At 40.8% G+C, this 57,671-nt stretch carries 62 protein-coding genes and 1 pseudogene (1 of these 63 running past the window's edge); 9 read left to right on the top strand and 54 right to left on the bottom strand.

Annotation, left to right across the window (positions count from 1 at the left end; all coding sequences use genetic code 11):
• The 5 genes from LF817_RS09520 to LF817_RS09500 all read right to left on the bottom strand — a co-directional run.
• Positions 1 to 129, bottom strand: the 5' portion of a protein-coding gene (locus tag LF817_RS09520) for a hypothetical protein (RefSeq protein WP_253935572.1). It extends 99 nt beyond the left edge of the window; the window shows 129 of its 228 coding nt (coding positions 1–129); its start codon is at positions 127 to 129; the stop codon falls past the left edge of the window.
• 27 nt (positions 130 to 156) lie between these two features.
• The gene (locus LF817_RS09515; RefSeq protein WP_253935571.1) at positions 157 to 429 is read right to left on the bottom strand and encodes a hypothetical protein; all 273 of its coding nucleotides are present in this window, start codon (positions 427 to 429) and stop codon (positions 157 to 159) included.
• A gap of 155 nt (positions 430 to 584) precedes the next feature.
• Entirely contained in the window at positions 585 to 1,244 is a 660-nt protein-coding gene (locus LF817_RS09510; protein ID WP_253935570.1) for a response regulator, read from the bottom strand.
• Positions 1,241 to 2,845, bottom strand: a complete 1,605-nt coding sequence (locus tag LF817_RS09505) for a GAF domain-containing sensor histidine kinase (RefSeq protein WP_253935569.1) — start codon at positions 2,843 to 2,845, stop codon at positions 1,241 to 1,243. Before LF817_RS09505 ends, LF817_RS09510 begins: the two co-directional genes overlap by 4 nt.
• Before the next feature lie 4 nt (positions 2,846 to 2,849).
• Positions 2,850 to 3,380, bottom strand: coding sequence for an NADPH-dependent FMN reductase (locus LF817_RS09500; protein WP_253935568.1), 531 nt, complete (start codon positions 3,378 to 3,380; stop codon positions 2,850 to 2,852).
• Between the two features lie 401 nt (positions 3,381 to 3,781).
• Here LF817_RS09500 and LF817_RS09495 point away from each other — a divergent pair, with 401 nt between their 5' ends.
• Complete coding sequence (locus tag LF817_RS09495) at positions 3,782 to 3,922, top strand: hypothetical protein (RefSeq protein ID WP_253935567.1); 141 nt, start codon at positions 3,782 to 3,784, stop codon at positions 3,920 to 3,922.
• A 137-nt stretch (positions 3,923 to 4,059) separates the two neighbouring features.
• Here the strand turns inward: LF817_RS09495 and LF817_RS09490 are convergent, their stop codons facing one another.
• Both LF817_RS09490 and LF817_RS09485 read right to left on the bottom strand, forming a co-directional pair.
• Positions 4,060 to 4,914 (bottom strand): alpha/beta fold hydrolase, encoded by an 855-nt coding sequence (locus LF817_RS09490; RefSeq protein ID WP_253935566.1) that lies wholly within the window; start codon positions 4,912 to 4,914, stop codon positions 4,060 to 4,062.
• A 346-nt stretch (positions 4,915 to 5,260) separates the two neighbouring features.
• Positions 5,261 to 6,829 (bottom strand): Vga family ABC-F type ribosomal protection protein, encoded by a 1,569-nt coding sequence (locus LF817_RS09485; RefSeq protein WP_253935692.1) that lies wholly within the window; start codon positions 6,827 to 6,829, stop codon positions 5,261 to 5,263.
• A 466-nt stretch (positions 6,830 to 7,295) separates the two neighbouring features.
• On the opposite strand from LF817_RS09485, the gene LF817_RS09480 reads away from it, so the two are divergent.
• Positions 7,296 to 7,871, top strand: a complete 576-nt coding sequence (locus LF817_RS09480) for a hypothetical protein (RefSeq protein ID WP_253935565.1) — start codon at positions 7,296 to 7,298, stop codon at positions 7,869 to 7,871.
• A gap of 34 nt (positions 7,872 to 7,905) precedes the next feature.
• Here LF817_RS09480 and LF817_RS09475 read toward each other — a convergent pair whose 3' ends face one another.
• The 6 genes from LF817_RS09475 to LF817_RS09450 form a co-directional block, all read right to left on the bottom strand.
• Positions 7,906 to 8,130, bottom strand: a complete 225-nt coding sequence (locus LF817_RS09475; protein WP_253935564.1) for a hypothetical protein — start codon at positions 8,128 to 8,130, stop codon at positions 7,906 to 7,908.
• 153 nt (positions 8,131 to 8,283) lie between these two features.
• Positions 8,284 to 9,198: a cupin domain-containing protein gene (locus LF817_RS09470; RefSeq protein WP_253935563.1), complete on the bottom strand. Its 915-nt coding sequence runs from the start codon at positions 9,196 to 9,198 to the stop codon at positions 8,284 to 8,286.
• Positions 9,199 to 9,815: 617 nt separating this feature from the next.
• Positions 9,816 to 10,091 (bottom strand): hypothetical protein, encoded by a 276-nt coding sequence (locus LF817_RS09465; RefSeq protein WP_253935562.1) that lies wholly within the window; start codon positions 10,089 to 10,091, stop codon positions 9,816 to 9,818.
• 310 nt (positions 10,092 to 10,401) lie between these two features.
• A complete protein-coding gene (locus tag LF817_RS09460) occupies positions 10,402 to 11,232 on the bottom strand; it encodes a CsxC family protein (RefSeq protein ID WP_253935561.1) in 831 nt (276 codons plus the stop codon).
• 210 nt (positions 11,233 to 11,442) lie between these two features.
• A complete protein-coding gene (locus tag LF817_RS09455) occupies positions 11,443 to 12,219 on the bottom strand; it encodes an ABC transporter ATP-binding protein (RefSeq protein ID WP_253935560.1) in 777 nt (258 codons plus the stop codon).
• 25 nt (positions 12,220 to 12,244) lie between these two features.
• Positions 12,245 to 12,706, bottom strand: a complete 462-nt coding sequence (locus LF817_RS09450; protein WP_253935559.1) for a hypothetical protein — start codon at positions 12,704 to 12,706, stop codon at positions 12,245 to 12,247.
• Positions 12,707 to 13,075: 369 nt separating this feature from the next.
• Here LF817_RS09450 and LF817_RS09445 point away from each other — a divergent pair, with 369 nt between their 5' ends.
• Positions 13,076 to 14,332, top strand: coding sequence for a hypothetical protein (locus tag LF817_RS09445; RefSeq protein ID WP_371925029.1), 1,257 nt, complete (start codon positions 13,076 to 13,078; stop codon positions 14,330 to 14,332).
• Between the two features lie 152 nt (positions 14,333 to 14,484).
• On the opposite strand, the gene LF817_RS09440 is transcribed toward LF817_RS09445, so the two are convergent.
• The 34 genes from LF817_RS09440 to LF817_RS09280 form a co-directional block, all read right to left on the bottom strand.
• Positions 14,485 to 15,147 carry an HAD family hydrolase gene (locus LF817_RS09440; RefSeq protein ID WP_253935557.1) on the bottom strand — a complete coding sequence of 221 codons (663 nt, stop codon included), beginning with the start codon at positions 15,145 to 15,147 and terminating at the stop codon, positions 14,485 to 14,487.
• A gap of 137 nt (positions 15,148 to 15,284) precedes the next feature.
• Complete coding sequence (locus LF817_RS09435) at positions 15,285 to 15,824, bottom strand: nucleoside/nucleotide kinase family protein (RefSeq protein ID WP_253935556.1); 540 nt, start codon at positions 15,822 to 15,824, stop codon at positions 15,285 to 15,287.
• Positions 15,825 to 15,993: 169 nt separating this feature from the next.
• Positions 15,994 to 16,581, bottom strand: coding sequence for a hypothetical protein (locus LF817_RS09430; RefSeq protein ID WP_253935555.1), 588 nt, complete (start codon positions 16,579 to 16,581; stop codon positions 15,994 to 15,996).
• 12 nt (positions 16,582 to 16,593) lie between these two features.
• On the bottom strand, positions 16,594 to 18,030 hold the full coding sequence (locus LF817_RS09425) for a sodium:solute symporter family protein (protein ID WP_253935554.1): 1,437 nt from the start codon (positions 18,028 to 18,030) through the stop codon (positions 16,594 to 16,596).
• A gap of 14 nt (positions 18,031 to 18,044) precedes the next feature.
• Entirely contained in the window at positions 18,045 to 18,254 is a 210-nt protein-coding gene (locus tag LF817_RS09420) for a hypothetical protein (RefSeq protein ID WP_253935691.1), read from the bottom strand.
• A 25-nt stretch (positions 18,255 to 18,279) separates the two neighbouring features.
• Positions 18,280 to 19,215, bottom strand: coding sequence for an ornithine cyclodeaminase family protein (locus tag LF817_RS09415; RefSeq protein ID WP_253935553.1), 936 nt, complete (start codon positions 19,213 to 19,215; stop codon positions 18,280 to 18,282).
• Between the two features lie 287 nt (positions 19,216 to 19,502).
• Complete coding sequence (locus LF817_RS09410; RefSeq protein ID WP_253935552.1) at positions 19,503 to 20,699, bottom strand: hypothetical protein; 1,197 nt, start codon at positions 20,697 to 20,699, stop codon at positions 19,503 to 19,505.
• Positions 20,699 to 21,166: an RNA polymerase sigma factor gene (locus tag LF817_RS09405; RefSeq protein ID WP_253935551.1), complete on the bottom strand. Its 468-nt coding sequence runs from the start codon at positions 21,164 to 21,166 to the stop codon at positions 20,699 to 20,701. The genes LF817_RS09410 and LF817_RS09405 overlap by 1 nt, the downstream gene beginning before the upstream one ends.
• 244 nt (positions 21,167 to 21,410) lie before the next feature.
• Positions 21,411 to 22,451 (bottom strand): zinc-binding dehydrogenase, encoded by a 1,041-nt coding sequence (locus LF817_RS09400; protein WP_253935690.1) that lies wholly within the window; start codon positions 22,449 to 22,451, stop codon positions 21,411 to 21,413.
• Positions 22,452 to 22,622: 171 nt separating this feature from the next.
• Positions 22,623 to 23,141 carry an RDD family protein gene (locus tag LF817_RS09395; protein WP_253935550.1) on the bottom strand — a complete coding sequence of 173 codons (519 nt, stop codon included), beginning with the start codon at positions 23,139 to 23,141 and terminating at the stop codon, positions 22,623 to 22,625.
• An 81-nt stretch (positions 23,142 to 23,222) separates the two neighbouring features.
• Positions 23,223 to 23,756 carry a dihydrofolate reductase family protein gene (locus LF817_RS09390; protein WP_253935549.1) on the bottom strand — a complete coding sequence of 178 codons (534 nt, stop codon included), beginning with the start codon at positions 23,754 to 23,756 and terminating at the stop codon, positions 23,223 to 23,225.
• A 577-nt stretch (positions 23,757 to 24,333) separates the two neighbouring features.
• Complete coding sequence (locus LF817_RS09385) at positions 24,334 to 24,777, bottom strand: hypothetical protein (RefSeq protein ID WP_253935548.1); 444 nt, start codon at positions 24,775 to 24,777, stop codon at positions 24,334 to 24,336.
• A gap of 144 nt (positions 24,778 to 24,921) precedes the next feature.
• The gene (locus LF817_RS09380; protein ID WP_253935547.1) at positions 24,922 to 25,620 is read right to left on the bottom strand and encodes a Type 1 glutamine amidotransferase-like domain-containing protein; all 699 of its coding nucleotides are present in this window, start codon (positions 25,618 to 25,620) and stop codon (positions 24,922 to 24,924) included.
• 287 nt (positions 25,621 to 25,907) lie between these two features.
• The gene (locus tag LF817_RS09375; RefSeq protein ID WP_253935546.1) at positions 25,908 to 26,087 is read right to left on the bottom strand and encodes a hypothetical protein; all 180 of its coding nucleotides are present in this window, start codon (positions 26,085 to 26,087) and stop codon (positions 25,908 to 25,910) included.
• 871 nt (positions 26,088 to 26,958) lie between these two features.
• Positions 26,959 to 27,261 (bottom strand): hypothetical protein, encoded by a 303-nt coding sequence (locus tag LF817_RS09370; protein ID WP_253935545.1) that lies wholly within the window; start codon positions 27,259 to 27,261, stop codon positions 26,959 to 26,961.
• Positions 27,262 to 27,456: 195 nt separating this feature from the next.
• Positions 27,457 to 28,455: a tRNA dihydrouridine synthase gene (locus tag LF817_RS09365; protein WP_253935689.1), complete on the bottom strand. Its 999-nt coding sequence runs from the start codon at positions 28,453 to 28,455 to the stop codon at positions 27,457 to 27,459.
• A 342-nt stretch (positions 28,456 to 28,797) separates the two neighbouring features.
• Positions 28,798 to 29,364, bottom strand: coding sequence for a DUF4256 domain-containing protein (locus LF817_RS09360; protein ID WP_253935544.1), 567 nt, complete (start codon positions 29,362 to 29,364; stop codon positions 28,798 to 28,800).
• 72 nt (positions 29,365 to 29,436) lie between these two features.
• A complete protein-coding gene (locus tag LF817_RS09355) occupies positions 29,437 to 29,832 on the bottom strand; it encodes a VOC family protein (protein WP_253935543.1) in 396 nt (131 codons plus the stop codon).
• A gap of 159 nt (positions 29,833 to 29,991) precedes the next feature.
• A complete protein-coding gene (locus LF817_RS09350; RefSeq protein ID WP_253935542.1) occupies positions 29,992 to 30,447 on the bottom strand; it encodes an NUDIX hydrolase in 456 nt (151 codons plus the stop codon).
• A gap of 20 nt (positions 30,448 to 30,467) precedes the next feature.
• Positions 30,468 to 31,022, bottom strand: a complete 555-nt coding sequence (locus LF817_RS09345) for a GNAT family N-acetyltransferase (RefSeq protein ID WP_253935541.1) — start codon at positions 31,020 to 31,022, stop codon at positions 30,468 to 30,470.
• A 193-nt stretch (positions 31,023 to 31,215) separates the two neighbouring features.
• A complete protein-coding gene (locus LF817_RS09340) occupies positions 31,216 to 31,719 on the bottom strand; it encodes a GNAT family N-acetyltransferase (RefSeq protein ID WP_253935540.1) in 504 nt (167 codons plus the stop codon).
• Between the two features lie 72 nt (positions 31,720 to 31,791).
• Positions 31,792 to 32,238, bottom strand: coding sequence for a hypothetical protein (locus LF817_RS09335; RefSeq protein ID WP_253935539.1), 447 nt, complete (start codon positions 32,236 to 32,238; stop codon positions 31,792 to 31,794).
• Between the two features lie 548 nt (positions 32,239 to 32,786).
• Positions 32,787 to 34,436, bottom strand: coding sequence for a gamma-glutamyltransferase (gene ggt / locus LF817_RS09330; RefSeq protein ID WP_253935538.1), 1,650 nt, complete (start codon positions 34,434 to 34,436; stop codon positions 32,787 to 32,789).
• Positions 34,437 to 34,440: 4 nt separating this feature from the next.
• Positions 34,441 to 34,611 carry a hypothetical protein gene (locus LF817_RS09325; RefSeq protein WP_253935537.1) on the bottom strand — a complete coding sequence of 57 codons (171 nt, stop codon included), beginning with the start codon at positions 34,609 to 34,611 and terminating at the stop codon, positions 34,441 to 34,443.
• A 1-nt stretch (position 34,612) separates the two neighbouring features.
• Positions 34,613 to 35,089, bottom strand: coding sequence for a poly-gamma-glutamate biosynthesis protein PgsC (pgsC, locus tag LF817_RS09320; RefSeq protein WP_253935536.1), 477 nt, complete (start codon positions 35,087 to 35,089; stop codon positions 34,613 to 34,615).
• A gap of 13 nt (positions 35,090 to 35,102) precedes the next feature.
• Positions 35,103 to 36,296, bottom strand: coding sequence for a poly-gamma-glutamate synthase PgsB (pgsB, locus tag LF817_RS09315; RefSeq protein WP_253935535.1), 1,194 nt, complete (start codon positions 36,294 to 36,296; stop codon positions 35,103 to 35,105).
• Positions 36,297 to 36,872: 576 nt separating this feature from the next.
• Complete coding sequence (locus LF817_RS09310) at positions 36,873 to 37,127, bottom strand: hypothetical protein (protein ID WP_253935534.1); 255 nt, start codon at positions 37,125 to 37,127, stop codon at positions 36,873 to 36,875.
• 242 nt (positions 37,128 to 37,369) lie between these two features.
• Complete coding sequence (locus tag LF817_RS09305; protein ID WP_253935533.1) at positions 37,370 to 37,822, bottom strand: site-2 protease family protein; 453 nt, start codon at positions 37,820 to 37,822, stop codon at positions 37,370 to 37,372.
• A gap of 104 nt (positions 37,823 to 37,926) precedes the next feature.
• On the bottom strand, positions 37,927 to 38,460 hold the full coding sequence (locus LF817_RS09300) for a GNAT family N-acetyltransferase (RefSeq protein WP_256558262.1): 534 nt from the start codon (positions 38,458 to 38,460) through the stop codon (positions 37,927 to 37,929).
• A gap of 175 nt (positions 38,461 to 38,635) precedes the next feature.
• Positions 38,636 to 38,884, bottom strand: coding sequence for a hypothetical protein (locus tag LF817_RS09295; protein ID WP_253935532.1), 249 nt, complete (start codon positions 38,882 to 38,884; stop codon positions 38,636 to 38,638).
• 217 nt (positions 38,885 to 39,101) lie between these two features.
• Positions 39,102 to 39,464 carry a YobA family protein gene (locus LF817_RS09290; protein WP_253935531.1) on the bottom strand — a complete coding sequence of 121 codons (363 nt, stop codon included), beginning with the start codon at positions 39,462 to 39,464 and terminating at the stop codon, positions 39,102 to 39,104.
• A gap of 99 nt (positions 39,465 to 39,563) precedes the next feature.
• On the bottom strand, positions 39,564 to 39,872 hold the full coding sequence (locus tag LF817_RS09285; RefSeq protein ID WP_253935530.1) for a hypothetical protein: 309 nt from the start codon (positions 39,870 to 39,872) through the stop codon (positions 39,564 to 39,566).
• An 859-nt stretch (positions 39,873 to 40,731) separates the two neighbouring features.
• Positions 40,732 to 40,974, bottom strand: a complete 243-nt coding sequence (locus LF817_RS20395; RefSeq protein WP_371925027.1) for a phosphatidylserine decarboxylase — start codon at positions 40,972 to 40,974, stop codon at positions 40,732 to 40,734.
• 385 nt (positions 40,975 to 41,359) lie between these two features.
• Positions 41,360 to 41,575: a DUF6366 family protein gene (locus LF817_RS09280; RefSeq protein WP_253935529.1), complete on the bottom strand. Its 216-nt coding sequence runs from the start codon at positions 41,573 to 41,575 to the stop codon at positions 41,360 to 41,362.
• 371 nt (positions 41,576 to 41,946) lie between these two features.
• Between LF817_RS09280 and LF817_RS09275 the strand changes: the two genes are divergently transcribed.
• Positions 41,947 to 44,469 (top strand): cyanophycinase, encoded by a 2,523-nt coding sequence (locus LF817_RS09275; protein WP_253935528.1) that lies wholly within the window; start codon positions 41,947 to 41,949, stop codon positions 44,467 to 44,469.
• Between the two features lie 358 nt (positions 44,470 to 44,827).
• Here the strand turns inward: LF817_RS09275 and LF817_RS09270 are convergent, their stop codons facing one another.
• From LF817_RS09270 to LF817_RS09260, 3 genes are all read right to left on the bottom strand, one after another.
• Positions 44,828 to 45,634, bottom strand: a complete 807-nt coding sequence (locus LF817_RS09270; protein ID WP_253935527.1) for an immunoglobulin-like domain-containing protein — start codon at positions 45,632 to 45,634, stop codon at positions 44,828 to 44,830.
• 174 nt (positions 45,635 to 45,808) lie between these two features.
• A complete protein-coding gene (fbp, locus tag LF817_RS09265; RefSeq protein ID WP_253935526.1) occupies positions 45,809 to 47,740 on the bottom strand; it encodes a fructose-1,6-bisphosphatase in 1,932 nt (643 codons plus the stop codon).
• Between the two features lie 673 nt (positions 47,741 to 48,413).
• A complete protein-coding gene (locus LF817_RS09260) occupies positions 48,414 to 48,779 on the bottom strand; it encodes a winged helix-turn-helix transcriptional regulator (RefSeq protein ID WP_253935525.1) in 366 nt (121 codons plus the stop codon).
• A 144-nt stretch (positions 48,780 to 48,923) separates the two neighbouring features.
• Between LF817_RS09260 and LF817_RS09255 the strand changes: the two genes are divergently transcribed.
• On the top strand, positions 48,924 to 50,096 hold the full coding sequence (locus LF817_RS09255) for an iron-containing alcohol dehydrogenase (protein ID WP_253935524.1): 1,173 nt from the start codon (positions 48,924 to 48,926) through the stop codon (positions 50,094 to 50,096).
• A 522-nt stretch (positions 50,097 to 50,618) separates the two neighbouring features.
• Here LF817_RS09255 and LF817_RS09250 read toward each other — a convergent pair.
• The 3 genes from LF817_RS09250 to LF817_RS09240 form a co-directional block, all read right to left on the bottom strand.
• Complete coding sequence (locus LF817_RS09250) at positions 50,619 to 50,804, bottom strand: DUF4083 family protein (RefSeq protein ID WP_253935523.1); 186 nt, start codon at positions 50,802 to 50,804, stop codon at positions 50,619 to 50,621.
• Between the two features lie 39 nt (positions 50,805 to 50,843).
• The gene (locus tag LF817_RS09245) at positions 50,844 to 51,290 is read right to left on the bottom strand and encodes a hypothetical protein (protein ID WP_253935522.1); all 447 of its coding nucleotides are present in this window, start codon (positions 51,288 to 51,290) and stop codon (positions 50,844 to 50,846) included.
• A 572-nt stretch (positions 51,291 to 51,862) separates the two neighbouring features.
• Complete coding sequence (locus LF817_RS09240) at positions 51,863 to 52,276, bottom strand: RDD family protein (protein ID WP_253935521.1); 414 nt, start codon at positions 52,274 to 52,276, stop codon at positions 51,863 to 51,865.
• A gap of 223 nt (positions 52,277 to 52,499) precedes the next feature.
• Here LF817_RS09240 and LF817_RS09235 point away from each other — a divergent pair, with 223 nt between their 5' ends.
• The 3 genes from LF817_RS09235 to LF817_RS09225 all read left to right on the top strand — a co-directional run bounded on the left by LF817_RS09235 (position 52,500) and on the right by LF817_RS09225 (position 55,940).
• Entirely contained in the window at positions 52,500 to 54,515 is a 2,016-nt protein-coding gene (locus LF817_RS09235) for a heavy metal translocating P-type ATPase (RefSeq protein WP_253935520.1), read from the top strand.
• A 35-nt stretch (positions 54,516 to 54,550) separates the two neighbouring features.
• Complete coding sequence (locus LF817_RS09230) at positions 54,551 to 55,126, top strand: YdhK family protein (protein WP_253935519.1); 576 nt, start codon at positions 54,551 to 54,553, stop codon at positions 55,124 to 55,126.
• 85 nt (positions 55,127 to 55,211) lie between these two features.
• Positions 55,212 to 55,940 (top strand): AAA family ATPase, encoded by a 729-nt coding sequence (locus LF817_RS09225; RefSeq protein WP_253935518.1) that lies wholly within the window; start codon positions 55,212 to 55,214, stop codon positions 55,938 to 55,940.
• Between the two features lie 80 nt (positions 55,941 to 56,020).
• On the opposite strand, the gene LF817_RS09220 is transcribed toward LF817_RS09225, so the two are convergent.
• A complete protein-coding gene (locus LF817_RS09220; RefSeq protein WP_253935517.1) occupies positions 56,021 to 56,587 on the bottom strand; it encodes an SGNH/GDSL hydrolase family protein in 567 nt (188 codons plus the stop codon).
• A gap of 214 nt (positions 56,588 to 56,801) precedes the next feature.
• On the opposite strand from LF817_RS09220, the pseudogene LF817_RS09215 reads away from it, so the two are divergent.
• Positions 56,802 to 57,515 (top strand): annotated as a pseudogene (locus LF817_RS09215) (AraC family transcriptional regulator); the annotation flags it as partial.
• Positions 57,516 to 57,671 lie beyond the last annotated feature (156 nt).

The following is a 57,671-nucleotide window of genomic DNA, read 5'->3' as shown; positions in this document are numbered from 1 at the left end:
AGCAGACTGCAATGTAAGAAAGCCCGCTCCCGCCAAGAAATATGGAGTCAATCCTTCATAATGATCAAGAAGGCCATATACAACTCCAAAAAATATAATAATGACGGCCAGCATCACAATTTCCTTCAAATAATCACCCACCAGACGTTTTATTGTTTATAAGGTGCCATCAGCCACTGCATAGCACTCCTCACTTTCTACTACAATTTTTTTCATCCGCCCCTCCACCGCGAAACGATTTGTAGGCGCTCTGAAAAACTCCCGTGCCCCGTGGTAGGTTGTATACCATAAATTGTTAATGACGTGATAGTTTCTTTTTTCATCTTTCCAGACAACAGGGTGAAACGTAGAGCCGAAAACCTTCTCCTCTACCTCTATAATCCCGATACGACCCTTATCGTCCTCCCACGCATTTTTGATCCCTTTCATAATTTCCCCTCCAATGGTTCATAACTATATGCAATATCCTGCTCGTCAGTTCGCTAACAAATTGTAACGGACAAGACAGCAGTTCAACTAAGATTTCTGGTGTATATCAAGAGGCGAAATTACTGAATCATTTAATGTTATTGCGATAATGTGTTTTAGATTGAATGATCTTTGAATAGTTGCTCTTTCATTGCATAGATGGCCGCTTGTGTACGATCATGGACTTGGAGCTTACTTAAAATATTGCTGACATGCGTCTTGACTGTTTTTTCAGATATGTAAAGGTCCGCTGCAATTTCTTTATTACTTTTTCCTAGTGTAACCTGATAGAGCACATCTTTTTCACGTGTCGTAAGCTTGTAGAGGACAGTCCTACTCGATTCCTTCTCCTGGTTGTGGTTCATTTCTGTTAAGAGGAGATGGGTCGCTTTCGGGTGTAGGTGCTTCTCACCTGCATACGCAGCGCGGATCGTCTTCACAAGCTCATCAGGGTCAATATCCTTAAGCTGATAACCCGCTGCCCCGGCTTGCAGGGCAGGAATGACATGATCTTGATCAGAATAGCTCGTCAACACGACTACTTTCACTCCTGGATACAATTCGTTTAATTGTTTGGTCGCTTCAATACCATCCATGACGGGCATCATTAAATCCATCAGCACTACATCTGGACGCAGTTCTTCATATTTCTTTAAGACGAGCGACCCATTGTCTACTTCACCAACTACCTCGATGTCCGGCTGGGTATTTAAAAAGAACCGCAACCCGCGCAGCACAACGAGATGGTCATCTACTAGCATCACTTTAATTTTCATTGCTTACCACTCTTTTCCTGTTCTTCACACGGAAGGAAAACGTGCACTGTAGTCCCTGCTCCGCGTTCGCTATTTACGTCTAATATGCCTCCAATCAATTCCGCCCGCTCCTTCATACTCGTCAGACCCAATGAACGTGTTCTTTTATTCTGTAACTCGAATCCATCTCCCCGATCTACTATTTCCATACCGGCACCCTCTGAACTTTCATACAGAAAGAGAGTCACTTCTTTGGTGTTGGAATGTTTGTTTACATTATTTAACGCTTCCTGACTTATTCTCCATAGCGTTTCTTCTACAGGGCGCGGCCAATTCGGGGCTGAATCGACCTTAAATGCAATAGAAAGGCCCAGGTGTTCTCCGTACTTTTTTATCGCGGAAACCAGCCCTTCCTCTATCCCGATCGGACGAAGCTGCCAGATCAAGGACCGCATTTCTTTTAATGATTCCTGCGACATGCCGAGCATTTCGTCCAGCAAATCCCGCAATGGCTGATCATGAGGTGAAATAATTTCCTTCGCTCCGCGGGCTGTAAGAGATAAAGAGAACAACTTTTGATTAACGGAATCATGCAAATCACGGGCCAGTCTCTTCCTTTCTTCATACAGAAGCAATTCGCCTCGCTTCTCCTGAAGTCGCAGCGTTTCATATACTAAAGAAATATGCCTGGTGAGAGCTTGCAGAACTTCCACGTCACCATCACTTAATCGATGTGAATCAGGAGCAGCCAAATACAAGACTCCAAGCTTTTCGTCTTTGATGTAGATAGGCAGACAGACATATTCCTCGCGTGAAGCACGAGCAGACTGAACGACCTCCTGGTACTGGAAAGCCCGAGTGATGGGATGATCCTCCAGCAAAGACAGAGAAACCGATTCATTAAAAGAGGAATCTTCGTCCACAAATGATTTCAAGAATAAAGATTCCCCTTCTTGAAGGTAAAGACCGACTGTTTTCCACTGAAAAATTTCACTCGTTTTATGTACTACCTGATCTGCAAGTCGTTCCACATTTTGAGATTTCCATATCAATCGTACCAGTTCATTTAATTTCTCGTATTTTACGGCGCGCCTTTGCTGTTCTTCATATAACCTCGTCCGTTTTACTGCCGTTCCGATTTGAAAAGAGAGCGATTGAAGCAAAGTGAGCTCTTCCTCCGTGAAATGCTCTTTATCAGGAGAAGCTACATTCAAGATTCCAAACCGTTCTTCCCCGTCTGCTAAAGGGATCGTAGCATGATGGGTCATACGATTCGTATCTCCCCAGTCATACTTGATTGCATTCTCAATTCGTTTACATTCAATGATATTGATAGGTTCCTTCAGCCTTCCGCTCCAATACCGATTCAAGCAGGAGCAGTCGCCTCCGCACATAGGTGCTTTATCATTGATGATCAACGCCGGAGGTAATCGATGATCCGCCACAAATGTATAATTCGGTTTTTCATCGACAAGAAAAATCCATCCAGTCTCAAGCCTAGTTAATTCCAGCAGCTTTTCCAGTACCGTCTGCAGCATATCCTTCAAATCATTTGATCCATTCAGCGTTTCAGCTATCACCTTTAAGATTTGCATCTTTTCCATACTTTCATATCTTTCCAACGTTTCACCCCCGTACACCCAAGGTCGGATTAAGTTCGGCATATTGGGTAAATTCGTGAAGCACTTGAGTTACCCTACGTTCAATGTCAGCCGTAAACGCCCCATCTTCCTTGAAACTGTCAGGATCAAAGATCAACTGGTCAGGCACCACCATAGCATGCAGCCCGCGTCCCACAAGCCGCATTTGATTAATTGAATTGATGCCGCCTTTTCCACCGCCTGATACAGACATCAACAGAGTAGGCTTGTGACTAAAATGATCATTGTTCAAAAAATCCAGCGCATTCTTTAAAACCCCGCTCATCCCGTTATGGTATTCGGGAGATATCCATATAAAGGCATCTGCATCATTACTCATCTCCCGTAACCACTGGACCTCAGGTACCCGATCCTGTTCAGCTTCTCCATTGAATAAAGGCAGAGCCAGATCGCTTAAGTCAATCACATCTGCCTGTAGACGACTTAAAAGCGTATAGGCCACCTTTCTCGTTCTCCCTTTTTTCCTTGGTGTTCCGCTTATGATCAATAGATTCATCGTGATCTCCTCCTTCTCCCTTAGAATACCTCTAAACAGGAGAAACTCCATCAAGAAAAGGGCGGAATATACCTCATACAAACGACCGAGAACATACGTTTTATTCCTGCACCCTGAGTAGTAACCAAAGGCACCTCCCAACGCATGAAAAAAGTTCCTGCTCAGGCACGTTATAAATTACCGGATACCTTCTTATGATTAAAGTATCAGCAAAGGAGGATGTCTAATGAACATATTCGAAATCATTCTAGACTTAGAAGAAAAACGATTGAAATAAAACCAAACCCATGGACTGAGCGCAAGAATTATGAAAATCCATTCAAGCTGACTAACAATTGAAACCTAATGCCTCCTCAACTGAGACATTAGGTTTCGTTAAACTCAGACCGGTTTTTTGCACTATGAAGAACATCTTCCTAGAAACTAATCAGACGTCACGCAAAGGAGGAGGAGGGCTTTCCAGCGTATTAGCAAGAATGGTGTATACAATCAAGGAAGCTGGCATCGTCAAAGAAAATACAAGCCTGACTCATAAAGAATGAATAGAAAGAACCTCAGCAATCCCCCCCACAAACCCCATGGAGGGATTTATCTTTTGACGACTTTTTTAACTTTTTCATTGGATGCCCCCCCTCTTTGTTTCTTTAGTGTGAATTCATCATAACCTTTAAATAATGTCTCAAGAGGCATCGATTCTCCCAAAGAATTCATCGATCGCTTTCGTAAACAATTCCCTCTCTTCTAAAAATGGGTAATGGTTGCTTTCGGGAAATGTAATCAATTCCGAATTTGGCAGCAATTCCTCCATCTCAATAGAAAATTCCAATGGACATTGGACGTCATGCTCACCGCATAAAATCAAGGTTTTCACGCGAGTCATGCCGAGCTTTTTAGTTACATCAAAAATTGACAGTTCGCGGTTAAAATAATTCAATCGAATCGGAGATATCGCTTTATGAATATTCTGATTGAACAATTCACCGTACTTTTCAGGACGCTCCAAAGATAATTTAGTTCTTTCAGCTGAGAGACGTTTTCTTTCGTCAGGTAGGAGGTCCTTACGCTTTAAACTTTCAATAAGTTCCTGCATTTTTTTAAAATCCGGATGGGCCTGATGATAAATACAAGCAGCTGATGATACAGTATAATCCCTGGCAGCTGCACCTGTAATAACATTAGCACGTAAACGGTTGGAATAATAAATTCCATACAGTACGCCTAGCACTCCCCCAATGGAGTGCCCTGCGTAACTCCAAGTTTCAATTCGAAGAGCTTCTCTGATTGCTTCTAAGTCAAATATAGTTTCCAGAAGACTGAGCTGATAAGGCTCAGATATTTTTTCTGAATTACCTGCTTCCCGCAAATTGATTAAATAGACCTTGTGAGAATGAGTGAATGATTCTGCAAAATAATCACCTGTTTCATTAAAAGCTGAATAATGATGCGTTACGCACAAAGGTTCACCCTGGCCTTTGGTGAATACTTCGAAACTCCCGCGAGTGGTCGTAATCGATTCCCTTTCCCAAGTCCCCATTGCTTTCTTCCTCTCTTCATCAAAAACTCGACTGCAATTTTACTTTCGCTTAACTATTTTAAGCTGGCTATTTCAAAGGATTAAACAACGAATATGAAAAAAGCTGCGAGGATCAATGAACTCCGTCTTTGAACTCTATAATTTTCAATTAACTAGGGTAAAAGACAATAATAAAAGATAGTAAAATCAATTTGCTTTTTCCGGTTCATACATCAACCATTCCTCCTAAGTATATACGTTTCATCTACAAAATCGTTTCAAACCTCCTCAATTAATTTCCACTTAAGGTAAGAAACGCCACTACTTCATATGAAATGGCGTTTATCGGATGCAGAAAATCGTCTGGTCAGCCTCCTGCTTCCAGTTTCCTTTTCTCCGCTAGCAACTGCTGGAATTCCTTTTCTAAATCGTCAGACGGTTCGATACTCAGTTTGCTGAGAACTTCAGATATTTTCGTTTGAAGAACGAGTAGACGATCTTCTTCGCTGTTGCGTTTCGTTTGAGGTTGTCTGTTTTTGTATTGTTCGTACGTACCTTCAAACAGTTCTATTTCTTTATCCTCAATTGTCAAAATTCTTGTCGCTATATTTTCAATAAGTCGTCGGTCATGTGAAACAAAAATAACGGTGCCTGTGTACTCCATCAGCAAAGATTCCAGGGCGCGGGCTGCCTCAATATCAAGAAAGTTCGTCGGTTCATCCAAAACGAGCGTATTGATATCGCTTAAAAATAATTTGGCGAGCGCTACCTTTACCCGTTCCCCGCCACTTAAAATACCTGCCAGCTTATGGACATCATCTCTATAGAAATTCAAACGGGCAAGTACCGTCCGTATCAGAGTTTCACCCTGCTTTGAACCCTCACTGACATTTTCTAAAATCGACTGCTTTAGATCAACGATGTTTAAATTCTGACTGAAGTAGCCGATTTTCATAGAAGGAGAGACCTTCATCCCCTCCTCTTGATGGATGATTTTTTTCAAAAACGTGGACTTGCCGCTTCCATTTGCCCCGATGATTGCTAGTTTATCTCCACCCCGCACGTGAAAACTCGTTGCTTTCCACAACACTCGCTCGCCGATCAAACCTTCAACGTCTTCGACACGAAGAATGATTCGATTCCTGAACGTTTCTTCATTGGGCACATTCATCCTTATGGGTGGCGTTTCTTTCACTTTTTCTACTCTCTCCAGTTTTTCCAGCCTTGTTTCTATCGCTTTCCCTGTTTTCTGAAGCTTCTTTTGTTTTTTTGCGAAATAAGGTTTCGCCTCTCTGGCTTCTGAACGACTCACATTTTTGGGGGTCTTGTCAGCTTTATCCGCTTTCCTTTCTTTTGCTTTCAAAGCTTCTTCCAACTGCTTTTTCTGAGATTCATATTTTTCATATGCGGCTTGCTGCTGGCGGTGTTCTAACTCTTTCTGATCCTCATACTGACTATAATTACCTGGATACACTTTTATTTTTCCTTCTTCCAATTCCCATATGGCTGTACAAACGGCATCAAGAAAAGCCCGGTCGTGGGACACCAGCACAAAGGCGCCGTTCCATTGTAGAAGTTTCTTTTCAATCCATTCCATATGCGCCGTATCCAGATGAGTCGTCGGCTCATCTGCCAGTAAAAGTCCCGGAGCCTTAACCAGCGCCTGGTTAATGTATTCCTGTGTTACTTCCCCGCCGCTTTTACTCGTATCTGTCCTTTTCAGCTGCGGCAGTAGTTCCGTTTGCACATGCTGGGTGACTTCTCCTTGTTCGGACTGTAAATTACCTGCTAATACGTTCAATAACGTCGTTTTCCCACTTCCATTATGACCCACTAAACCAATGCGATCATTATTATGAATTTGAATATGATCGATATCTAAAATCAAACGGTCTTTCACATAATGTTTTACATTCCGTGCTTCTAAAATATACATAACATCATCCCCTATTTTCTCAATTTCCGGGGACAAAAAAAGCCCCCTATCTCGTGTTTCAGAATAGGGGGCTCAGGTATAGGTGGACACCAAAAAGAGAGATGGCTCCCTTAAGGTTCAACTATAGAAATCCCAATCCTATTCTGAAAACTCCGAATGAAGGCAGTAAAAATAAAGCAGAAACGATCCTCTGCTGAACAACAAACCTTCAATTCTTTGCTTTCGTAAAATAGGATTAGTACTTCATGTAGTTGGGTCACCCTTCCGTTTTTTTATTTACAGTTACTTTATACGATTTGTGAAAATGTGTCAAATGTGATTATAAAAAATGCAATGATGCGCCTTAGCACCATTTCCAACTATTGCATCGCTCATTATTCTTCGGTAAGCTTACCCATAAATGGCAGGATCGTTGTGAACACCTCCGTTGATATAAGATGTTCAAGTAAGGGCAGGTGAGAGCTTGATGACCAGTAATGTAATCATAAGTTTATTTGCCATCATCTTAACGCTGATCGGCTTTTACCCTTATATTAGAGACATATTGCGCGGAACGATCAAACCGCATGTATTTTCTTGGGTGATATGGTCGGTGGTTACGCTTGTAGTTTACTTCGCACAAGTGCAGGATGGCGGAGGAGCCGGGGCTTGGCCGATTGGAATATCAGGGGTACTGACGATATATGTAGCCGTTCTCGCTTATTTTAAAAAATCGGAAGTGGTCATCGAAAGAGTGGACTGGCTCTTCTTTATTATGGCTCTAATTTCGCTGCCTTTTTGGTACTTGACCTCAGACCCGCTTTGGACCGTGCTGATTTTGAGTACGGTAGAAGTTCTAGGATTTGCGCCGACATTAAGGAAAGCCTATCATCAGCCCTATCAGGAAAATGTGACCTTCTTTTTCTTGTTCATGGTGCGAAATGCATTATCCATCATAGCCTTAGAGCACTATTCAATAACGACAGTCTTGTTTCCTGCAGCAGGAGCCACAGCTTGTCTGCTGTTGATTTCAACTGTCATCTATCGCAGAAAATCCATTTAAAACGTAAGTTCCTATCAATGATTAGGGGCGTTCTTTATCTGCGCTCTACTCTTTTAAATAGAAGAGTGACAGTGTTCGTTAAATAATAAACTATCCACCCTGCAAATAAAGTAACGGCTATGGGTACGGCAAAGTTGAAGAAAATGTACAAACCCGTAAGCTCTTCCCCCATAAACAGGTTGATGGCCCACCAGGTTAGCCCTTGTATGATATAAAATAATTCGGCAAATAAGATGAGGAACACTATGCAATAAATCATCGTTTTCCCCCTTTTCTTTTTGTCAATTATTTCAAAATATTAGATCCAATTCAATATTAACTGAGAGATATCCTTAAATTTATCTTTTAGCTGTTTTCACACAAAAAAGTCCTCTCGACTTACAAAAGGACTCTTAAAGACGTAATACAATTATCAACCCTCATGTCCCTCAGCTGCGATGGCATCAGCTTTCGTTTCATGTACCGTACCATAAGGGTGCTCAGGCGGCGCATAAATGGAGTAAAGCTTGAGCGGCTGATCTCCTGTATTGGTTAAATTATGCCATTTCCCAGCAGGAACCATGATCGCAAAGTCATCAGAGACCTCCGCCTCGAAATCTAACTGATCTCTCCGATCCCCCATCTGCACCAGCCCCTGCCCCTCTTCAATGCGCAGAAATTGATCAACCGTTGCATGACGTTCCAGACCAATATCATCTCCGACATCGATACTCATCAAGGTCACCTGTAAATGGTCACCCGTCCATAACGCGGTTCGGAACGTGTCATTTTGTTTGGTCGCTTCATCAATGTTCAAAACAAACGGTTCACCACCATAATCTTCCAACTCAATTCTTCTGGCATGATGAGAATATAACGAGCTGAAACGGGTGGCGTGCGTCATCTCATCATTACAGGCGTGCATAAATACATCTCGCAAAGGTGAATGTTGAGTAAGTAAGCTGCTGTTACGATACTCCCCATAATCTTTAACAGCTATGTCATAAGCTTTTCGCAGCCCCTCCTGGTAACTGTTGAACGTAATTTTTTCAGTATTGTATTGAGGCTGCCGTCCCGTAAGCGATACGTACAAGTCCTTGAATTGCTGCAAACGATTTTTTTCATTTTGTAAAACTTGAAGGATTTCATTTTTATGATTTTGATTGGGAGCAAGTTTGGCCAGTCGCTTGTAGCATTCGACTGCCGTTGCTTCTCCTTTTATTCCAGCAAGAATTGCTTCGGCTGCTTGATCATTATTCCCTTGATAATTTCTCGACATGGAGTCAGAGTTATACACAGGAGCCCCGGCATAATAAGGATAGGAATACGTATAAGGTGCATAGTACATCCTCTTCATTCCCTTCTACAGATTTATAAAATCATCCTATGCAACAGCCCGAAGGAATGTACTTCAATCGGCCGGACAGTCAAGACTGCGCATTCAAATATCGAGCCTTCACATGTCATTTATGCCGGAAACTAACACCCAGAGGCAAAGAATCGTTATAGATAAAGATATGGTAATATAAGCTAAACCAATAAATTTTCTTTTCATCATGTAGACTACGCAAATTATCATTCCCACAGCAGGAATGCCTATCGATACGATATCCTGGAGCAACTCACTCTTTGAACCATCCATCCAAGAAAGTTAGTTAAAAACATACCTATCCATACTACCTGCAAAATAAAGGCAATTTGAATCATTAGTTTTGCACATGTCATCCCATCACCACTTTCTGCTGGTACACTGCTTCACACCTTCAAAGGGCTATTCGTAATCCTATTTTCCTGTTTCACTTTAATTCTTTAAAGCGTGTTTACATTAAAGAGGAACTGTATTACAATTTAAAGTGACCTATCACTTCACATTTCTAACCAATTTGGTGAAGTAATGTAGATAATGACTTCGTGTAGTAAAGGGCCCAGCTTAATCGCGGGGCCCTTTACTTTGCTTTCAACTGATCATTTATAGATGGGGCGTCTATGATTCCTTTTTTTTACAATCATAAATACCAGCCATACTAACACCATCCATAAAATATAAGTGAAGAGGACTTTTGGAGTTAAAGAAAACGTAGTGAATAATTCTTCCTCGTTCATCCTCAGGTCGATCCGCAGACCTAACAAAGAATGATACATTCCTGATTCACCTATTGAATATAAAGCGGTTAAATAATCAATCAAAAACAAAGTTAAATAAATTACAGTTCCGATCATTGCAAATTTAGTGAGTTTCATAGTTAAACCCTCCTCATTAAGCTAAAGTACATCTGCTTTTTATTTTAGTTTTCAATTGTTATACTTTTTTCCACTTATAGATTCCAACTGCGTTAACATACTTTCAAAGCTAAATTAAGTTGCAGGATTAAAGTTTCACATAAATTATTGCAAAACCAGTAACATAATTCAATAATTTTCCATATTAATTACAATTTTCTCTAACTTCATCAGCACCATAAATGAAAACCCAGATCTTTTAAAAAAGATCTGGGTTTATAAATAAAAAAGAGTAACTAAGTTTCCTGCTGTATATTATTAAATTGCCTGTTTAATATCCGAGTCGTTTTATTATATTGTTGATTCGTTCTGCTGCGTTTTCATCTTGTGGTGTTTCCCCTGGCAATTGAGCAGATTCAGCTACTTGATTCTGACTCAACTCTCCACCGGTCTGTGCAGCACCTTCTTCTCCGCACGGAAAGAAAGGGAACTGGCGGGATTGCAACAGTTTAAAGATCAAAACAACTTCTGCTTTTTCGGTAATCTTATCAAAATTTCCTCTTCTATTATAATCCTTATACAAGTCTAGATCATTGACAGCGCTGAACAACAGTCGGCATTCGATCGGTTCATTATAATATTCAAATGTTACACCGCCTGATTTTTCAGGATCTCCGTGGTGTCCTTTCTTATCAATAAATATTTTTTCACCAGTTGCCGTCGATTTCTGGCTCAGTTCGGCCCTAGGTGTATCAAAAAACGGTACTCGCACTGCCTGATTGCAGCTGAAAGGAACATCCACCGAGTAATCCCGCACGTAGCCATCACAATCTTCCACATATTGAATGTTTTTATGAATCACTCCGGACACAAATACATTGATGGTGGAATAGAAACCGCCAAAAGTGATAGAACGAATAGCTTCACATTGTGTAAGAGAAACATTCCTTCGTACATTTTTGATTTCCCGCGCACAAGTTGGAAGCTCTATCTCGGCTTCGACTAACGCTTGAAATTCTACATCAGCCAGCGCGACCGGCAAATAATATCCCCCTCCTAGATTTAAGTTATTACAGTGTACTTGGAGCGTTTTAGCTTCGTCACAACGGTTATTATGGTTGGGAAATGAACCTTTGGATTCATTTCCATTATATTTATTCATACTTTTTATCTCCCCTATTTACTTCAGACAATATTAAGAATACTGCAAAATAAAACTGCGTAAATCTACCTTAATCTTGTCTTCTAATAGATTATGTAAAAACATCTATCTGGTATAGACGAGAGCATGTGCCGATTGTGGAATTCATGTACTGTTTTAGTAGATAAATAGAAAAGGCCATATGATGGGACTTTTTAAGAAGCTACTGTTTTATAATTTCGAAAGAAACGGACGATGATTGTGCCAGCTCACCTCAACAGGTAAATCAAAAAAACGAGAAAGCTGAGAACTCGTAATCATCTCAGGGGTCTCTCCTGAATCAAAGACTTCTCCATCTTTAAGTAATAGCGTTTGATGGAAGAGCGGTAAGATTTCTTCTACATGATGAGTGACATAAATCATCGTTGGGGCGTCCGGTTTTTTTGTGATGTTTTCAATGGAATCGAGCAGTTTTTCGCGTGCGATGAAGTCCAATCCGTTGGTCGGCTCGTCGAGAATCAGCAGGGAAGGCTGCGCCATCAATGCCCGGGCTATGAGAACTCTTTGTCTTTCGCCTTGAGACAGAGTTTCATAATTTCGGTTGGCATACTCAATGCATCCCAGGTCCTCAAGTAAAGATATCGCCTTTTCTCTCATTTCATCGGTCGGGCGTTCGTAAAGACCAATAGAGGCGAAGGCACCGCTTAATACGACTTGAAACGCATTATCGTCTTGATGGATTTTTTGCTGTATTGCTGAGGAAACAAAGCCGATCTGCTGACGGAGACGTTCGGCAAGGTACGTCTTACCGAATTGCATACCCAGTACATTAATTTCTCCTTTTGTGGCAAATGTGTAGGCATTCATCAAGTTCAACAGAAACGTTTTTCCTGATCCATTCAGCCCGAGAAGCACCCAGTGCTGTCCTTTTTCAATCTGCCAGTTTATATTCTTAAGAATCCATCGATCGCCTCTTCTAAGAGAAACGTTCTCCATGTTCAATACCATTATGAATGACTCCTTTTCGCCAATATCATTCTTGCTCTTGAGTTTCAGAGTACTCTTCAATCCATTCCATATCCACAGGGCCGTTCACGACTTCATAATAACCTTCATTGTACATATGTATTACATTCTCCATTACCATTCCTGTCACCGGATTCGCATTGGAATGACGGAATGCAAATTCAAAACTTTCTTCTTTAGTAAGTCTCTCTTCAAATTTTTCATATTTAATTTTTTTCACACGGTACTGTCTTAAGAACTCTATCAGCTCGTCCGCAGATTCCTTGTCATCACTCCACCATTCATATACTTGATCGCTGGAGACGTTTCCTCTGTCATTCGTAAATCCTAAAGACTGATAATCTTCCGGGTGATAACGGATCACATCCACTAAGTTTTTCTCTCTATAGTCGTTCAATGTTTTTAATGAAAAAAAGATGACGAGGATAATAATAGCGATAATTACATAACTTCGTGTTCTACCTTTCATGGAAGCCTCCTTCACCCAGGGGATTTCAGCTCTTTTTCTATTACCCTTCCTTATTAACAATTAAGCTTTGGTCGAGTTCCAATGCGAAGATCAGTCCAAGCCGTGGATGGTTCCATCTTACCAGAGCTTCAAAATTATTTACATCCCCCGTTTTCACATTAAAATGGGGCGAGTAATAGATTCGATTTCTTCATTGATTTCTGAGGTGAATCTTTATATTTTTTTGCCACCATTCAGCTTCATCTTCTACTACTTGAAGTGTTGACCTCACATTTTAGAAAAAACACTCACAATTTGTCGTTTAAATAATTTTATTTTGGCTATATAGTATTAGAATAATAAATTGCAAATTGACCAGAGGTGAACATGATGAGTAAATCAACAAAGACTTTAGGATTAATTACAGCACCAGGATATCCCGATAAGATAGGAGAAAAATTGCAGCATGAATTGCCTGATTTACTCAGCTATTATGTCGATGAAAGCTATCAATGGGACGTTGATTATAGAGTGGACGCCCTTACAGGTGTTACGGAAAACTCCGAGGAAGTTTTAAAGGCAACGTTGGATAAAAAAGCAGGAGAAGAATGGGACTTTGCGATCTGCTTAACCGATCTGCCGCTATTCAAAGGCAAAAAACCGATTGTTGCTGAGGCATACGTCGAGGAAGATGTAGCATTGATCAGTCTTCCAGGTCTCGGCTCAACCCCTATGATTAAGCGAGTCCGGGAAGCGATTTTACAGCTCGTTAGTGAAATGTATTTTGGAAGCTCGGAAGAAGATCGAAAGCAGGCAGAAGAAAGGCTGCAGACCAAAGATGACGACAACTATAAAAAGTTAAAAAATAAAAACTCCAAGCGACTGGTTGGAAAGCGAGGATTCGAGCGTTTTTCCCCTATAAAAAGGGAAACACCAGATGAAGACGAATCGAACATCGACGTCCGATTTACAGTTAAATCGCCTTTCAGCGGCGCCATACGCGTGTTGACAGGCATGGTAAGAGCCAACAGACCATGGTCGATGTTTCCTGCATTTATGAAAGTGATCATTTTTGCATTTACAACAGGCTCCTATGCTCTCGTCTTTCCGACATTATGGATGCTCAGTAATGATTACAGTATTTGGCGGATGTCCCTGCTTTCCATCGTATCCATTTCAGCGATGGTCGGGTGGATCATCCTTGCCCACAATTTGTGGGAAAAGCCGCATAATGGGCGGGCAGGTTATTTACGGAAGTTGTATAATACCGCTACCGTTCTCACTCTAAGTGTTACGGTCTGTTTGTATTATTTCCTGTTGTTCCTTCTCTTTGCTTTCGCCGTTATCCTGCTGATTCCGATGGGGATGCTGGAATCTCAGTTAAACGAAGATCCAGGATATATAAATTATTTCTACATTGCGTGGACCGCGACAAGCATTTCGACCATCATCGGTGCGCTCGGCTCGGCTCTTGAGAATGAAGATGTGGTCCTATCTGCAACTTATGGCTACCGACAGCGACAGCGTTATGAACAAATCAAAGAATCCGAGGAAGAGAAGAAGGAAGCGGAAGAAGAGAAAAAAGAGGCAGCCGAAGAGAAAAAAGAAGCGGCGCAGGAGAAAAAGAAGGCAGAAGAAGAAAAATAAACTGGCACCTTCCCCGACAAATTCTTTTATTATTGTCACAACAAAAAGGCTCTTGATTTAGAGCCTTTTTGTTGTGCATTCATTATACTTATATAATAAAATCACCATACTTATATATCAGATCTATTCGATAGTCTGTTAATCTAGATCTATTAGTTTGAATACATTTGATCTATGATTGTTTTTAAATCTATTAAATCATCGATTACCAGATCAGCTTGAGACAGTTCCTCTTCACGAGCAAAATCAAATCGGCATCCTATCGCTGTTAAAGAATTCTTTTTTGCAGCATTTATATCAGACAAGCGGTCTCCGACAACGGCTGAATCGTGAATATTATATTTCTCTAAAATGTGACTGACCAAATCCGCTTTATCCAGTGTTTGTATTTGTTGAATGCTAAACGTTTCAGTAACCCAGCGGTCCAGGTTGTAATGACGTACGATGGCTTTTAAGTAATCCGTTAATCCATTGCTTGCTATGTAAATAGAGCAGCCATTTTTCTTTAAGTATTCAAAAACTTCGACTACATTGGGATATAAAGCCCCTTTCCCATTTCTAATGTTTTCAATTAAACTATCGAGAAAATATGTATTCATTTCTTCTCTTACCGCCTCTGAGTGATGAGGCAGTAATGTTTCCCAAACTTGTGGTAAAGGAACTCCCATGATTTCCCGGTATTTATCTACCGGGGTCGCTGCATCCCATTTTTGGAGGGACCTAAGATGATTGAACGTATCTTCTAATGATAATTCCAGTATTCTGTCTGTTTGAAATAATGTTCCATCCATATCAAAAATTAATGATTGAGTCATTGGTTTCTCTCCTTGTGTAAAATTTTGAAGCTCCTTAAAAGTTTATCAGAAGATTATACAAGTATATAAAAAAAATGTACCTGAAGATCGCGTAATCAAGATGCCTATTTAAAACATAAGATTTTTTTATTCAATTCCTAATCAAGCTCTTGTACAATTACATTTACTATTTTATAGAGTGGTAGTGTACCTTCTATAATGAGATCGGAGTTCGGTTTTATTGTATGTATCATTTCTACATAAGCTTGTCTGCCTTTTTCCAAATAAAAACCTGCATCGTTATGGATATCAGAAGCTGAGCTATTCTTGTGATCTCTTAACATTCTTCTCGCCATCGCTATGTCGAGTGGTGTGTCTATATAAACAGCTAAGTCAATAAAACTCTTCAGGATGTCATTTTTATAGGCAAACGGATAATCCAGTATTATGTATGATGGGGTTTCTTTAGCAGTTAATAATGACTGGATATCTATCAATAGAGGTTCTACATTCCATTGATTGTAGTCTGGTCCTTGCTGTACCCACTTAACCAGGTCATCCGGTGCACCTTCAAAGCTGTAATCGTCAAAGAACAAGGCATGCGAAGAAGGTAGTTCCTTATTTAACTCCTTACTTACTGACGTTTTCCCTCCGCCTGACACAGCTCCGATGGCGATCACTTTTGTTTTCACTCCCATTGAGATGCTCCCTTCGATCAAACTATAAAGTTCTTCTTTGTTCCAATTGTTTCATAGTACAACCATTTACTCAACCCTGCCCTCTGAAACAAAAGACGCAATTCCATCGCTGGGAATTGCGTCACGTTCGTTCAAGTTTTAATTTTATCTAGTTACCTGGAAAACTTGGCTACAACCGCCATTCTGCGCCTCCCCACAACTTACTCATATACTCTTCCGAATCCCCTGTATTCGCATTAATAACGAATTCTTTCGTTAAATAATCAGAGTCCACGCTCACCTTCCAAAGCGGCAAATACGTAAGAAAAAGATCTTCCAGGTGGTAGCGGGGTTTCTTTAGTACATAACTGCGATTGATTTGCTTTTGCTGGACATCTACCACATAGATGTCCTCAACTTGCTGTTTCGTTAATTGGGCGGGGACGACTTCTCCACTTTCCACTTCGATTTCATTCATCGGCGGCACGCTTGGAAAAAGGCCGCGATATCCGGACACAGCATCTACAAACGCCATGTTCGGCTTTTTTCTAGGTGGAAATGGTTTGCGGTCGGCGATGACGAGCAGCTTGGCAATCCACAAGGGGTGATAGACCCGCTTCACGCTCGTCATATGGTTTTTAATATAGTCCGAATCAAGGCTGCGGTTCATTTTCTGCTGAACTCCGAGGTTTTTATAAATGTTTTTAGGCAGGTCAGCTTCGGTTATCCCTCCACCTGTACCGATCAGGCGGAGGGATTTATTTTTCAATGTTTCCATTCGTTTCATCCTTTATGACTCGATATGAGTGTGATAGCGATCGACTTCACTTTGCATTTCTTCTGATGGCGGCGAGGTCATCAGGCTGACTACAATCGTTAGAATAGCGGAAACAGGTGCCGCTACAATAGGTTCAGCAACGAGAGCAAATGGCAGGAGGGCCATGATAATAAAGGCAATTGCCCCGCCAATCATACCTGCTAGTGCACCTGGCATATTCGCACGTTTCCACCAAATACCGAGCACAAGCGGGAAGCCGAAGGCAGAAAGCATCGCGCCGCTTACCCAGCCGACCATGATCGCAATAAGCTGCGGTGGATCGATGGCAAAATAAATACCGACAAGGCTGGCAAGCATCATGACGACAAACCCGATCCTTGTAACTGATTTTTCTGATGCGTTTTTATTAATGTGTCCTTTGTACAAGTCATGGGCAACACCAGCGGACACCGCTAGCAGCATCGCGTCAGCTGAAGACATGATGGCTGCTAATAATCCAGCCAGCATGAAGCCCGCAAGAATTGGAGGCATGTAGTGCTCAATGACAGAAATGAATATCATATCCTGATTATCTAGTGATTCGATAACGCCCAGGCTCGCTCCAGCAGAAGCAATAATTGCACCAAAGATAAATACGGATAAATACAAAATACATGCCCCGAGTGCTGAGCGGCGGGCCGTTTTCGCATCACGTGAAGCAAAGTTACGCATAACGGCGGAAGGAGATACGACACCGAACCATAGGAAAGCGACAAATAAGCCGAAGTATGACATCCAGGGCTGAGTAATATCTCCAAAAGCGGGATCGACAGCAAGAGCGTCCTGAATTAACGTGCCCACGCCTTCATGGTCAACCAAAATAATGATGGAGAGCACGAACATGCCGATCACCATGACAGCGCCCTGAATCAGGTCTGTATAAGTAATCGCCCACATGCCGCCAAGCGCCGCATACAGCGTAAATCCGATCCCGAGGAAAATAACGGCCGTCGTGTATTCAATACCAAGCACGTAGGAACCAATTAAACCAGACGCTGTCAGCTGGGGTACCATATAGAATGTCATTGTAAGTACGACAATGACCGCTGCAACGATTTGGACCGGTTTTCCAAAGCGGATTTTGAAAAATTCCGGCATTGTATTTACACCGGAGCGGCGGATCTGTCCGGCAATGAGAAAGAGGGCAAAAGAGGGGATGGCTACAGCTCCGAATCCGTACGCAAATAAGAACGGAAGTCCGAGGGCAACACCAGACCCGACAGCTCCCATTAAGGAACTGGAGCTTGCGACAGCCGCGAATAAAGCAAAGGAACCTACGAAGCTGTTGATGTTACGTCCTGCCGTCCAGTAATCATCTTCAGAGGAGTGTGCTCTCTTGGCAAAATAAATGCCGATGATCGTCATGATGATCAAGTAGAATGCTAATATGGAAGTTTCCATTCCTTTCATAGTCTACAGCTCCTTTATGATCGTTTTTCTATTTTTTCAATCCAAATCACATAGATAATCGTTAACAGCAGCCAAATAAAGAAACAGAAGAACATGAGCCAGCCGGCCAGGGAAATCCCCATCCAATACACTTCTGTCGGCCACCAGATCCATACTATACCTGAGATGATAACGAGCGCGATAACCATGATGATGCCGGGGTCTTTCCATTTTGATTTCGTCATTTCCTTCACACGTCTTCATCCTCTCTTAGCGGATTTTTTCATATAAAGCTTTCGTAACAACTAAGTCAAAAATTGCCGCCCCTACTGATTTAAAAATAATCGACTGCTCTTCCGGATTCTTTGGACGATGATTGCGTTCAATGATTTCTTTGAGGGACAGCGTTTGTTCGGGGGCGACGCCAAGCTCCTTCGCACGAATCATATCTCCTGATTCACGAAAAGCGCTCGGCGCATCCACATACACTTCGTCTGCATTCTTTAAAACACTGTCAGGAATCTCCTGCATCGATGGACGAAAAGATCCGACACCGACAACTTGTTTCCCCTTATAACTGGAAGCATCCAGCTCAGGGAGGACAGGCTTCTCAGAGGTTGTAGTGGTGACAATCAAGTCTGAACCTCGCACTAAATCTTCCAAGGAGGCTTGTTCAATATGTAAGCTTGGAAAAGCATCTCTGGCTTTATCTATAAATGCCGAAAGTTTATCCTGACTGCGGTTGAACACTTTCACTTTTTGAATAGGGCGAACCGCACAAGCAGACTGCAGATGACTCCAGCCTTGTGTTCCAGTCCCGATAATTCCAAGAGATGAAGCACCTTCTTTCGATAAATACTTCATTCCAAGACCGCCAAGCGCTCCAGTACGCAGTGCCGTAATCGGCATGGCATCACACATTAAGAGCGGCTCCATCGTCTTGCGACTGTATAAGACCATCAATCCATGAATCGTCGGCTTGCCTATCGATGAATTGTGAGGCGCTACCCCGACGAGCTTCGTCGCATAATAATCCCCGTAATAAGATGGCATTAATAAACTCGTATTGTCCCCATCTTCAATATGCATCCGATCGGGCATAATGATATCACCTTTGCTGTCTTCTAAGTAAAATTGTTCAATGGAACGGATGGTCTCTTCCATCGTAAATCGTTCATTGACTTGTTCTGCTGTCAGAAAGTTCATGCAAGCCCTCCTTTTATAATATTAAAGCCATACTACCATAATTTTCTGATTTGTTTAAATTTTCATTTAAATGTAAAAAAACAGCACATTTTAGATGATGTGCTGTTTTAATATCAAATATTACTGTAAATTCCGGTAATAAGCTTTACGGCTTAGAAGCTGGTCCTGTGCATCGTTATAATATACAGATGAGTGTTTATCCCGCTTTTTTCTCGTAATATGGATTGTAAATATGAGAAAGTGAATCGTCATTCTGCCCCTTCCTTTCTATATGAAGATAAGCACGGTCACAACATCAACTCACCCAAATTGCCTAAACTCGAACCAATTCCCTTTTTATGATCATCTTCGATCACTCCAGTATTTACACGCATCAGCTGCTGCAGGCTGCCTTTTAGCGCTGCGTTCTCTACGACTACTGCACCAAATATATCTAACGTTTTCACTTTTGATAACAGTACCTCCGACGATACATCGCTTCCTAACGTCAACATCCCTTCTACAATAAAAGCCGTCGGGTGCTGCAAAGCTTCCAGCTGCTCATTCGTCCATCGTTCTTCTCCTTCTATAAAGAGAAAACGGTCTTCATAAGATAATACTTCAGTATCCAAAGATGGGCATGTTTCGTAAACGAGATCCTCAATCTCCTCAGGACAAACTACAATGGACGTAGAATGAATGGCCGCGATCGAAAAAGCTTCGCGCGTAACATCCGCTTCGATAATAACCGGCTTTTTCGTGTAAAGCTTCTTGCCATGGAATCGTTTAATGGACCGGCTGTTAAGACGCATCGGTTTCGTCAGTTGCAGGTATCCTTCAGGAATAACCTCCACTTTAGCTGAAGTCAAAGAGCCTGTTTTTTTATAAAAAGCTGTTTCTTGTAGGGCGTAAAGGATGATCACACCATTGACTTCGATCTGGTGGATCTTTTGCTGGAACAAATCCAAGTCTAAATCAGCGTGCAATTTGAGCTTTCCGTTTACAGTTAAACGGATAGCTGTTTCGGCTGAATGTAAATAAGCGTTTGTGAGCTCAAACTCTCCATTTTCAAAACGCAGCTCTTCTCCCTCATAGGATTCCACATCCATCGCTCCATGGGAGATCAAGTGGAAAAGCGAACCTGTAAGCCGGCCTGGTGAATAAATCTTCCCATTTACTTTCAGCTCGAGTAAACTTTCTTTTAACTCTTCTGCCTGCACATCGTGCTCAATAATCAAGTTACCATTTACAAATAATCGCAGCCCTTCCCTCAAAGAGCGAAGATACGCTTGATCCACATGGACGTCACTATTTACTACTTGATACCCTTCCGGTAATTCCACACAGTATCCAATGTTGCCGGCGTTCAACTTCGGTAAAAGGTGAGCTTTTTCTTTCGGGTACAGCACCATACCGATATTATTAATCCGTTCAATGTCCTGTAAGCTCTCTTCCGTTGCATTCATTAAATTTAATAACCCTACATTTCCAATTCGCTGCCCCATCATTTATCCTCCTCTAAATATCTCCGTAATTGTTTCATTGCCGTTTGAAGCTTGAAGCGAACAGTAGAAGCAGGGAAACCCAGCTGTTCGCCGATTTCTTTACTCGATAATTCCAACCAATACCGTTTAAACACAATATCGCTCAACTCAGGCGACAGGCGGGAGAGCAGCTCCGTCATTTCCATTCGACCCAGCGTCAGTTCGTGAACGGGAAAATCCGCTTCATCATCATCCCATTCAGTTAACCGCCGGTCTTTTCTCCGTTCGTCGATCAGTTTATTCTTCATCACACGATAGAACCAGGCTTTTTGTTTATGGCGCGGCAAGCTTAGAAGCTGCTTTTCCTTTAAGGACTTGATCCACGCATCCTGCACAAGATCCTTCCCTTCTTGTTCGTGACGAGCAATCGAAAAAGCAAAACGGAACAGATCGCTTTTCAGCTCCTCATATAGCTCACTCACTTCCATAAGACCACTCACTTTGTTTAATTATTGGCTCCTTCACTTAGATAACGACTGAGACCCATAAAGTGATGGAGATTTTTTAAAATATGTAAAAAAACTTTTATCCAGTATTGATTGAATCCCTCTATAAAAAAAGGAACGAAATCCTATACGATTCCGCTCCCTCCTTTGCTGACTTATTCATATTTCTACTGCTCTCTTTGTGCCTATCATGCTTCAAGGAACACACCAAATGGATGAGATGACATCATTTGTTCGGCAGCAAAACGATTTTTCCTAATTTTCCTGATTTTTTAAAATAACTTTGAGCTTCCCTGGCTTCTGCCAACGAGAAGGTACGGTCAAGAACCGGCTTGATCTTACCTTCTGAAATCGCTGCTAGCATCTGTTTGAACTCGTCTCGCGTTCCGAGAACTGAGCCATATAAAGTGATGTGCTTTAAGTAAAGGCTCCGGAAGTCGAGCTCAGTTTTCTGGCCACCGGCTGAACCGGACGTGCAAAACTTCCCGCCTTTTTTCAGGACTTGCAAAGACGTGGAAAATAGTGCGTCCCCTACGACATCAAGAACCGCATCTATCGGACCATCGTTCGCTTCAAGAATTTCTTGAGCCAGGTTATCTGACTTATAAGATAATACATGAGTCGCCCCGAGTTCTTTCATTTGCGCTTCTAACGCTGTATCTCCGACAATGGCGATAACCTTCGCTCCAAAAACATGGGCGGCTATTTGCACATTTAACGAACCGACGCCACCGTTCGCACCTGTGACCATCACCGTTTCTCCCGGCTGAGGTGCGATTTGCTCCACCATATGCCAAGCCGTCATGCCACTCACTGAAAATACACAGCTATCTGTGTAATCATCGAGAGGCATATCATAACAAAGTTCAGCCGGCCAAACGACATACTCAGCATAGCCTCCGTCATATTCCGAACCGATGAACGACATGTCCTCAGAAATATGCTCTTCCCCTTCTTTACCACTCGAGGTAAAAGGAAAAAGGACGACATTTCTTCCTACCATTGTCTCCTCCACATTCGACCCTGCCTGTACGACTTTCCCCGTAATATCAGAACCTGGTATCCGTGGGAACTGAACTCCTTCTGGACGCCAGCCCGATTTTCCACCGGTTCCATAAGCCCCTTCTCTCATCCAGATTTCCGTATTATTAATCGCACAAGCTTCGACTTTAACCAATACTTCATGTTCTTTTGGCTCCGGAATAGGCAAATCTGCCATTTCCAATCGATCGATATCGCCATAACCAGTTACTTGAACAGCTTTCATCATGATATCCCTCCGTTAATTGTTCCGTTCTAGGTTGGTATGTTTTCAATGTTATTATGCCTCAAAATAGGACAAAATGCATCTATTCGATATGTTCATTAATATTGAAGGGGTACTGATCAAGAAGCTCCCCTGTAAAACGAACACGGATATACAACAGGATTAAGAATATTAAACGCCAGTGATTACTCTTGTACCTGCAACCCAATCATACACATTTTTCTTTTGTTTATTTGTGAGTGGAAAGATTAGATAAAGGATTATTGCAGCATTCACGGCATTCAAAATGATAAAAATCGTAATCTCCGAGAATTCTGTTGGAAGCATTAACCTCCAAATTCCGAAGTGAGCCACTTCCCATGGCAAAAATTTAACAGCTGTCCTAATTATCGAGCGGCCGATCCCTATGCGGGCACCCTCCAAATTTACGACACGCAGGCCCAGCTTCCTTTTCCCCCACGTCCCCTGCGATTTAGATTGTTCACATAATATAAAGTAAAGAGAGACAGGCAGCGTCATTATTAAAAATCCTGTCAACTCAGCTATGACCGGAGAGTGTGAAAATAAAGGCTGAATAAACGGGTTGAAAACAAATGAAATCGTGCCTGCAACGGAAATACCGTACACAACTATGACGAGATAATCTAATAAGAAAGCGTAAATACGTAACCTGAATGGCGCGTAGGACATATAGAAGCTCTCCCCATTTGTTTATGCTATTTATTTAATATCCACGATACAAAATACGATGGCTCTATAAACTAAGTAACGTTATCTTTTCACGCGATAATGAAGCTCCACAAACTGATTAAAGTTTCTAGTACCTTTCAAGTATAAATCTAATTGATAGTCGCCTTCTTTAAACAAAGGTATCCCATTTCCGAGTATAGTTGGAGCAACGGTTAGTATCATTTCGTCGACTAACTTTTCTTTTAAGAAGTAATGCAGCAAACCTCCTCCACCAACAATCCATATATTATTCCCTTCTTGTTGTTTTAGCTGGTTTGTGAAGATTGTGACATCATCATTTATAAAAGTCACATCTTCCGTCCCTTGAATCTGAGACCGTGTAAAAACGAAACATTCTTTGTTTTTGTAAGGGAATTCTTCTAATTCGTGATTCATGAGCCAATCATATGTTTTTTTGCCCATTAACACAGTATCTACCGTATCATAAAATTCCGAATACCCATTATCCCCTTCACCTTCCACCTTAAATAGCCATTCTAAGGATTCATCTTTCGCAGCTATGTATCCGTCCAGACTTGCAGCAATAAACAAAACGACTTTTCTTTTTTCAGTCATACAATTTCTCCTATGTTGCCTGATTTTAAGACTATGTTCAACGTGGATGTTGATTTTTATGAGAGTTATTTAACCATATGGCAGGATTGTTGAATACTTGGTTTCGAGACAACCGGGGTTCGGTTCCGTATTAGGAGTCAGGGGCGGTTGGGAAGCTACTCGCTTTCCTGTGGGGGAACTGGCGAGCTTCCTCGGGCTAAAGCCCTGTGGGATCTCGCCTACCTCCTTCTCCCACGGGAATCTCGCAGCTTACCAACCACCCCATTCGCTAGAGGTGAGAAATGAACCCCTTTACCAAGAAAGTGGGTGTTCTATATGCCTGTCAGGTGAGAAGATAGCGCCTCACATCAAGGTTTTAACATAAGACACTTGTTATGAAAATCATCAAGTGTTTGCTTTCTCGTGAAGCGGTTTCGAGAGACTTATACGGAAAAGGGGCGGAGGGAAACGGTGAGGCTCAGCACCGAATCCCTCCGCCCCTAATTCCCCACTACATCCCGATACTAATCCTTCAAGAATAAGCAGCTTATATGAATATCAACACGGAAATTTAACTGAGCCAAATTAATTAAACTGTTCACTCTATACATATCCAAACATCCCCGTTGGTCAATTCCGCGTACACGTCAAAATCACAGCCATTTATGACATGATCCACTTCTTTTTCTTCCTCTTTTGTATTCGTATCTACAATAATAGATTCTTCGCCAATTCGTTCCTTTATCTCGCCATAATTTTCAACGTAATAGCCTCGCTCACTAGACCATCCTCTTAAAGCACTGTTGTTTTTGTTTTCATTAATAGAAGTGTTAAATAGAGTCATAACTGCACCTACTCCTCCTAGTACAATGAATCCCCATAGCACATAAATGAATTTGTCCTTTTTATTTACGGGTAACTTTAATACCCCCTTTGAAATTGCAATCACCATCCCTATTCCCACCAGAATTACGAATAGAGATAAGGCGAGGAGCCACCATTGATCTTCTGAAGTTCCATACTCTAACAAAATTTCTCCCATCTGACACCCTCCTTCGATACATTTTGTAAAGTCGTTTCAACCTTATTCCTAAAAAAATGGCGCAATTCAAAAATAGAAATTGCGCCTTGATGACTAACTAATAAATCCTGTCCCTCTTTTTGCATAAGTAGTCTGTAATAAGTCTTAGCAAGACCCTAAAAATAAGGTCGCAAGCTCTGTCTCATTAACTCCCTTATCGTAATCGACTCGATAGGCTTTCGCATCAGGTCTGGAACTTACGATTTTATGTACGTCCTGGCCCACGTAGTGAATAGCCACACCATCGTCCGCTGCAATCCCTGGTTTTATTTTGTCCGCTTTAATAAACTGTTGGTAAGAAGGCCTTCTGTCAGGTTCCCCGTCGTAATGAGGACAATTGCTTCCTTTTAAGAAACCTAAACATTTTAATGGTTCCAGTCGATCACCATAAGAATCGGTAAGTCCTTCTTCGAACCAACATATCGATCCTGCGCTTATGCCCGCTAATACTATCCCTTGTTCCCAGGCTTTTCTCAATACTTGATCCAGCCCCCACTCTTTCCATAAAACTAATAAGTTTTTCGTATTCCCACCACCCACATAAACAATATCCTGTTCTAATATAAAACTTTCTAAGTCCCTGGTCGGCGGTTTGAATAATGATAAGTGAGAAGGCTGGCAGCGGTGTTTTTCAAAGAAGTGATAATATCTGGAGGTGTAGTCATCTGAATCGCCGCTCGCTGTAGGTATAAAGCAAATTCGAGGGTTCTTTTGAGTAGATTGGTCCAGGATGTAACGATCTAACAATGGGTTTTCGGGCTCCATAGAAAAGCCGCCTCCACCTAGAGCAATTATTTGTTTCATCTCCATTCCTCCATTCCAATTTTATAGTAGTCTTTATCACATTCTCTCTAAAGTTAAATAGTCCTTTGTTTTAACAACTTTAATATCGTGATTTTCTGCAAACTTAAATAAATGGTCATAAGCTGTATTAGGGGTGAGCACCGCTAATCTAACGTTCAACCCTTTGTCCGTTTTAATAATCGCAGCTTTCTTAGCCCAGCCGGCTCGTGTAAATTTCAGCTGATTGATTCGGGGTGGGTAAATTTCTTTTTTCATTATGGATTTATTAAATAAAAATATCCGGTATACTAAATGACTCTCGTGATTTCGAATGAAAACCGTATTGAGGTTAATCCAATACCAATTAGTAATACGATAAGAAACAGAAGAATAGAACGTCCAAAATGATCGGCCAATACATTCCACAGCATGGCCACAAAGAAAATGCTGAAAAACGATAGCTCTTTAGGTTTTATTTTGTATTCCATGTACGTTACCCCTTTATAACTACACCTATATCGAATGAACCTATACTCACATATACGAATGAATAGTAAAATGGTTTCCTCATTACATGAATTGTTCGCTATGCTCAGTCACCTTTCACCTCTATACAACGCGTTAAGAATTAAAAGAGGCTGAATGCCAGGTAAATACAGCTTACAGATGATATAAAACTAATTAGAGCGATTGTAATTTTTTTATCGTTATGTACTGCTTCAAATCCTTTGAAGAGCCGTGAGAATGCCACATAAGATTAAACAAATTGCTGTAAAGCTTTCATCCCCACTTATAACGATGTAGAGCACTAATGCAAGTACTATTATTGAGATGTTTCTGTTATCCTCATAAAAGCAAGGAAATGGCGTAGGGTAGCAGTACATGGGGTTTTTAACACCTTCAAGCATAGGTTTAATTAGGGAATCCCTGAATTTGATGGTAGTTTCAAGCGGTTTCCAATTGTATGGTGACTTTAGGAAACGATGAGACTCCTGTGGGATGTACATGGTAGGCTGGGATCCCGGAAGGCGAAGCCTCAGGAAGCTCACCACATGCCCACGGAAAGCGATTCGTTTTCTGAAGTCACCATATCCTCATACAAAAGTCTCGAAACTGATTCTTTAAAAATAGGGAGCTTATATAAAAGAGCATTCTACCCTTCCTCAAGTAATCACTTGTTTTTAGGGACCGCGGCTGTTATCTTTTCTTCTCATAGTTAATAGCAGAATCAGAGAGGCTAACCCCCCAAAAAATGAGACCAAATCTATACGATTTGGTCTCATTCTTACATACGTTATTTAAATTCTCTCCACAGAAACGGAACAACTTATTCAAAAGTCGAGTTCCTTTTTGTCCGGCTTATTTCTTTCTGTTGAACGCTTTATCTTTAATGGATTTAAAAGCCTTTGAAGAATTGTCGACGGTCTTACCTATCACATCCGAACCTTTTTCGGATGCTTTTTTAATAATGTTACCGGATGAGTCAACTGTTTTCCCAACCAATCCACCCTCGCCCGTAACCGACTTAATAATTTTCCCGGAAGTATCGACCGTATGATCGACTACGTTTTTGGCTTCTTTCGATACCCCTTTAACAAATCCATCCTCGTTCTTATCCGGCTGTTCATTTGTCTTAGAGTAGTTGTTTTTGTTGTCGCTCATGCTGTCATCTCCTCTTTAGGAATTAATGGCTTACAATCCATATCTATGTAGGAAACGATCGCCTATGAATAAATTTTTATGGCTGCCATCCATACGGGCTGATGCGACGAGAGGCAGGCGCCAACTAAAAAAGAGAGAAAAGCATCAACGGCTTTCCTCTCCTGGAAAAATCTTATATTATGCGATGGAGTTTACTTATGAGACAGTAAAACCTTCCTGTTCCTTCACTCCATCTTTCTTTGTAAACTCATCAAGCAGCGCGCGTACTTCATCGGTAGAATGTGTACTCATCAACTCGTTCCTCAATTCACTCGCTCCCCTGAATCCGCGGACGTAAATTTTAAAGAAGCGGCGGAGCGGTTTGAAGATGCGCGGCTCAAGCTCTTCGGAATACTTATCATGAAGATCGAGCTGAAGTCGCAGAAGATCAAGCAATTCCTCACTGGTATGCTCTTTCTTTTCCTTTTCAAAAGCGAACGGATTATGGAAGATTCCACGTCCGATCATGACTCCATCCACCCCATATTTCTCAACGAGTTCAAGTCCCTTTTGACGATCAGGAATATCCCCGTTAATCGTTAGAAGAGTATGAGGGGCAACTTCATCACGAAGTTTCTTGATCTCCGGAATCAGCTCCCAGTGAGCATCAACATTACTCATTTCCTTTTTCGTACGGAGATGAATGGAAAGGTTGGCAATATCTTGTTCAAAAAGGTGTTTTAGCCAGTCGTGCCATTCATCCACTTCCGTATAACCGAGACGAGTCTTCACGCTCACGGGCAGTCCTCCCGCTTTGGCAGCCTGAATGATTTCTGCTGCAACCTCCGGACGGCGGGTCAACCCGGATCCTTTTCCATTCGCTGCAACATTCTGCACAGGGCATCCCATATTAATATCCACGCCGCGAAAGCCCATTTCAGCCATGCCAATACTCATTTGGCGGAAGTGTTCAGGCTTGTCTCCCCAAATATGAGCGACAATCGGCTGTTCATCTTCCGTAAACGTCAGCCGTCCTTTTACACTGTCTTTTCCTTTAGGATGGCAGTAGCTTTCCGAATTCGTAAACTCTGTAAAAAACACGTCAGGCCTTGCTGCTTCCGTCACAACATGACGAAAAACGACATCGGTCACAGCTTCCATCGGTGCCAAAACAAAGAACGGACGCGGCAGTTCGTGCCAAAAATTATCTTTCATCATATATCTGAACCCTTTCCTTAAGGGAAACCAAGTTCCCAAAATTAAAAAGTGAAAATGTTTCGGTTTTTTATCCATTTCCAATGATGCTGGATTTCAACCAGTATATTTTAACTGTTTTAGACGAAAAGTGCAATGGAACCGGCCTTCATTTTTATATAACGTCCTTTTAAAGACAAACCCTGTACCAAACTATCGCCCAAGACCAGGTACTTTTTTCACAAATAAGAGAAACCCCTAGTTCAACTTAATTCACAAAAAAAGCCAAACCCTTAAGGATTCGGCAAACGTTGAAACTTCAAATAGACAGTTGACCCGTTTTCTCCTCGCAAACTACACAAATTAGACTTTAATCCATCCTCGGAAACCCCTTGCAGCATAATAAGAGTCCGCTCCATTATGGTACACAAATACAGTATCGTAGCGACGATCACAAAAAATAGCCCCGCCGAGCTCTCTTATTTTAGGTGGAGTCTTCACCCAGCTTGATGTCTTCTTATCAAAACTTTCCATATTCTGCAGCTCACGGTATTGTTTCTCCGTCAATAGTTCCATTCCTATAGCAGCTGCCATATCCTCAGCGCTATTTCCAGGTTTATTCTTTTTCCGTGAGTCCAGCGCTTTACGATCGTAGCACACGCTCCTTCGACCTTTAGGACTTTCCGCTGAACAATCAACAAACAAGTATTCGCCAGTCTTCTCATCATGACCCACTATATCTGGTTCACCGCCAGTGGCTTCCATTTCGTGTAGCACCCACAGCTTCTCTTGATCAGCTTCGAGCTTAGCTTGAACTTCAGACCATCTCACGCCTTCGTGTCGATGCATGTTTTCTTCAAAACGCCCACTCAAAGTTTTGAACAATTCTTCACGCTGTTCTAATGACAATTTCTTATGTATCTTTGTCATACATTCGCCTCCCTAATAGAAATAAAGAACCCTAGTAAAAAAGGGCTCTTTTAATGTACTTGAACGATGATACTACTTGGCATTTTCATCAGGCTGGTGGATACCAAAAATATTTCCTTCGGTATCCGTATAGTATCCCTGCCAGGCCATCCCGGGCAGCGCATACTTTGGCAAAGCCACCTTGCCGCCATTAGTCATAATCTTAAGTTCTATAGCATCATAATCTTCGACACTCATCGTACAAGCAAAACCATTCAAAGGTTGGTTTAATTCTGGAGGAGGACTTTGACGCTGCATTAATGCGCCGTTGATCCCCAGCTCTTTTTCGTCGCCCGTCACAGCACCGAAATACGGCATACCGGTATACTCGCTCCAATCTTCAAAGGTCCACCCAAATACCTCTCCATAAAACTCCTTTGCCCGATTCATATCATCCACATGAATTTCGAAATGAACTAACCTGCCCATGATGACCTCCTGTTTTCTTTTTTATTGTCATTCGGAACTTTACTCATCATTGTGTATATTCTACTAATAGTTTATTACTCCTTCTTTATTCTTCGGGTAAACTTCGCCCTGATTGCCAGGCACTATAATAGAGGCTGCACAAAATATGTATTTAAGGCGTTAGACCACTATTTTCTTCTTTAAATCATCTAAGATTATTTGGTTATTAGGAGTCATTTGCGGCAAAGAATTCAAGTCAAAAAACTGCAGACTCTTAGTTTCGACTTGATCTGCTATAGGTACGCCTTCATATTTTCTACATATGTAAATAACATTCACAAAATAGACTTCGTCGCCATTTGGATATATATAGTGTTGTGAATCTCCAGAATAGATATTAAAAAACTCCAGTTCCTGCACTCGTAAACCTGTCTCCTCAAATACTTCTCTTTTCACAGTATCTTCTACAGATTCTCCGACTTCTACGGCTCCACCCGGGTGAGACCACTGGAGATTGTCCGTTCTATGCTGCAATAAAATTCGGTTCTGCGCATCGATTATTAGACAGCCAGCAACGCTTACAACAAGCGGCATGCTTCCAACTTTTTCACGTATTTTCATTACATAGTCAGCCATATATTCGCTCCTATCACAATCTACTTAAACTCTTCTCTCAATATGGAATAATTCTTTATATCGTGAAACGTTCCATTAGAAAAAAATCCTTTTCTTGATGTCCCTTCAAATGACATACCAGCCTTCTCCATAACCTTTTGCGAACCGATATTTTCAGCCATGCATCTAGCCTGGATTCGTTCTAGCTTCAGTTCAGTAAACCCAAATTGAATGAGTCTTTTTGAAGCTTCTGTAGTAAGACCCCGGCCCCACCATACTTCCGATAATACATATCCAATCTCAGCATTCATATGCTGTTCATCGATTGAAACAAAATCAATAGTCCCAACGATTTTCCCCGTCGCCTTTAACTCCATTCCCCAAAGCGCCTTATGGTCATGTTTATACCCATCGAGGACACAATCAATAAAGCTCTCCGTTTCTTCTTTACAAGTGTGGGTATCCCAAGTCACATATCTGGATACTGCTGAATTTGAACAGTAAGAATAAATATCATTTGTATCCTTTTTATCAATTTTTCGTAGAACTAAATGCTCTGTCTCTAATGAAGGCAGACTTTCTAACACATTAGACATATGACACCACCCCTTTCATCTAATCAACACGCTCTCTTATGTACTAAGACTGAAAAGTTATAATAATTCAAATCCTTTTTTAGAAAACATATGATTACTCCTAGTGAACAGACATCATTCCGGCCATAATAGTAGAGTTTTATAATTCATAACTTCCCGTGATTTAAAATGAAGGCTTGAAACCAAGACAATTTTAGGATGACAATAACTTTGCCATGTAGTACTCATCAAGCCATTGACCGTCAATTAAAAGTGAGTGTCTTTTCGTTCCTTCAATTTCAAATCCCATCTTTTTATATAGTGATAAACCTGCTTCATTCTTTGTGACTGTTGTAAGCTCCAGCCTATGGATGTTGTGCTCAGCAGCCCACTCTTCCAACTTTCTAAATAGTCCAGCACCTATTCCCCGGCCTCTATATTCACTTAAAATACCAATAACTATGTAAGCTGAATGATTATTCCTTTTTGCATTTCCACCAAAAGCTAATAAATACCCCACAAGTTCCCCTCGGTTTTCAGCAAGAAGTATCGTTGAATTTTCTTTTTCATGAACGCTGTCAATCATCTTAAATTGATTTTCAGGAGTAAAAATTCTTTCTTCTGGTTCCCAAAGCATATAATCTGAACTATCCTCCACTTGTTTAAGTAGAACAGAAAGTCCTTTAGCATCTGTTGCTTGTATTTCTCTAATTAACATAACCTCTCACCATTCTATATTTTATTCAAGCTTCAATTTATTCCCTTACACAGAACACATATACCACGATCCTCATTTAAAAAATAAAATATGCATACTTTCATTAATTATGTGCGCGTACCGAATCCATTGAACGATAAATACTGCAGCGACTCCCACATTTATGAGGATAGTCAACTTGAGGTACCTCTTCCTAATTGTTTGGTTCCAAGCCTCATGATTGCTTAATAACACGTAATAGGTTGCGATGAATAAGGGCGCAGCAATCATAGATGCCAGAACCCACCAATTAAAACGTTCCATCTGCGTACCTAACTCCGCCAAACCTTCCTTTTCATTGCTGACATCTGTGTTAATTATGGGAGCCGGCTCATTTAGGCCATCATGCATAACAAACTGTCCTTTATCTGTAACATCATAGCTTATGTACTCAAAATCCATGGCAAAATAATACGTACCCAGAAATAAAATTAAACCGCTTATAAAAGTGACGACCCATTTTAAAGAAATTGATTTCATAAATAAGCTCCCCTCGATAATAAAAACGAATGTGATATTCCAATTATTTCAAAACATACATTTTAACTCAATAATAATTTATAACCCCACTATTAGAAAATAACCTAATGCAGGCTATTAGCCTTTGTTTTAGATGTAGAGATGGGTAGAATATCAGTCTTTTGTTTACAGAGGGTGGTGCTTGTCAGTGTCTATTATCATCTCATTCTCCAGTTATTCCTGTTTCATGACTTTCATTCACAGGTTAGACTCTTAGAGAACTTCAGATTTGTTTTTAAAGTTACCGGGATTCAATTATAGACTCACTTTATTTTTATGGCTTCCTATAGTATTAAGGTAACATAATATTCCAGTTTTAAAATGGGATAAAGTCAAAAATGTTTTATGGTAGAACCTGGAGAACAATTAGGTTCATGGGACAGTCCCTACTTTTAGTACGTAAAAAAGCTTGCAGGAAAATGTTTGTTTTCCTGCAAGCTTTCGTTTTTATAATTGGTTGGTCACCAGTTCAACTTTTTCCTTACCTGTTATCCTTCACTTCCACTCTATCATTTAGACTCCCAGCTGCCTTGTCTTCTTGGGTCGCTGGCGCCGTGGATGTTGTCGTTTTCGTAGTCGATGACGAGGCCTTGTACGCTGCCGAAGTAAGAGGTTCGGTCAGAGTATTGAACGTCCACGCCTGAATCTTCTTCCGGATCTTCTAAGAGTACGTAATCGTTCTCAGCCTGCAGCGTATCTTCATCCAATTCAAGGAATGTCCGTGGTTCCTCAACTGCGGCTTGAATCGGCTCATTGAATTTCACCGTTCGGACTAATTGCTGGGCGACGACAGATGTGATTCTCCGACCTCCTGAGGCCCCAATACCGATCACTGGGTTATCGTTTTTTGCTAAGATGGCCGGGGTCGTATAACTGAATGGACGTTTTCCAGGCTCAGGTTTGTTCGGTGAGTTTTTGTTGTTGCTGAAGTTCTTCAATTGGTTGTTTAAGAAAAAGCCTTCGACGTATTCACCGGATCCAAAAAAATTACTGAGCGTATTTGTAGCGGAAACCATCATGCCGTCTTTATCTACGACGACGAAATGGGTCGTGTTCTCGTGATCCTCTAAGTCGGCGTCTGAATCCAAGTTCGACCTGTATTCGTCCGACAGATCTGAGCCTTTAATATCGGACGTAAGTTCCTTGATGTAATCTTCTGATAGCATCTCTTTCGTTGGAACGTCGGTAAAGCCTGGGTCTCCGATTTTTTCCAGACGATCTTTGTAGCTGACACCATTGATCATGCCCATCATCATAGCGAAATCGATCGGCTTATCCTTCGTGTCTTCGATCTGCACCTTATCGGCCATTTCTAAGGATTGCAGCAGCATAATGCCGCCGGATGGCGGGGGCGGTGCCAGGACATCGTAGTCGCCGAACTGCCCTTCAATCGGTTCTGACACTTCGACTTTATAGGATTGTAGGTCGTCGTTACTGATTTTATTTTCTGAATCTGTAATTTCGTCTGCTAGATGGCCTTTATAGAATGCGTCTGGTCCTTCATCCTTTATGCTTCTTAATGTATCCGCGAGTTGCTGCTGTTTTAAGATTTCTCCCGCTTCAATTGGTTCGCCGTCCGGATACATGTGATCTAAATTCGGCATGCGGTATTGTGCATCACTTAATCGATTGTGCAGCGTTTCAGAAACCGTTACTCCATTACTGGCAACATTAATAGAAGGTTCAATGAGCTGTTCCATATCAACGGTTCCAAGATCATCATGGACGTCATACATGCCCTGTACAAACCCCGGAACTCCTGTGCCGCTTTCCGGAACATCCTCTGATTCGGGGGCGACTTCACGATAGTCATAAACGATTGGCGACTCATCGCTCCCTTTTTCCGGATGAATCAGCATCGTGCCGCCTCCGCCGATGCCGGATCCATAAGGCTCACCGACGCCTAATACAAAGCTTACGGCTATTGCTGCATCAACAGCGTTTCCGCCTTGCTCCAATACTTTCATGCCTACTTCTGTTGCCATCGTACTATCCGATGTTACACCATAAGAGCCAACCTCTTCTTCGTCGGGAGCTGTATCGTTCAACTTATAATCCTCGTCCTCTGTCTTTTGTTCGCTCTGCCTGAAATTTAATAAAATCAGGATAAGGATAAACAAGCCGATGATCATAATATTGAACGTTTTACTTCTACTCATTTGTTTATACCAAATTGATGACTACAATGGCTGCTGTAACGATTAATCCCAACGTGGCATCTGCGGTTGTTCTTTTCTTATGGTGTTTGATTGTTTTTAATACCCACTCACTGAACATTAATTTTGATTCTTTCTTGGCTTGTCTCTTTTTCCTGTAATTTATAGTTGCTTCCATTTTAAATTCCTCCTCCGATTACACTTGATATTGTTACGATTCCAAACGTTACCCCGCTAAGCAGCAATGTACTTGCTGCTGTCGGCAGTACGCCTTGTTTTTGAATAGTATTGGCGATCAAACCAGGGATTATAACTCCAATCGCCATCATTCCGCTGACGATATCAGGTGTAGACATTCCCGGAACTACCATGTCAAAGGTAATTTTCAGGACAATGCCCACGGTTAACATCGCTGTGAATTTTCTTCGGCCGTATAAAATGGTGAATTTCGCAATCCCTTTCATGACAATTAAATAGGTTAAGAAACTTATCATAAAAATGACTGCGATGCTGAGAGGAAACGTAAACAGCATGGCGATGTACCCTGGTACGACTAATCCAGCCGGCAGGACGCCTGTTTTCTCGGTATAAAATAAACTAAGAACTATTCCAGCAACTAACGCTAAATAAACATCTCCAGTATCAAATGCAAACATAAGTAATTCCTTTCTATGCCGTTCCTTTTATTATTTTGTTTTGTTCTAATCGTTTAACTAGCTCTTCCGCTCCGCCGTGAATATTACCAATTCCGTAAATCGTCTTTCCAGTCAGGAATGGCTGAAGCACGCGGACAATCTCTTCCGTTTCATAGCCTTCCAGATCCAATAGGTTTCGAACAGGCAGGGCGCCCTTTTTATAGGCATCAACAATCGGCCCTGTCGTCTGTCCCATCAAAATTAATGTTTCACATGGAAGATCAGGCAGCACCTGCTTCGCAAACTGCTCGGTTCGATCGACGCGGTCCTCCCGGCAGTTCATAATAATCACAGGAGCTTCTGTCGGATAGCTCAGCTGCTTGACGCGCTCCCATATGTTTAAGGTTGACGTCGGATCATTGGCTGAGAATCCATTGATCAGATAGCTTGGGTTGTGCCGGTCACCGATCGGAAGAATCTGCATCGCTCCCGGATCAGGCCACGCTTCTAACATCCCCTGCTTCGCCGTTTCATGATCAATCCCTAATATGTCCGCAACAGCCAGGGCTAATGCGGCGTTTTCCGGGAACACCATGTATTCGAATTTTTTCAGAAATTCTTCAGAAATGAGAGATGTATCACATACGTGCACGTTCGTATTCCGCTGCGCCGCAATGTCTTTAAAATGAGGCACAAACGAGCTCTCGTTGACAATCAAGTCGCCATCATAAGGGATTGCTGCCCCAAATGAATCGGCCACCTCTTCAAGCGTCGGTCCTAATACGTCCATGTGATCCTCTAATACATTCACAATCAGTCCGATATTCGCCTGCAGAAGCTCCTCCTGGAAAATAACCTGATAATCCGGTTTTACTGCCATGCACTCACTCACGAGCGCATCCGCATCTAAATCCACCGTTTTGTTCAGAACCTTCCGCTGCTCTCCGATGTTCGGGCCTTCCATCCTTCGCTGGATCGGCTCCTCCTGCCCATCAAACCAGTACAGCATACGCGCATCCGTGCCTGTCGTTTTACCGACTGTCTTATATCCAGCCTTCTGCAAGACTCCGGTGATCAATCGCGTTACCGTCGACTTCCCGCGAATACCGTTAACGTTGACCCGCACAGGAATACTTTCTATGTTTCTGTTATTCTTCAACTTTTCCTTGGCACCAAGGAAAAAAGCGATCAAACCTAGTAATATAATAATACTTAGTTCAACTACCATATTTACCTCCCTATCCACCTATTCATTGAATTTGGATGACAGCCTGTCAAAGTATAAACATTCATTAACCGCAGACCAATATACTAGAAGATAATTACCTCAGCGTTACACATAAATTAATTTATGTATCATAGCTGTTACATAAATAGACGTCATTTTTCGAGTCTAATGACGTATTCAAATAAACAGTTATGGAGTACTTTTCCTTGTTTTCCATTTAAATTCCATTATTATATGATCTATAACCTGATTTAATAGTTTAAAGTACTAAACCTCTATTTCTTATGGAGGATTAAGACTGCTCCAAATATCCCCCGTGAGCATTGAAAAATATTTATTATATTATCCGGATTTTTGAAATATTCAAGGAATATATCGGAAAATAAACTACTAATTGGAACGTTTTTTTGCGTTGGGTTTATCGATAAAAGATCAGATGACATTCAAAACCCCATGCTCAGTAAATTACTGAGCATGGGGTTACGTGCGATCTTATATAATTTTGAAGGATGATTTCTTTAGGAGCAGGTGATACTTCGTCAATTCAAAGTATCTTAAGGACATTTTGAAAGCCCTCTATTGAAAGTGAACAAACCTGAGGAACAAAAGCATGATGAACGAACCTGTGGAAACGGCCATGAAAATCCCTCCCCACACCTTGCTACCCTCTTCAACGTAATCTCTGTATCCCAACATGAACCAGAATACTAACATACTTGGCAACCAAACCATCATCGGCATCTCTATTATATTTAATGTAAGATCCAAAATTAGAAGAGATAAGTTCAGCATGAGTATGATGAAGGACGATATTTTGACGACCATATTCAATCTATGATTCCTCCCTCAATCTTCTAAAATCAAGATTACTATAAGTTTCTAATTTTGTGGAAGGAGCTGTCTCCACCCTTTATGTAGGCTCTGTTAAAGTTATTACCTACAAAACTAACTTTATAAAGGTCCCATTTAGATATATTGCTTATTGAACTAACGATCCAGATACAGTAAGAATTAATTCCGAGATATCTCGTTTGAGAAACTATTCATTTTCTTTGTTAATGTAGAGATAAGAATTAACTTTTTAAAACTCTCGAAATCATCTGTTTGCCGTCTGACTCCCCATGGATTAGTGTTACTGGAAGTAAGTTAAGAACTTGAAGGTAGGACAAAAAAATAAAGCTATCTACATAATTCCTAAAATAGAAGAACTCATATCCTGTAAATATATCAAGTATAACAGCTGTAGCAAGGTTAAAAATAATTCCTCCTAATAGAAATAAAGAAGTTTGAAATCTTGTCATTTTTCCTTCCATATCTTCATTGAGTGTTACCCAACCGAAAGCAAAATACGCTGACCTAATACTTAACAAGTTTTTCTCAAAAATGACTTTTCCCATCCCTATTGAAATCTCTTCTATTTTCTGTGAGAATAGCTTTGCAAAAAAAGCATGACCAAACTCATGAACAATTGAAACTATTGGAAAAAGAATAAACATATATATTAAAAAGTTAAGTGCAAAATCCATGACCTCTCTCCTTAGTCACACCGATTATGTAAGACAATTACTTCTTAAGCAATAGCCCCCGATTGCTTAAGACTTGAATTCGAGATAACTTCAGATAATAGTACTCAAACTATTTTGTACATAAGAACATCATCAACGTATTTATTTTCATCTAACTTAATTTCTTTTTTCTTTCGTCCTTCCTCTATAAAGCCCATTCTTTTATAAAGATTAATTGCTTGTATATTCGTTGAAAAAACTCCTAAACTAACTTTCTCTATCAAAGGGGTCTGTTCTGCCCAAGCTAATAGCTCTGTGATTAAACTGGTACCTATTCCTAATCCTCTATAACCCTTATGTAGCATCATTCCAAATGAACCAGTGTGAGACAGCCTTTGAAGGTTTGGTGATTGAAATGCTAGCCATCCAACAATTTCTTCATCAATTTCAGCAACAAGCAAGGTTTCTCTTTCATTTTTTAATATCTTCTGAATCCACTCTTTTTGTTGTTCTATGTTTTTACTAAACTCTTCTGAAACTGAAATTAAATATTCATTTTCAATGACTACGTCTCTTTGAATATTTAATATTTTTTTGGCATCGCTCATCTTTCCAGTACGAATATGGACATTTTTCAGATCATTATCACTAGCGGCCAAGTATATTCCCCCTTTGTTGTTTTACTTATTGCAGAAAAGCCCCAGATACAGTAAGACCGAATTCGAGAAATCACTTACTTAAGGGACTAAAAAATGTTACACATCACTTATTACACTAGAGCCCCATATAGTAAAGTCATCACCCTCAATTTATCATATATAACCATTGATATTTTCAAGAATCACAGGATATAGATTCTTTTCTTTGCTTTTCCTTTGCTAAAATAAAATATATCCCAAGGATAAAAGTAATTATTAATACGGTACAAATTGACCTATACATTAAAGGATAATTGTATATTACTGTTGTTATTCCAGAATTATTATCTATTATTTTTTCCTCAACAGGATAATAAAGTACATCTACAATTTGGTATGTTAATAAAGCTGAAAGACTCAAAAATATACCTACTACACGTTTCATTACTTCCCCTCCTAAAAACCACTTTGCAATTTATAATATAAAAACAGAATCCTTATTTTTCTAACCTGCTCCGCTACAATTAGCGTTAATCACTTTGAACCTTTAAACTGCTCTGACACTCAACAAGCTAACATTCATCAAACCTATACTTATGTATTGAGGGGGGGCGAGAACGGTATTAAGCAAAAGCCCCCGTTACTGAAACAATGTGTTTCAGTTATTTTGTAAGTTCTATTTTATCTAATTCAGATTGAGCGGGATAAGATTCATTTGCACCTCCCTTGCCCCATACTTTTACTTTGTCTCCTTTTTTAAAATCGGAAAATGATTCAAAGAAACCATCAATTTTAAAGGTGTAAGCATCGTACATCTTACCATCTACTTTAGAAAGTTCTTTCCAACTCATATGAACAGCTTGTTCCTTTGTTATTCCATTAGCTACTAATATACTTTTATCTTCAACCTCCACTACATATCCTTCGATTGTTGGATCACCTGTATAATCTTGTTCTTCACTATTGCAGCCTACTATGAAAAAAAAGAAAGAACAGAAAAGATTAATATTCTTTTCATCATTCACCCTCCATTATCAAGTTTCCTTAATCAACTCCATTACTCGTTTAGTACAGTAAACGATAGCCGTTTTTCAACAATAGCCCCCATTAGTTGAACAAAGACTTTACTCTTCTAATGCCATATTTTCTCTTACGATGATGTTTCCGTTCACACTAATCTCATACCATATATTCGGAGCAACTTCTTCGTGTGGAGGCTCTAAAGAACTTACCATTACTCTCCAACCCTTATCAATTTGTTCTGTTTTATATACTTTAAATTTGCTATTATCAGACTTAAATTTGGGTGCATCTTCTATAGCAATTATTTCTGCTTTTTCTTCGGTTATTTTTTCACTAACCATACCGAAAGAACATCCACTAGCTATGGTAACCAACAGAACTGAAAACAGGATTAAGAACTTCCTACTCAATATAGCACCCCCTACCATTTAATTTTACCTAGAATTCAAATCTTCTACAATCCTGCCCAGTTAGCTAAAAAACGATTGCTTGAGAAACTTTTTTAACCATTACCAGATAACATAACCAAGTCATATAAGTAGTTTGCTATCCTGTTGATGTGCCAAGCTATTATCGTCAATATAATAGCAATGACGCACAAACTTCCAACTTTAATAATTTCTAAGTAATTTTTATTCAATAATAACACCTCTATGTAAATTTATTATAATTTTCATTGAATTATTATCTCTAAGTCCAAGTAACTTCTATATATAACACCTACATTATAGAAATTAAATCCCCTTCCTAGTTCTCCTCTATTTAAATATCTTATTATATATACGATAAGATCTAGATTTTGTTTCAATATACATATAATCTCGAATTCGAGTCTTCAACTAACCTGCCCGTTTCTTTAAGACTCAGTTTCGAGATATATACCCGTAAATTGAAAAAAGCGTTTATAACGTCAAGGTAGATAACCTAAATTCAAGTGCATTTCCAACAAATAAAGAAACAGCCCTGCAACAAATCATTTCTCTCATGGCCCTTTCAGAACAGACTACCTATATAACGGTGTCTTCCCCACCACGTTAATGCTTAAGTAAAGCGGGGGTGAGACACCATCACACTATAAACGGAAAACAAAAACGTCTGGTTCCACTGTATGATGGTACGAAAAGAAGGGCAATACCAGCAGATCTCCTTGGGCACTAAGTCATCCTTTAGTTCTCTAACGTCCCGGGGGACTGCCCCTAAAATGTAGTTCTTAGTATGATTGTTTTTTGTGGGCACCAAATAATTCAAAGATCCATCCTCTATATTATTTTAAACAGAAGCCAAGAATTTAACGTTTGTTTTATTCGCCAAAGGCTTTCCGGCTTTACTAAAGGATTCGCGCTTTAACTTTTCATCGAGACTGACCTTTCTTTTTTCGAACAATAGCACAACGGTCGAACCAAAGTTAAAGAAGCCAACTTCTTCCCCTTTTTTAAGGTGCGAAGCGGGATGAGATAGTTTAATAGTGTTAACCCCATTGCCCCTACCTTTACGAGAGCGATATACATCCAATCATCTTGTCTTAATTCCGTAACAATTCGATAATTAGTTGAAAGTGGAGAGCTACATAAATCCATTCCCCACTTATTAACAGGAGTAGACTTTCCACCGAGCTCATACTGCTTTGTGATTTTCAACTTTCCCCTATCAACCACCAAGAATATGGTGAAATTATTCCCCAGATACCACTGCTAAGAAGAAAATACCCAAAAACATAAATAACCTCCCTTCTTATATGTCTCTACCTTAATGATACGTTTTATTGAAAATGATGTTTCAGCCTTATTTCACAATCCTGCTCATTAGTACAGCAAACGATAGCCCTTTTTGCAGCTATCTCCCCCAATAACGTATGACTTGAATCCGAGAAATTTATTGATGTTTACTTTAATGACTTTTAGCTAAAGAATAAGGAATAAACTATAAAACCTACTATTATTAGGATGATAAACATTCCTGTTCCTTTCCATCCTATCCCACCTACTAAATCAACAAGGCTACCATTATGCGCTCTATAAGTAGAATCTTTCAAATTTCCATTATAGTTTCCTTTTAATTCTTCTTGTCTTAATCTTTCTCTTCTTTCTTCAGGAGTTTCTTTTTCATTTCCCATCTAACCCCTCCAAAAATCATTTTTCTCATTACACATACGATACCAATTCAATTTAGTTTCAAAACTCCTAATGCGTCGATATCAACCTTTCCACTATCCTTCCTTAACTCGAAGACTGAATTTAGAGAAAACCGTCTATTATGAAACGAATCGTCAATCTTCCTAACAAACCTTTTTGTTAAAGATTAGCTAAACCTGCTTTTTTTCAAAAAGTAGTATGATCCTCGTTTTACATTGGTCTTTATAAACAAAACCACATTCACCCATATACAACCAGACAAAAATAAAAGTCAGATTTTTCAGTGTTTTTAAGTTGGCACGAATCTTGCATATTCATAATCGAGAGGTAAATAAAGAAGGGAGCAAATTCTATGAAGGTAAGTAAGCTTATCATGCTTGCGCTATTGATGGTCGTCATCGTCGGTTCAGGAACATCCAGTATTTCAGCTAAAGGAAGTGATGACCCCGCTATTAAGGGGAGCCTTGTCATTGCCGGGGGATCACTTGGGACAAGCAATGTCGAGGTGTATGAAGAGTTCATTGATTTAGCTGGAGGCGACAAGAATGCAAAAATCGGCATTGTACCTGCCGCTTCAGGATCTTTGAAATCCACTGAAAAATTTAAGGAGGATTTGATTTCTTACGGAGTAGAGGAATCATCGATTGAAATCCTCGAATTATCCTCCCATGATTTCAGCGGAACTGATGAGAACGAGAGAAAATGGAAGAGTAATGCTCAAAAGAACAAAATGGTAAATAAAATTAAAGATCTCAACGGGATTTGGTTCGTCGGTGGTGATCAACTGAAAATTACCGACACCCTTTTAAAGAAAAATGGTAAAAAAACAAAAGCTTTGGAAGCGATTTGGGATATTTATGAGGATGGAGCAGTTCTTGGGGGGACAAGTGCCGGAGCAGCCATCATGAGTGATGTCATGATCACTGGGGGAGACAGCCTTGGCGGGTTCAACCAGGAATTCACTTCAGAAGACGTTTCCTATGCTGACGAGGAGTATGCACCCGTTTATATTGAGGAAGGTCTCGGGTTTTTCCAATGGGGTATTGTCGACCAACACTTTAATGAACGGTCACGCTTAGGCAGACTAGCCGCTACAGCTTTGGAATATGAGACACAAGGGAATTATGCTTACGGCATTGATGAAGACACAGCGATGGTTGTCCATAACAAGGAAAACACCATTGATATCATAGGAAAAAGCACCGTCGCAGTAATCGATTCATCAGAAGCTGAAACAAAGGGAAAAGAAATCGACAATCTTGATCTCAGCTTCCTATCACCCGGAGATCAAATAGACCCAGACAATAAAACCTTCAACATCAGCGAAGACAAGGTTTCTACCATAGGATACGAGTATTTCAACTTTGATCCTCTCCCGGCAACTGGAGTACTCACATCGTATGGTACATTACCAAACTACCTCTCTTATTCACTTGTCGATAACGAAGCCGCAAATGAAGTGAAGAGTTATCTTTACGACAGTGAAGGCGAAGGTTTTCAATTGAACTTTGAGCAGAAAGAAGAAACGGATGGGTTCTGGGGCTATCAGGATGGCCAGAAGGATTCTTATTCACTAGCTCATGTCAAAATGGATATTGAACCTATTCAGATCAATTTTGAAGAAAATAACCAGGCCTTTACAAATTACAACACCTCCACATTCAGCTCACCTGACATTTCATTCAATCCTGAAACCAAAGGCAGCTTAGTCATGGCAGGTGGAGCATTAGGCAGCTCCAACGAAGAAGTTTACGATGCATTTATTAAAAAAGCTGGTGACGATGCGACAATAGGAATTATCCCAGCTGCAAGCTCCAGCTTAAAATCTTCAAATATCTTTAAAGAAGATTTGATCCATTATGGAGTCGATGAAGAGAGCATCGATATCCTCCCTCTTTCCAATCACGATTTTAGCGGAACAGAAGAAGATGAGAGCGAGTGGTTGAAAAATAGAAATGATCAACAATTAGCGGAAAAGATAAAAGAATACGACGGCATCTGGTTTGTCGGAGGCGACCAAACGGATATTACAGCAACACTATTAAACGAGGATGGTACCCAATCGAAAGTTCTGGAAAGTCTTTGGTCCATTTATGAAAAAGGCGCTGTATTAGGCGGCACAAGTGCCGGGGCCGCCATCATGAGCGACGTGATGATTGCGGGAGGCGGAAGCCATGATACGTTAGCAAAAGGGTTCACCGACACGTACGACGGCATGTCCCAGCAGGAAGGCGGAGCCTCTTACTTGGAACAAGGATTAGGTTTCTTCCCACACGGCATCATCGACCAGCATTTCGATAACAAAGCTCGATTAGGGAGATTGATTGCCACTACCTCCGCTCACGCTGATGAAGAGGAATTCTCTTACGGCATCGACGAGGATACGGCATTGATTTTCGATAACCAAACCGGAACCCTTGAGGTTGCAGGACGTGCCGGGGTGTCCGTGGTCGACCTGTCACAAGCTGAGAATTCTGAGAACGTCCCATCTTTATATGAGGACATCCAATTATCATGGGTCACGTCGGGTGATACGTTGGATCTGAACACAAAGACTTTCACAATCAGTGACCATAAAGATTCAACAAAAGATTATGAGTACTTTGATTATGAAGCCGCCCCACATTCAGGCGTGCTCACCCCTCACCCGACCTTGGCTAACTTTTTATCCTACAGCCTTCTTGATAACTATCGCGAAGACGAAGTGAAAAGCTATAGTTTACATGAAGGAAAAGGATTTGAGTTAACATTTAGTAAAGAAGAAAACACTGAAGGCTTTTGGGGATATCAAGATGGGAATAAAGATGATTATTCTTTCTTGAATGTGAACATGGATATCCAGCCGGTTGAAGTTGATATTGCGAAACAAAAATAATTGATCTCTTCATCCTCGGTGTTGATATTCTTTGTGAAAAACCCTGAAGGGCAGTATTTTAAGAATAGAGGAATGGGGGTTGGAAACCACGAGTGGTTCCCATCCCCCACCTATTAATTTCCTTTCATGATCCAAACGCAAAAATAATGAAGGACGCTTCGCTTTAAAAGACTTCAACCTATCAGTTAATTCACTTACACAGGAGCGCAGCTGTATATGCTTTCACTGCAGAAACCTGTATAGCCTCCATACAATGGCAACTCAAATTAAGAAAGAGACGACTATTTTAAGGATAATCGCCACTTTCCCCTTTCCATCTGCTCACGATTCAAATCCTCACTTAGCCCAAAATACCAGGCTACTCAATTTCAAATTCTACAGCCAATTGTGAGGAAAGCTCTGTATGTGCCGCTTCGAATGTTTTTATTACCCTATAGGTGCCTGAGCTTACATCAAGGTTTGCTAAATCGATCTCCTGAGTATGCGTTTTGTCTGGTTCTAGCTGATACCCGATCATTTCGAAAGGCTGTTCTCCCGATATGTTTTCCCATGTGCCGGAACTATACTTTTCTAAAGAATAAGGCATGCCGAAGTTTAATTGTGTAGGTCCCCAGTTCTCTACTTGAACTTCCAATGTATCATTAGCTTCTAAAACTTCTTTTTCTGTATACATACGGGCGTTTAACTCTTCAGGTGGTACTTGATAGATGGCTACATCGGTATCTAAAATCTCATCATCTTTACTTAAGGCCTCTTGACTGTATGTATAAACCGCTCCTTCTTTTTCAGGAAGCTGCACCCTCAGTTTTTCACCTTTTGTAAAGACTTCTTCTTTTACGACCTCAATTTCTTCTAAATCCTTTCCTCTTTCAACGAGTTGGACGCGAATTTTCTCGTTCGGAAAAGACTCGTTAGTGCCTACTTCGCCACCTGGGTCCACCCTATGATAAGTAGACGTTAAATGAATTCCTTTAAACAATTTATTTGTGTAAGGTTCATATCCTGCTTTTTCGCTTATCTCCTCTGTAGTCCAATCTTTATAATCAGTCATGCCACTCTCAGCGTCAGGCTCCCCAACTTGACTGGGGATATTGTTTGATGCTCCACCGTTTTCTGTCATCGTGGAACAGCCGGTAATAAGTAGTAATAAGATAATCACCCTCATACCTTATCCCTCCTTACTAAGACGTGTTGAAAACCTCAACTAATCATTCCCCATGTACAAACCAGAATAGAATATATGATTATAAAATTAGTCATTTGCTCTGTAGGTAGAGAGCAAATGACTAATGAGTAAAACAAAATTTAAATTTAAAAGGTTCTATTATATGAATTACCTTTAATTCATATAGCGATATTCCATCAAGCTATTCAACATATAGACTTCCTGCAGTAGTTCTTCTCCTACATTCGTTTCCAGCACTTTTTTCCTCTCGAGCTCTTTATCTACCAGTCGTTTCACCGATAATACATCTGTTCCATTAAGCAGGACGTCTTCTTTAGAGTTGAAGTGTTTATGGGCGACTAGCTGCATGCCGTATGAGTTGTATAACAGCGTGTAACCAGCTATGCCTGTGGTAGATTGATAGGCTTTGGAGAAGCCTCCGTCGATGACGATCATTTTTCCATTGGCTTTGATTGGATTTTCTCCGTCTATTTCTTTGACGGGGGTGTGTCCATTTATAATGTGTCCTTGTTCAGGGTTAAGGTCGAATTCTGCCAGGATGTTACGGCAGATGTCTTCTTGTTCTCGTAAGGTGTAATAAGGGTTTTTCTTCTCTTTATGAGATTGTTTATCTTTAATAAAATACCTTTCGAAGGTGGTCATTTCTCTCTTTCCAAAGAGGGAGGAATATTCACCTGTCCATAAATACCAGACCATGTCTGTTGCGAGATCGTCTGTCTGTTCTGGATTGGCAAAAGCGTGACGTAAATAATATTCAAAAATATCCAGCAGGTCACGGCCTCCGTAAGTTTTGTTTTCGATTGTCATTTTTTCCATATTTCCTTTTTCGTCTAAAGGGATACATCCGTGAATCAACAGGTTTCCGTTATATTTCAAATAAAGGCTGCCTTTTTTCATAAGGAAATTCATATGTCTGGCCAGCTTTTCCGAGTGTTGGATAGAAAACAGCAGCTTGTCGATGACTTGTTCTTCCTCTTCTAACAGCTGATCCGGTCGCTCTGGATCGATAGTTGCGAAGCAAGGGTTATCAAGCGGATATGTGTTTCCGTGAATCGTAATTTCGTTGTTATCGTAATCCACTTTCTCAAGCAGTCGTCTCTCAGACATATTAAAGTACGATCGTCTCTTTATGATCGGGCTTTCCAACTTGAACTGAATCATGGCAATGGCTTGGTGAATTTTTGTAATTTGGTCTTTTTCCTGCGTCGATTGTTTTTCGTCTGAATCTACTTTTGGCCTAAAAGCTGGATGGTCATCGTAGTATTTCTCCGCTAGATTAAGAAGAGGTCTAAGGTTGATTCCATATACATCTTCAATAATGTCTAAATTATTGTACCTGGCGCAAATCCGAAGAATATTGGCTAAACAAACTTTTGATCCGGCAAACGCACCAATCCATAGGACATCATGATTTCCCCACTGTATATCTACGGATGGATAATTGATGAGGGTTTCCATAATTTTATCGGGTTCTGGACCACGATCATAAATATCGCCGACAACATGAAGATGGTCGACTACCAATTTCTGCGTCGTATAAGAAAGCCCGATAATGAGCTTATCTGCTTGTCCAAGCGAAATAATCTGCTGGACAATTTTTGAATAATACGATTCTTTATTGATGAAATCATTCGTTTTGTACAGCAATTCTTCTATAATATACACAAACTGTTCCGGCAGCGCTTTCCTTAATTTCGAACGAGTATATTTGGAGGAGGCATACGAGATGAGCTTAATCATACGTTCGATGATTTGGGAGTACCATTCGTTCAATTCTTTCGCATTGTCAAAACCGTTCTTTATCAGCTTGATTTTTTCTTCAGGATAATAGACTAATGTCGCAAATTCATCAATTTCCTTGTCGGATATTTCATCCTTAAAAAGGTCGGTTATTTTCTCTTTTACTCTCCCTGAACCATTTCTAAGTACATGCTGAAACGCTTGATATTCTCCGTGCAAATCGCTGACAAAATGTTCTGTCCCTTTTGGCAGATTAAGAATGGCTTTTAGATTAATAATTTCAGTGACTACTTTTTCTTCGGTATCATATGTTTTAGCCAGTAAATCTAAGTATTTTGAGTTCATTTATGTATCTCCTTTCCAAATTGATTACTGGTAAATTCTTTTCACTTCTTATTTTACAGGAGAAATTTTAATTTGAACGCTGATGGTTAAATTAATTCGCAAAAACCGCTGAAAAATGTACAAACACTTCAGCGGTTGCTTTTAATCTGTCAGCTCCGTTAGGTGTTTGACCCGCTCCCGGAACAATGGTTCGTTACCGTATACTGGCCAGGGTGGTTGGGAAACAACTCGCTTTCCTGCGGGGGACCTGGCAAGCTTCCTCGGGCTCCGCCCTGTGGGATCTCGCCTAGGACCATCTCCCGCGGGAGTCTCGTCGTTTCCCCCCACCCCATCCGATATGAAATGAACGAACCATCGGGCATCGGAGAGTAATCTTTTCATAAGTGATACGGAAAAAGTTTCTTTCTGCACAGTTCCAGTTTTACTATGTGAAGCATGGCCACAGATGTTTCCGTTATCCTCACAATAGCAAGAAGGTTCGGGAAATTGCGAGACTCCTATGGGAAACAGTACATGGTGAGATCCCGGAGGGCGTTAGCCCGAGGAAGCTCACCGTACGCCCATGGAAAGCGAGTGATTTCCCGGACCTTCAAGCACCATTTTTAGTAACGGAAAACACCAAAATATCTCGATAGAACTTATTATAAAACAACAAAATGTCTATGAAAGAGCTCTACAAAATGGAGTATTCGACGTCGTCTCTCTCTTTTCCTACCGTCTCCATATAATTGCTGCCCCACTCATACATGGATTCTAAAATAGGGATTAATGTTTCACCGTGTTCCGTGAGAGAGTATTCAACTTTTGGCGGTACAACTGGATAAACTTCGCGGTGAATGAGCTTGTCCTCTTCCAATTCTCTCAGCTGGTTTGTGAGAACTTTTTTCGTAATGTCAGGAAGCAGACGTTGTAATTCTCCAAATCGCTTTGTGCCTTCTTTTCCTAAATGCCAGAGGATGATCATCTTCCATTTGCCTCCGATTAGAGACAATGTGAGTTCTTTTTCACAATTGAATTGCTGCACTGGTTGTCTAGTCAATCGGCTCTCTCCCATCGTATATCTATTGCACGGTATCTTTATAGATACTAGGTGTTTTAAAAGTGCGTACTGTTATTATACTACTAGAGCTTATACAATGGATACTGTGACAAATCATCATACTACAAGGAGGCTATTATTACTATGAGTCGTTTTACGATCCCACGTGATATTTATTTCGAAGAGAACGCCCTGGAAGTACTAAGGGAATTTGAAGGAAAAAAAGCCTCATTAATCATTGGGGGAGGTTCCGTTAAACGAAACGGAAACCTTGAGAAAATTCAAGAACATTTGGCAGCAGCCAATATAGAAACAGAAGTATTAGAAGGTTTCAATACAGAACCAACATTTGAAATGGTAAAACAAGGCGCAAAAGATCTTGAGTCGTTCCAGCCGGATTGGATTATCGGCATTGGAGGCGGATCCGCTATGGATTCCGCTAAAGCGATCTGGCTCTTTTATGAAAACCCGGATCTTTCTTTTGAAGACGCCATTAAGCCTTTTGAGCTTCCACGTCTTCGTACAAAAGCGAAATTTGCCGGTATTCCTACTACTAGCGGAAGTGGTTCTGAAGTTTCCAACCTTTCCGTAGTAGCCGATGAAACAACGAATGTTAAATATCCATTGGCAGACTTTGAACTGACGCCGGATGTCGCAATTATTGATCCCGTCATGATCGAAGAACTGCCTAAACACATCGCGGCTTATACAGGCATGGACGCGTTCACGCACTCCATCGAATCTTATGTAGCTAAACCAAGAACTCTGTATACGGATATTCTTGCGCTTGGCAGTGCAGAAGTAATCAAAGATAACCTGCTTGCTTCCTATCAAGGCGATCAAGAAGCAGCTAAGCAGATGCACAGCATTCAAGCTATGGCTGGTATGGCGTTTGCGAACGCCGTACTAGGTAACGTGCACAGCCTGGCCCACAAAAGCGGCCCGACATTCGGCATTCCACATGGCTATGCCAATGCCATCTTCCTGCCGTACGTGATTCAATTCAACCGTGCTGTAGTTGAAGATCGTTTTGCTGAAATTGCGCGCCGTATCGGACTTGAAGGAAAAACAGATGCTGAATTGACAGATTCACTTGTCGAGTATATCTATCAATTAAACAAAGACCTTGGCCTTGCTACCACACTCCAGGACTTTGGCGTATCTGAAGAAGAATTCAATAAGCACCTAGATACGATGGCGAAAAATGCAATGGAAGACCCATGCACAGGTACGAACCCGCGTGAAACTTCCGAAGAACAAATGAAAGAGCTTTATAAAGCTTCATTCTACGGAAAAGAAGCTTTAGTAAAAGCATAATGATGGATAAAAAGACGGAGCTTAGGGATATTCCTTAAGCTCCGTTTTTATTTATCGAGGAGTTATAATTTGATAGATTTTCAGCAGGCGTTAAATTCAGTGTTGATATTTATACAAGCTCCCTACTCTGATTACTTAGTTTCAAGATGTTCGGACTGATTCCAAATTGAGTAAGAACTGGACGTAAAGAGGCTATCACGCGGGGTCGACCTATCCTTCGATACCGGTGATGGGCATGATGATTTCTACTTATTCCCCACCTTATTTTTGTTATGCAACGTTAGATTTATAACATTCACCACTATGGTGGTAAAAACAACGATGGAAAAACCAGCACCTAAAATTAAAATAAAATAATCAGAGTCATCAGCAGCATTTCTTGTTAGCAATATTATAGGAGTCAAGGTTATTATCGGCCAAATGATTCCATGCCCTAGAGGTACTTTCTTTTTTGGAGGTGATTTCACTTGGTTTGGACATAAAGACTCCTCCCGATAAACGCTTATCGCTCATTAAACTCTTCTATTTCTTCCTTTCAAGCAGTTCATCTAATTTTTGTTCCATTCGATGTAATTGTTTATTTTTATTCTTCTCCTTCTTTACATAAGAGACAATCCCTGTTACTGCAGCCACAATAATAATGAAGAAAAACAATTGAAACATTATATCTCCTACATGAAAGCTGTCTGCCGTTAATAATAAGAGCATGTGCATCCCTCCGTTACAGCCGTGCAACATATGACACGATTAAATAAAGTTTTCTGTTATCTCTTTTATCCCATTCAAATGACTGAGCAATGAGATTCCTGCAAAAGTGATCGTTGAGAAACAGAACCACCATATTTTTTTCTGTGATTTCCCTCTAAGATAATCCATTCCTCCCCAAAAAATCGAGACAATTACGGAGGTAAAGAACAAGTGGAAATGCACCTTCTGGGATTCAATCTCATCTACAACCCATCCCATATACCATTCATCGTCTTGGGCTGGGGTGTAAGTGATCGATTCTTTTTCGATTCCCAATAAGTTATGGTGTTGAACGGTCACCGCGTCCTTCTTTTTCTCAACTACGTCGTAACCGAGCGGCGAATATTCGAGTGGATAGGCGATGACGTAGGATAACACGAAGGACAGCATCAATAGTGCAGTGTAAAGAAGGGCGCGTCTGATTTTATTCATGGACTCTTCATTCATCATTAGCCTCCTAAAAAGCTGCCTTCTTTTCTAACTAATCTTCATCATGTTCTTCATTTCCAAATCCAGATTTGCCCCAGTAGAAAAGAAACGCTGCTGGTGCGGCAATCATTAAGATCCCGATGATCAAATTCATCGAACTCCTCCTTAGTTTTTGATAGCTTACTTTCTATACGAATGAAGAAGCATTGAGTTTCATTCGTTTTTAAGCTTCATTCACCCTGACATTAAGGAATAAGGTGAAATGGTCTACACAACAAAAAATCCCGTCTCAACTTTTGAGACGGAATTCTATAGTAGTTCAGACTTTTAGACCGTAGATGATGTGAACTTTGTCTTTTCTATTGTATAACCGTTGCTGAACCATACCCATAAGAGCAGACCGATCATCAAACCAGATACGATATAGCCGGGTATACTATTATAAGTGACAATTTGCTACCGAAAGCGATCTGTTTTCTAAAACCAGCCTCTATTTCTACAAAAACCTCTCAACGGAACCTTCAAGATAAGGGAGCTTAAAAAATTGTCAGCACGGAAATATAATAGAGCCTATTGAAAAGACATGATGTTTACTCGCATCGACTACAGCTGGATTCCACTTCCTTCACAACGGTTCCAGAATAGCGGTCATGCGGCATAATTGCGCCATTTTCTTGTGTAAACCCTTTTCGATCTTTCCAATAATCAATGCCGCTGATCAAGTCTCGATAAGCCATCCGCTTAATGATTTGCTTAGACGTCGGCTTTCCTTCTCTTTCATTCTCCAGTACCAACCCCGTAGATAAATACCCAACGGTCGTACCGCTCGCCTTAAGCTGAGCGTACTCCAGCGACCACATGACGAGAGTCGGTGTGATTAATGCGTGTACGGCTTCATTTTTCACTTTTTTGCGGAGCAGCTTTTCTACACCGAAAGTTACGGCTGTTGAAATCGCGAAGTCTATACAGAAAGCTGCGGTTCGTTTTTTTGTAATTAAGTGCATGTTCTGTTCCTCCCATTCTAATAAGTGTGTCTTTTATCCTAACGATTTCACCGTACAAGATGTTTCAAAAATATATACTTTGCCTATGCTGAAGGATGGATAGAGATTTTAGATTCATGCTACTTATGAATCAATTTGAGCAGCAGAAAGTTCATACTGTTTACATATACCCTTACCGGGTAATAGTATGTAAAATATAGAGATGAAACGGAGGGATATCGTTATGGAACAACATCATCACTCTCATTCCCAAGAAGAACATGACCATCATGAAAACCACGATCATTCTGGTCACGATCATGGAGCGATGATTGATGATTTCAAACTGAGATTTTATATTTCTTTGTTCGTTACGATTCCAATTTTATTATTATCACCCATGATTCAGGAATTTTTCAGTTTTAGTTTAACTTTCCCTTACGATCAATACGTTTTATTCGGTCTGGCTACGTTTGTCTTCTTCTATGGAGGATGGCCGTTTTTGACTGGGGCTGTTGATGAACTGAAGAATAGAAATCCAGGCATGATGACGTTGATTGGTCTGGCGATTGTCGTAGCTTATGGATATAGTTCCCTAATAGTCTTCGGCTGGACAGGAAAGAATTTTTTCTGGGAACTGGCTACACTGATTGATATTATGCTTCTCGGACATTGGATTGAAATGAGATCCGTGATGGGAGCTTCAAATGCACTACAGGAATTGGTGAAATTGATGCCAAATACCGCGCATCGATTAACGGAAGGTGGCAAAACGGAAGAGGTCGCGTTGAACGAACTCCATGCAGACGACCTTGTGCTCGTAAAGCCTGGAGAGAAAATACCTGTAGATGGCGTAATTACAGACGGCAGCTCTGCCATTGATGAATCTATGTTGACTGGAGAGTCTGTACCTGTTGAGAAAAGCAAGGATGAGGAAGTGATCGGGGGCGCCATCAATAAAGAGGGAAGCCTGACCATCCAGGTGAAAAACACGGGAAAGGATACGTATCTTTCCAAAGTCATCACGCTCGTTGAGGAAGCGCAGAATTCAAAGTCAAGGGCTCAGGACTTAGCGAACCGTGCCGCCAAATGGCTGTTCTATCTAGCGCTCGGAGCTGGTATTACTACATTCATCGTATGGATCGCGTTAGGATTTTCCTTCGATGTAGCAATAGAACGAATGGTCACTGTCATGGTCATCACGTGTCCGCACGCTCTCGGATTAGCTGCCCCGCTTGTCGTGGCCGTATCCACCTCCTTATCGGCAAAACAGGGACTGTTGATCAGAAACCGTACCCAATTTGAGAATGCACGAACGATCGACGCCGTCATTTTTGATAAAACAGGAACTCTGACAAAAGGTGAGTTCGGGGTCACGAATATCATTCCTGCCAACGAGCAAGCGGAACAGGATGTTTTATACTGGGCCGCAAGTGTCGAGCAAAACTCTGAACACCCTCTCGCTAAAGGAATTTTAGAAAAAGCTGAAGCTCAAGAGATTGCTCTCGGCAAAGTGGAAGACTTTGAATCTATAACCGGACAAGGCCTAAAAGGAACGATTGACGGCAGATCCGTTAAAGTTATGAGTCCGGGTTATATGGACGAACAGGGGTATTCGTATGATCAATCAGCGTTTACTGAACTGTCTGAAGAAGGAAAAACCGTCGTCTTCGTACTTGTAGACGATCAATTGATCGGGATGGTCGCACTTGCTGATATGGTCAGGGATTCAGCGAAAGAAGCGATTGCCGAGCTTAAAGCCAGTGGCATCCACTCCATCATGCTTACTGGAGATAATGAAAAGGTAGCTCACTGGGTCGCAAAGCAGCTCGATATTGAAGAGGTTTATGCCGAAGTCATGCCTGATCATAAATCGGACAAAGTGAAGGAAGTCCAGTCCGACGGAAGAAAAGTCGCTATGACAGGAGATGGCATCAACGACGCTCCCGCACTGGCTACAGCAGATGTAGGCATTGCCATCGGCAGCGGTACCGACGTGGCGGTGGAAACAGCAGACATTGTGCTCGTCCAAAGCAACCCGAAAGATATCGTGTCCGTGTTGAGTTTATCTAAGAACACGTATAGAAAAATGGTCCAGAACCTCTGGTGGGCAACTGGCTACAACATTTTTGCGATTCCGTTAGCTGCAGGAGTCCTTGCTCCTGTCGGCGTTGTGCTCAGCCCAGCTGTAGGTGCTGTTCTAATGAGTTTAAGTACAGTCGTAGTAGCCATTAACGCGAAGCTGCTTAAGACTGATTAAATATAAATAGAAGATAAAATGAGGAGGAACTGAAAATGAAAAAAAGAATGTTAGGATTGGCTGCGCTATTGTTGATTTTGCTTGTCGCTGCTTGTTCCAGCAATGAGCAGGAAAATGAAAGCACGAACGAGAACGAGGAAAGCAATGAGTCCAGTGAAGAAATGGACCATTCTGAAATGAATCATTCAAGTTCAGGCGAGGTGCCTGACGATCTTGAAGAGGCAGAGGACCCTTCCTATGAAGTCGACAGTACCGCTGTCATGAATGCAGACCACATGCCAGGAATGGATGGGGCAGAAGCAACGATTTCTGGAGCTTTCGATACAGTAGCTTATATCGTTTCTTATGACCCAGCCAATGGCGGAGAACGAGTGGAAGATCATAAATGGGTCATCCATGAAGAACTCGAAGATCCAGGAGAGGCACCTCTTGAAGAGGGAGCAGAAGTCACCTTAAACGCTTCTCATATGGAAGGCATGGAAGGTGCTGAGGCAACCATTGATTCCGCAGAAGAAACAACTGTTTATATGGTTGATTTTGAACCGACCGACGGAGGAGAAAAGGTTGAGAACCATAAATGGGTAACAGAAAGTGAATTATCCGATGAATAATATGTAAATGAAACGGACACCATTCCCGATTTGGGGATGGTGTTTTTTTATCATGTAACCATGGTACGATAGAGGAAAAATAGAAATGATAGGTGATTCCGTGTTAAAGAGAATAGAACTTCAACGTGAACGCATTCCTTCTTTTCAAACTTATCCCTTTTCGATCCCTTCTATAAAAAATCTTCAGCACCTTGATATCAGCAACAGGGTGACTTGCTTTGTCGGAGAAAATGGCTCCGGTAAATCGACGCTGTTAGAAGCCATCGCCGATCGATGCGGCTTTCATACAGCAGGCGGCGGACGGAATAATTATTATGACGTACATGCATCTGAATCGGCACTCGGAGATTATGTCAAACTGTCCTGGCTGCCAAAACTGACGAAAGGCTTTTTCCTTCGCGCCGAGTCTTTCTATGATTTCGCGTCTCATATTGATGAAGTCGGCGCTCATGGAGCTTATGGCGGGCAGTCTCTGCACGCACAGTCTCATGGGGAATCGTTTTTGTCTCTATTCTTGAACAGGTTCCACGGGAAAGCCATTTACCTGTTGGACGAGCCTGAAGCGGCTTTATCCCCTCAGCGTCAGCTTTCTTTTTTAAAAATCATGCATGACTTAGTTTCCTCAGGAGACTGCCAGTTCATTATAGCCACCCACTCCCCCATTCTGTTAGGGTATCCGGACGCTGATATTTACAGTTTTGATGAAGAAGTGATTCATAAGGTCCAGTATGAGGAGACAAACCACTTTCAAATTACGAGTTATTTTTTACAAAACCGCGAGAGGTTCCTCCGCGATATTTTAGATGATGAATAAATTCAGCCTATAAAAAGAGACCCTTTAAAAAACTCGTTTCAGGAAATTTTCACGGGTTTGATGGTCTGGATTTTCATCGTTTAGTTGTGAATTTCTTTTATCTTACTTACCATTAAGCGCACAAGAATATCATAACCCTTTTCACCAAAATGAAGACCATCATTTTCTAATCCTATAAGTTTTTCTTGATAGTTATCTATAGAAATAAACTCGGAAAAGAAATCAATAAAGTAACTTCCGGTGTCACGTGCTGCTTCTTGAACAATTAAAGAGTACTCAGATAATACATTGTTGGTTCTATCAAACTGAAGCTTTTCATCAACGGGCGCTGGGGAAATCAATATGGCTTTGTCAGATCCTATGTGCTCTATGATTTTATAAAGGTTCTCTTTATAGGTTTCTATATCTACCATTTTATGAAATGCAGCGTCATTGGCACCGAACAACACGGTTACTAGATCGGGGTTATGTTTCATTACATCGTTTTGTATTCTACTCATTGCATCACAAGTGTTATCACCTGAAACACCCGCATTTATGATTTCAAACTCCTTCAAATGTTCAGCTAGTTTTGTAGTTAACATTGGTTTAGACAACCCTTGTGTACCAGCCGTAATACTATCACCGAAGCATACTAGTTTAAGCATTCCATCTCTCCTTTTCAAAAATACTCCCTGGAATAATATCGCCATTATACACCAATCCTGACGGCCAGTTAAAAAGTTACCCCTCGGCCAATGAATTCATATAAACCTCGTCGTTATGTTTATTTGTATAATTATAGTAAGAGGTTAAAATATAGTTACTGTGTATTCCAGTTCAATTATTAATAGACTTTACAGCCATAAAAATGGGGAGTAATTCGGAATGAATTTTTCAATGAGAATGGGAATCGAGCAAATACAAAATGAACTTAGTGATTTTTCTGATGAACATGTACTACATGTATTACATGGTCAGTTTATGTATGAAGAATTTAAGAATGAAAAGATTTTGGGGCATTCAGACTACGTTCCATTTAATGAAGCTATGTGTGTAAACGCCACTACCAAAGATATATTTAATGAAGAGTTCATAAAGACTAGGGCCATGGGACACCATGAGTTAGTTGAAGATTATATCGAAAAGGTAATCAATCCTTTAAATAAACTCTTTACCAACACATATAAATGTATCGTATTATGGTTTGGTGAAGACATGTTTTGTCAAATGAACCTTCTTACCCTTCTCGCTTACCTTGAACAAGCCAATTTCAGCGGAAGAGTGATCTTACATAGTTTCAGAGAAGATGAACGTAAGATAAGACAAACTGAACTTGAGTTAGGTCATTATGTTACTGCTTATGAAGACGTCCTGTTCAATCATAAAAAAACATCAGTTTCTGTAACTCCAGTGATGCACCAGGCAATAGATCTATACGTAACGATGCTGGCGGATGATAATCCTGTAACGCAGTACATCAAACAGAATAAAAACTTATCGACTTCTGAATTACTTGAAAGGTTATTCAAACTTTTTCCAACAATAGGATATGGAGATTTACAATACAAAAAAATGATTAATAAAATAAAATAGATCGTTAGCAGAGAAGGCCCTGTCACAAGGAGGCCACTGAAAAAGTCCATGATAAAACTAAACACGCATCCTTTCTTTGAAAATCAAAGAAAGGATGCGTGTTTTCTTGTATAATGAAAGAACTACATAAAAGTGAGGGATTCGATGTTAGACCGA

The sequence above is a fragment of the Halobacillus sp. A1 genome (assembly GCF_024189295.1).
Classification (GTDB): Bacteria; Bacillota; Bacilli; order Bacillales; family Halobacillaceae; genus Halobacillus_A.
The sequence above is the reverse complement of the archived record's forward strand: the minus strand, read 5'-3'. Positions and strand labels throughout refer to the sequence as shown.

Coding starts and splice junctions, on each gene's coding strand:
- LF817_RS09220 (WP_253935517.1), bottom strand. CDS start 56,587: ATGCTTAAACTAGTATGCTTCGGTGATAGTATTACGGCTGGTACACAA.
- LF817_RS09475 (WP_253935564.1), bottom strand. CDS start 8,130: ATGATTTATTGCATAGTGTTCCTCATCTTATTTGCCGAATTATTTTAT.
- LF817_RS09380 (WP_253935547.1), bottom strand. CDS start 25,620: ATGAAACAAATAATTGCTCTAGGTGGAGGCGGCTTTTCTATGGAGCCC.
- LF817_RS09235 (WP_253935520.1), top strand. CDS start 52,500: ATGGAACAACATCATCACTCTCATTCCCAAGAAGAACATGACCATCAT.
- LF817_RS09245 (WP_253935522.1), bottom strand. CDS start 51,290: ATGAATGAAGAGTCCATGAATAAAATCAGACGCGCCCTTCTTTACACT.
- LF817_RS09340 (WP_253935540.1), bottom strand. CDS start 31,719: ATGTTAATTAGAGAAATACAAGCAACAGATGCTAAAGGACTTTCTGTT.
- LF817_RS09375 (WP_253935546.1), bottom strand. CDS start 26,087: ATGGAATACAAAATAAAACCTAAAGAGCTATCGTTTTTCAGCATTTTC.
- LF817_RS09515 (WP_253935571.1), bottom strand. CDS start 429: ATGAAAGGGATCAAAAATGCGTGGGAGGACGATAAGGGTCGTATCGGG.
- LF817_RS09425 (WP_253935554.1), bottom strand. CDS start 18,030: ATGAAAGGAATGGAAACTTCCATATTAGCATTCTACTTGATCATCATG.
- LF817_RS09405 (WP_253935551.1), bottom strand. CDS start 21,166: ATGGAAGTGAGTGAGCTATATGAGGAGCTGAAAAGCGATCTGTTCCGT.
- LF817_RS09385 (WP_253935548.1), bottom strand. CDS start 24,777: ATGGGAGAAATTTTGTTAGAGTATGGAACTTCAGAAGATCAATGGTGG.
- ggt (WP_253935538.1), bottom strand. CDS start 34,436: ATGAGTAGAAGTAAAACGTTCAATATTATGATCATCGGCTTGTTTATC.
- LF817_RS09460 (WP_253935561.1), bottom strand. CDS start 11,232: ATGAATAAATATAATGGAAATGAATCCAAAGGTTCATTTCCCAACCAT.
- LF817_RS09325 (WP_253935537.1), bottom strand. CDS start 34,611: ATGGAAGCAACTATAAATTACAGGAAAAAGAGACAAGCCAAGAAAGAA.
- LF817_RS09230 (WP_253935519.1), top strand. CDS start 54,551: ATGAAAAAAAGAATGTTAGGATTGGCTGCGCTATTGTTGATTTTGCTT.
- LF817_RS09250 (WP_253935523.1), bottom strand. CDS start 50,804: ATGCTCTTATTATTAACGGCAGACAGCTTTCATGTAGGAGATATAATG.
- pgsC (WP_253935536.1), bottom strand. CDS start 35,089: ATGTTTGCATTTGATACTGGAGATGTTTATTTAGCGTTAGTTGCTGGA.
- LF817_RS09270 (WP_253935527.1), bottom strand. CDS start 45,634: ATGAGGGTGATTATCTTATTACTACTTATTACCGGCTGTTCCACGATG.
- LF817_RS09365 (WP_253935689.1), bottom strand. CDS start 28,455: ATGAAAGATAATTTTTGGCACGAACTGCCGCGTCCGTTCTTTGTTTTG.
- LF817_RS09400 (WP_253935690.1), bottom strand. CDS start 22,451: ATGAAAGCTGTTCAAGTAACTGGTTATGGCGATATCGATCGATTGGAA.
- LF817_RS09355 (WP_253935543.1), bottom strand. CDS start 29,832: ATGGGCAGGTTAGTTCATTTCGAAATTCATGTGGATGATATGAATCGG.
- LF817_RS09465 (WP_253935562.1), bottom strand. CDS start 10,091: ATGAAACTCACTAAATTTGCAATGATCGGAACTGTAATTTATTTAACT.
- LF817_RS09350 (WP_253935542.1), bottom strand. CDS start 30,447: ATGGCTGACTATGTAATGAAAATACGTGAAAAAGTTGGAAGCATGCCG.
- LF817_RS09335 (WP_253935539.1), bottom strand. CDS start 32,238: ATGAAATCAATTTCTTTAAAATGGGTCGTCACTTTTATAAGCGGTTTA.
- LF817_RS09495 (WP_253935567.1), top strand. CDS start 3,782: ATGAAGAACATCTTCCTAGAAACTAATCAGACGTCACGCAAAGGAGGA.
- LF817_RS09455 (WP_253935560.1), bottom strand. CDS start 12,219: ATGGTATTGAACATGGAGAACGTTTCTCTTAGAAGAGGCGATCGATGG.
- LF817_RS09305 (WP_253935533.1), bottom strand. CDS start 37,822: ATGGATTTTGCACTTAACTTTTTAATATATATGTTTATTCTTTTTCCA.
- LF817_RS09255 (WP_253935524.1), top strand. CDS start 48,924: ATGAGTCGTTTTACGATCCCACGTGATATTTATTTCGAAGAGAACGCC.
- LF817_RS09485 (WP_253935692.1), bottom strand. CDS start 6,829: ATGTATATTTTAGAAGCACGGAATGTAAAACATTATGTGAAAGACCGT.
- LF817_RS09225 (WP_253935518.1), top strand. CDS start 55,212: ATGATAGGTGATTCCGTGTTAAAGAGAATAGAACTTCAACGTGAACGC.
- LF817_RS09420 (WP_253935691.1), bottom strand. CDS start 18,254: ATGACGAAATCAAAATGGAAAGACCCCGGCATCATCATGGTTATCGCG.
- LF817_RS09445 (WP_371925029.1), top strand. CDS start 13,076: ATGAGTAAATCAACAAAGACTTTAGGATTAATTACAGCACCAGGATAT.
- LF817_RS09280 (WP_253935529.1), bottom strand. CDS start 41,575: ATGGGAAATGAAAAAGAAACTCCTGAAGAAAGAAGAGAAAGATTAAGA.
- LF817_RS09500 (WP_253935568.1), bottom strand. CDS start 3,380: ATGAATCTATTGATCATAAGCGGAACACCAAGGAAAAAAGGGAGAACG.
- LF817_RS09470 (WP_253935563.1), bottom strand. CDS start 9,198: ATGTACTATGCACCTTATACGTATTCCTATCCTTATTATGCCGGGGCT.
- LF817_RS09450 (WP_253935559.1), bottom strand. CDS start 12,706: ATGAAAGGTAGAACACGAAGTTATGTAATTATCGCTATTATTATCCTC.
- LF817_RS09415 (WP_253935553.1), bottom strand. CDS start 19,215: ATGAACTTTCTGACAGCAGAACAAGTCAATGAACGATTTACGATGGAA.
- fbp (WP_253935526.1), bottom strand. CDS start 47,740: ATGAACTCAAAATACTTAGATTTACTGGCTAAAACATATGATACCGAA.
- LF817_RS09360 (WP_253935544.1), bottom strand. CDS start 29,364: ATGACAAAGATACATAAGAAATTGTCATTAGAACAGCGTGAAGAATTG.
- LF817_RS09240 (WP_253935521.1), bottom strand. CDS start 52,276: ATGCACTTAATTACAAAAAAACGAACCGCAGCTTTCTGTATAGACTTC.
- LF817_RS09410 (WP_253935552.1), bottom strand. CDS start 20,699: ATGGGGCAGCGAATTGGAAATGTAGGGTTATTAAATTTAATGAATGCA.
- LF817_RS09370 (WP_253935545.1), bottom strand. CDS start 27,261: ATGAGCGACAACAAAAACAACTACTCTAAGACAAATGAACAGCCGGAT.
- LF817_RS09440 (WP_253935557.1), bottom strand. CDS start 15,147: ATGACTCAATCATTAATTTTTGATATGGATGGAACATTATTTCAAACA.
- LF817_RS09295 (WP_253935532.1), bottom strand. CDS start 38,884: ATGAAACGTGTAGTAGGTATATTTTTGAGTCTTTCAGCTTTATTAACA.
- LF817_RS09480 (WP_253935565.1), top strand. CDS start 7,296: ATGACCAGTAATGTAATCATAAGTTTATTTGCCATCATCTTAACGCTG.
- LF817_RS09510 (WP_253935570.1), bottom strand. CDS start 1,244: ATGAAAATTAAAGTGATGCTAGTAGATGACCATCTCGTTGTGCTGCGC.
- LF817_RS09345 (WP_253935541.1), bottom strand. CDS start 31,022: ATGTCTAATGTGTTAGAAAGTCTGCCTTCATTAGAGACAGAGCATTTA.
- LF817_RS09435 (WP_253935556.1), bottom strand. CDS start 15,824: ATGGGAGTGAAAACAAAAGTGATCGCCATCGGAGCTGTGTCAGGCGGA.
- pgsB (WP_253935535.1), bottom strand. CDS start 36,296: ATGGTAGTTGAACTAAGTATTATTATATTACTAGGTTTGATCGCTTTT.
- LF817_RS09275 (WP_253935528.1), top strand. CDS start 41,947: ATGAAGGTAAGTAAGCTTATCATGCTTGCGCTATTGATGGTCGTCATC.
- LF817_RS09490 (WP_253935566.1), bottom strand. CDS start 4,914: ATGGGGACTTGGGAAAGGGAATCGATTACGACCACTCGCGGGAGTTTC.
- LF817_RS09390 (WP_253935549.1), bottom strand. CDS start 23,756: ATGACTGAAAAAAGAAAAGTCGTTTTGTTTATTGCTGCAAGTCTGGAC.
- LF817_RS09395 (WP_253935550.1), bottom strand. CDS start 23,141: ATGTCCTACGCGCCATTCAGGTTACGTATTTACGCTTTCTTATTAGAT.
- LF817_RS09430 (WP_253935555.1), bottom strand. CDS start 16,581: ATGGAAACATTGAAAAATAAATCCCTCCGCCTGATCGGTACAGGTGGA.